59 protein-coding genes, 1 rRNA gene and 3 pseudogenes (1 of these 63 cut by a window edge) are annotated in these 54,838 nt (G+C 71.4%); 47 read left to right on the top strand and 16 right to left on the bottom strand.

Annotated features, from left to right (window positions below):
• The 7 genes from ACZ53K_RS35335 to ACZ53K_RS35305 all read left to right on the top strand — a co-directional run.
• On the top strand, positions 1-66 hold the final stretch of the coding sequence (locus ACZ53K_RS35335) for a MoaD/ThiS family protein (RefSeq protein ID WP_030021040.1). Its footprint begins 180 nt before the window's first position; the window shows 66 of its 246 coding nt (coding positions 181-246); its start codon lies off the left edge, out of view; its stop codon occupies positions 64-66.
• Between the two features lie 8 nt (positions 67-74).
• Entirely contained in the window at positions 75-1,619 is a 1,545-nt protein-coding gene (locus ACZ53K_RS35330; RefSeq protein WP_468844991.1) for a hypothetical protein, read from the top strand.
• 364 nt (positions 1,620-1,983) lie between these two features.
• Complete coding sequence (locus tag ACZ53K_RS35325; protein ID WP_468844988.1) at positions 1,984-2,694, top strand: LmeA family phospholipid-binding protein; 711 nt, start codon at positions 1,984-1,986, stop codon at positions 2,692-2,694.
• A 256-nt stretch (positions 2,695-2,950) separates the two neighbouring features.
• Positions 2,951-3,058, top strand: coding sequence for a putative leader peptide (locus tag ACZ53K_RS35320; protein ID WP_360125604.1), 108 nt, complete (start codon positions 2,951-2,953; stop codon positions 3,056-3,058).
• Between the two features lie 133 nt (positions 3,059-3,191).
• The gene (locus tag ACZ53K_RS35315) at positions 3,192-4,037 is read left to right on the top strand and encodes a sulfurtransferase (RefSeq protein WP_468844985.1); all 846 of its coding nucleotides are present in this window, start codon (positions 3,192-3,194) and stop codon (positions 4,035-4,037) included.
• Positions 4,038-4,094: 57 nt separating this feature from the next.
• Entirely contained in the window at positions 4,095-4,385 is a 291-nt protein-coding gene (locus ACZ53K_RS35310) for a DUF1416 domain-containing protein (RefSeq protein ID WP_468844983.1), read from the top strand.
• Between the two features lie 122 nt (positions 4,386-4,507).
• Positions 4,508-4,813 (top strand): DUF3099 domain-containing protein, encoded by a 306-nt coding sequence (locus ACZ53K_RS35305; protein ID WP_468844981.1) that lies wholly within the window; start codon positions 4,508-4,510, stop codon positions 4,811-4,813.
• A gap of 22 nt (positions 4,814-4,835) precedes the next feature.
• Here the strand turns inward: ACZ53K_RS35305 and ACZ53K_RS35300 are convergent, their stop codons facing one another.
• Positions 4,836-5,201, bottom strand: a complete 366-nt coding sequence (locus ACZ53K_RS35300; protein ID WP_468844978.1) for a DsrE family protein — start codon at positions 5,199-5,201, stop codon at positions 4,836-4,838.
• 246 nt (positions 5,202-5,447) lie between these two features.
• Between ACZ53K_RS35300 and ACZ53K_RS35295 the strand changes: the two genes are divergently transcribed.
• From ACZ53K_RS35295 to ygfZ, 6 genes are all read left to right on the top strand, one after another.
• Positions 5,448-6,011, top strand: coding sequence for a heme-binding beta-barrel domain-containing protein (locus tag ACZ53K_RS35295; RefSeq protein WP_468844975.1), 564 nt, complete (start codon positions 5,448-5,450; stop codon positions 6,009-6,011).
• 356 nt (positions 6,012-6,367) lie between these two features.
• Positions 6,368-7,399, top strand: a complete 1,032-nt coding sequence (locus ACZ53K_RS35290) for a FecCD family ABC transporter permease (protein ID WP_468845081.1) — start codon at positions 6,368-6,370, stop codon at positions 7,397-7,399.
• Positions 7,399-8,193: an ABC transporter ATP-binding protein gene (locus tag ACZ53K_RS35285; protein ID WP_468844973.1), complete on the top strand. Its 795-nt coding sequence runs from the start codon at positions 7,399-7,401 to the stop codon at positions 8,191-8,193. The genes ACZ53K_RS35290 and ACZ53K_RS35285 overlap by 1 nt, the downstream gene beginning before the upstream one ends.
• Positions 8,194-8,201: 8 nt before the next feature.
• Positions 8,202-9,242: an ABC transporter substrate-binding protein gene (locus ACZ53K_RS35280; RefSeq protein ID WP_468844970.1), complete on the top strand. Its 1,041-nt coding sequence runs from the start codon at positions 8,202-8,204 to the stop codon at positions 9,240-9,242.
• A 21-nt stretch (positions 9,243-9,263) separates the two neighbouring features.
• On the top strand, positions 9,264-9,743 hold the full coding sequence (locus ACZ53K_RS35275; protein ID WP_468844967.1) for a Fur family transcriptional regulator: 480 nt from the start codon (positions 9,264-9,266) through the stop codon (positions 9,741-9,743).
• A 19-nt stretch (positions 9,744-9,762) separates the two neighbouring features.
• Positions 9,763-10,743: a CAF17-like 4Fe-4S cluster assembly/insertion protein YgfZ gene (gene ygfZ / locus ACZ53K_RS35270; RefSeq protein ID WP_468844964.1), complete on the top strand. Its 981-nt coding sequence runs from the start codon at positions 9,763-9,765 to the stop codon at positions 10,741-10,743.
• A gap of 29 nt (positions 10,744-10,772) precedes the next feature.
• On the opposite strand, the gene dtd is transcribed toward ygfZ, so the two are convergent.
• Positions 10,773-11,198, bottom strand: a complete 426-nt coding sequence (dtd, locus tag ACZ53K_RS35265; protein WP_468844961.1) for a D-aminoacyl-tRNA deacylase — start codon at positions 11,196-11,198, stop codon at positions 10,773-10,775.
• Between the two features lie 309 nt (positions 11,199-11,507).
• Between dtd and ACZ53K_RS35260 the strand changes: the two genes are divergently transcribed.
• From ACZ53K_RS35260 to ACZ53K_RS35240, 5 genes are all read left to right on the top strand, one after another.
• On the top strand, positions 11,508-12,050 hold the full coding sequence (locus tag ACZ53K_RS35260; RefSeq protein WP_468845078.1) for an RsiG family protein: 543 nt from the start codon (positions 11,508-11,510) through the stop codon (positions 12,048-12,050).
• A 55-nt stretch (positions 12,051-12,105) separates the two neighbouring features.
• Positions 12,106-13,086: an asparaginase gene (locus tag ACZ53K_RS35255; protein ID WP_468844958.1), complete on the top strand. Its 981-nt coding sequence runs from the start codon at positions 12,106-12,108 to the stop codon at positions 13,084-13,086.
• Positions 13,087-13,160: 74 nt separating this feature from the next.
• On the top strand, positions 13,161-14,402 hold the full coding sequence (locus ACZ53K_RS35250) for a GNAT family N-acetyltransferase (protein WP_468844956.1): 1,242 nt from the start codon (positions 13,161-13,163) through the stop codon (positions 14,400-14,402).
• Positions 14,403-14,537: 135 nt separating this feature from the next.
• The gene (locus ACZ53K_RS35245) at positions 14,538-14,969 is read left to right on the top strand and encodes an ankyrin repeat domain-containing protein (protein WP_468844953.1); all 432 of its coding nucleotides are present in this window, start codon (positions 14,538-14,540) and stop codon (positions 14,967-14,969) included.
• A gap of 178 nt (positions 14,970-15,147) precedes the next feature.
• Positions 15,148-15,714 (top strand): NADPH-dependent FMN reductase, encoded by a 567-nt coding sequence (locus ACZ53K_RS35240; protein WP_468844951.1) that lies wholly within the window; start codon positions 15,148-15,150, stop codon positions 15,712-15,714.
• Positions 15,715-15,872: 158 nt separating this feature from the next.
• Here the strand turns inward: ACZ53K_RS35240 and ACZ53K_RS35235 are convergent, their stop codons facing one another.
• Both ACZ53K_RS35235 and ACZ53K_RS35230 read right to left on the bottom strand, forming a co-directional pair.
• Positions 15,873-16,076, bottom strand: a complete 204-nt coding sequence (locus ACZ53K_RS35235; RefSeq protein ID WP_468844949.1) for a hypothetical protein — start codon at positions 16,074-16,076, stop codon at positions 15,873-15,875.
• A gap of 88 nt (positions 16,077-16,164) precedes the next feature.
• A complete protein-coding gene (locus ACZ53K_RS35230; protein WP_468844946.1) occupies positions 16,165-17,550 on the bottom strand; it encodes a carotenoid oxygenase family protein in 1,386 nt (461 codons plus the stop codon).
• A gap of 352 nt (positions 17,551-17,902) precedes the next feature.
• On the opposite strand from ACZ53K_RS35230, the gene ACZ53K_RS35225 reads away from it, so the two are divergent.
• The 6 genes and pseudogenes from ACZ53K_RS35225 to ACZ53K_RS35200 all read left to right on the top strand — a co-directional run bounded on the left by ACZ53K_RS35225 (position 17,903) and on the right by ACZ53K_RS35200 (position 24,063).
• Positions 17,903-18,787: a putative protein N(5)-glutamine methyltransferase gene (locus tag ACZ53K_RS35225; RefSeq protein WP_468844943.1), complete on the top strand. Its 885-nt coding sequence runs from the start codon at positions 17,903-17,905 to the stop codon at positions 18,785-18,787.
• A gap of 199 nt (positions 18,788-18,986) precedes the next feature.
• Positions 18,987-19,883 (top strand): RNA polymerase sigma-70 factor, encoded by an 897-nt coding sequence (locus ACZ53K_RS35220; protein WP_468844940.1) that lies wholly within the window; start codon positions 18,987-18,989, stop codon positions 19,881-19,883.
• Entirely contained in the window at positions 19,871-20,359 is a 489-nt protein-coding gene (locus ACZ53K_RS35215; protein WP_468844937.1) for an SRPBCC family protein, read from the top strand. Before ACZ53K_RS35220 ends, ACZ53K_RS35215 begins: the two co-directional genes overlap by 13 nt.
• Before the next feature lie 63 nt (positions 20,360-20,422).
• A pseudogene (locus tag ACZ53K_RS35210) lies at positions 20,423-20,494 on the top strand (mycothiol transferase); the annotation flags it as partial.
• Positions 20,495-20,988: 494 nt separating this feature from the next.
• On the top strand, positions 20,989-22,464 hold the full coding sequence (locus tag ACZ53K_RS35205; RefSeq protein ID WP_468844935.1) for an MFS transporter: 1,476 nt from the start codon (positions 20,989-20,991) through the stop codon (positions 22,462-22,464).
• A 375-nt stretch (positions 22,465-22,839) separates the two neighbouring features.
• Positions 22,840-24,063: a cytochrome P450 gene (locus ACZ53K_RS35200; RefSeq protein ID WP_468844932.1), complete on the top strand. Its 1,224-nt coding sequence runs from the start codon at positions 22,840-22,842 to the stop codon at positions 24,061-24,063.
• A gap of 317 nt (positions 24,064-24,380) precedes the next feature.
• Here ACZ53K_RS35200 and ACZ53K_RS35195 read toward each other — a convergent pair whose 3' ends face one another.
• The gene (locus ACZ53K_RS35195; protein WP_468844929.1) at positions 24,381-25,130 is read right to left on the bottom strand and encodes an SDR family NAD(P)-dependent oxidoreductase; all 750 of its coding nucleotides are present in this window, start codon (positions 25,128-25,130) and stop codon (positions 24,381-24,383) included.
• A gap of 147 nt (positions 25,131-25,277) precedes the next feature.
• Here ACZ53K_RS35195 and ACZ53K_RS35190 point away from each other — a divergent pair, with 147 nt between their 5' ends.
• From ACZ53K_RS35190 to ACZ53K_RS35175, 4 genes are all read left to right on the top strand, one after another.
• A complete protein-coding gene (locus ACZ53K_RS35190; protein WP_468844926.1) occupies positions 25,278-25,910 on the top strand; it encodes a TetR/AcrR family transcriptional regulator in 633 nt (210 codons plus the stop codon).
• Positions 25,911-26,098: 188 nt separating this feature from the next.
• Positions 26,099-26,524 (top strand): helix-turn-helix domain-containing protein, encoded by a 426-nt coding sequence (locus tag ACZ53K_RS35185; protein WP_468844923.1) that lies wholly within the window; start codon positions 26,099-26,101, stop codon positions 26,522-26,524.
• A gap of 34 nt (positions 26,525-26,558) precedes the next feature.
• Positions 26,559-27,158: a hypothetical protein gene (locus tag ACZ53K_RS35180; RefSeq protein ID WP_468844920.1), complete on the top strand. Its 600-nt coding sequence runs from the start codon at positions 26,559-26,561 to the stop codon at positions 27,156-27,158.
• A gap of 136 nt (positions 27,159-27,294) precedes the next feature.
• Positions 27,295-27,636 (top strand): DUF2516 family protein, encoded by a 342-nt coding sequence (locus ACZ53K_RS35175; RefSeq protein ID WP_361159069.1) that lies wholly within the window; start codon positions 27,295-27,297, stop codon positions 27,634-27,636.
• 69 nt (positions 27,637-27,705) lie between these two features.
• On the opposite strand, the gene ACZ53K_RS35170 is transcribed toward ACZ53K_RS35175, so the two are convergent.
• Both ACZ53K_RS35170 and ACZ53K_RS35165 read right to left on the bottom strand, forming a co-directional pair.
• Positions 27,706-29,121 carry a PP2C family protein-serine/threonine phosphatase gene (locus ACZ53K_RS35170; protein WP_468844917.1) on the bottom strand — a complete coding sequence of 472 codons (1,416 nt, stop codon included), beginning with the start codon at positions 29,119-29,121 and terminating at the stop codon, positions 27,706-27,708.
• Between the two features lie 292 nt (positions 29,122-29,413).
• Entirely contained in the window at positions 29,414-30,469 is a 1,056-nt protein-coding gene (locus tag ACZ53K_RS35165; RefSeq protein WP_468844914.1) for a C40 family peptidase, read from the bottom strand.
• A gap of 500 nt (positions 30,470-30,969) precedes the next feature.
• On the opposite strand from ACZ53K_RS35165, the gene pstS reads away from it, so the two are divergent.
• From pstS to pstB, 4 genes are all read left to right on the top strand, one after another.
• Complete coding sequence (pstS, locus tag ACZ53K_RS35160) at positions 30,970-32,094, top strand: phosphate ABC transporter substrate-binding protein PstS (protein WP_468844911.1); 1,125 nt, start codon at positions 30,970-30,972, stop codon at positions 32,092-32,094.
• Between the two features lie 95 nt (positions 32,095-32,189).
• Positions 32,190-33,191 carry a phosphate ABC transporter permease subunit PstC gene (pstC, locus tag ACZ53K_RS35155; protein WP_468844908.1) on the top strand — a complete coding sequence of 334 codons (1,002 nt, stop codon included), beginning with the start codon at positions 32,190-32,192 and terminating at the stop codon, positions 33,189-33,191.
• Positions 33,188-34,267: a phosphate ABC transporter permease PstA gene (pstA, locus tag ACZ53K_RS35150; protein ID WP_468844905.1), complete on the top strand. Its 1,080-nt coding sequence runs from the start codon at positions 33,188-33,190 to the stop codon at positions 34,265-34,267. The genes pstC and pstA overlap by 4 nt, the downstream gene beginning before the upstream one ends.
• A gap of 33 nt (positions 34,268-34,300) precedes the next feature.
• Positions 34,301-35,077, top strand: a complete 777-nt coding sequence (gene pstB, locus ACZ53K_RS35145) for a phosphate ABC transporter ATP-binding protein PstB (RefSeq protein ID WP_468844902.1) — start codon at positions 34,301-34,303, stop codon at positions 35,075-35,077.
• A 139-nt stretch (positions 35,078-35,216) separates the two neighbouring features.
• Here the strand turns inward: pstB and ACZ53K_RS35140 are convergent, their stop codons facing one another.
• The gene (locus ACZ53K_RS35140; protein WP_468844900.1) at positions 35,217-36,215 is read right to left on the bottom strand and encodes an inorganic phosphate transporter; all 999 of its coding nucleotides are present in this window, start codon (positions 36,213-36,215) and stop codon (positions 35,217-35,219) included.
• A gap of 6 nt (positions 36,216-36,221) precedes the next feature.
• On the bottom strand, positions 36,222-36,842 hold the full coding sequence (locus ACZ53K_RS35135; RefSeq protein ID WP_003983068.1) for a DUF47 domain-containing protein: 621 nt from the start codon (positions 36,840-36,842) through the stop codon (positions 36,222-36,224).
• A gap of 194 nt (positions 36,843-37,036) precedes the next feature.
• Here ACZ53K_RS35135 and ACZ53K_RS35130 point away from each other — a divergent pair, with 194 nt between their 5' ends.
• Positions 37,037-37,438: a metal-sensitive transcriptional regulator gene (locus ACZ53K_RS35130; RefSeq protein WP_468844897.1), complete on the top strand. Its 402-nt coding sequence runs from the start codon at positions 37,037-37,039 to the stop codon at positions 37,436-37,438.
• A gap of 57 nt (positions 37,439-37,495) precedes the next feature.
• On the opposite strand, the gene ACZ53K_RS35125 is transcribed toward ACZ53K_RS35130, so the two are convergent.
• The gene (locus tag ACZ53K_RS35125; protein ID WP_385228508.1) at positions 37,496-37,693 is read right to left on the bottom strand and encodes a hypothetical protein; all 198 of its coding nucleotides are present in this window, start codon (positions 37,691-37,693) and stop codon (positions 37,496-37,498) included.
• 238 nt (positions 37,694-37,931) lie between these two features.
• Positions 37,932-38,906, bottom strand: coding sequence for an SCO4651 family lipoprotein (locus tag ACZ53K_RS35120; RefSeq protein ID WP_468844895.1), 975 nt, complete (start codon positions 38,904-38,906; stop codon positions 37,932-37,934).
• Between the two features lie 145 nt (positions 38,907-39,051).
• On the opposite strand from ACZ53K_RS35120, the gene ACZ53K_RS35115 reads away from it, so the two are divergent.
• From ACZ53K_RS35115 to ACZ53K_RS35100, 4 genes are all read left to right on the top strand, one after another.
• Positions 39,052-39,234, top strand: coding sequence for a hypothetical protein (locus tag ACZ53K_RS35115; RefSeq protein WP_468844893.1), 183 nt, complete (start codon positions 39,052-39,054; stop codon positions 39,232-39,234).
• Positions 39,235-39,420: 186 nt separating this feature from the next.
• On the top strand, positions 39,421-41,010 hold the full coding sequence (locus ACZ53K_RS35110) for an FAD-binding oxidoreductase (protein ID WP_468844890.1): 1,590 nt from the start codon (positions 39,421-39,423) through the stop codon (positions 41,008-41,010).
• Positions 41,011-41,139: 129 nt separating this feature from the next.
• Positions 41,140-41,493 (top strand): antibiotic biosynthesis monooxygenase family protein, encoded by a 354-nt coding sequence (locus tag ACZ53K_RS35105; protein ID WP_468844887.1) that lies wholly within the window; start codon positions 41,140-41,142, stop codon positions 41,491-41,493.
• Positions 41,490-42,299, top strand: a complete 810-nt coding sequence (locus ACZ53K_RS35100) for an SDR family NAD(P)-dependent oxidoreductase (RefSeq protein ID WP_468844884.1) — start codon at positions 41,490-41,492, stop codon at positions 42,297-42,299. The genes ACZ53K_RS35105 and ACZ53K_RS35100 overlap by 4 nt, the downstream gene beginning before the upstream one ends.
• Positions 42,300-42,406: 107 nt before the next feature.
• Here ACZ53K_RS35100 and ACZ53K_RS35095 read toward each other — a convergent pair whose 3' ends face one another.
• The 3 genes from ACZ53K_RS35095 to ACZ53K_RS35085 all read right to left on the bottom strand — a co-directional run bounded on the left by ACZ53K_RS35095 (position 42,407) and on the right by ACZ53K_RS35085 (position 44,665).
• Positions 42,407-43,105, bottom strand: a complete 699-nt coding sequence (locus ACZ53K_RS35095; protein WP_468844881.1) for a phosphatase PAP2 family protein — start codon at positions 43,103-43,105, stop codon at positions 42,407-42,409.
• Positions 43,106-43,314: 209 nt separating this feature from the next.
• On the bottom strand, positions 43,315-44,319 hold the full coding sequence (locus ACZ53K_RS35090) for a C40 family peptidase (protein WP_468844879.1): 1,005 nt from the start codon (positions 44,317-44,319) through the stop codon (positions 43,315-43,317).
• A 136-nt stretch (positions 44,320-44,455) separates the two neighbouring features.
• The gene (locus ACZ53K_RS35085) at positions 44,456-44,665 is read right to left on the bottom strand and encodes an ATP-binding protein (RefSeq protein WP_468844875.1); all 210 of its coding nucleotides are present in this window, start codon (positions 44,663-44,665) and stop codon (positions 44,456-44,458) included.
• A gap of 101 nt (positions 44,666-44,766) precedes the next feature.
• Here ACZ53K_RS35085 and ACZ53K_RS35080 point away from each other — a divergent pair.
• From ACZ53K_RS35080 to ACZ53K_RS35035, 10 genes and pseudogenes are all read left to right on the top strand, one after another.
• A pseudogene (locus tag ACZ53K_RS35080) lies at positions 44,767-45,117 on the top strand (DUF5753 domain-containing protein); the annotation flags it as partial.
• A 94-nt stretch (positions 45,118-45,211) separates the two neighbouring features.
• The gene (locus ACZ53K_RS35075; RefSeq protein ID WP_468845075.1) at positions 45,212-45,433 is read left to right on the top strand and encodes a hypothetical protein; all 222 of its coding nucleotides are present in this window, start codon (positions 45,212-45,214) and stop codon (positions 45,431-45,433) included.
• Between the two features lie 39 nt (positions 45,434-45,472).
• Positions 45,473-45,655, top strand: a pseudogene (locus ACZ53K_RS35070) (DUF397 domain-containing protein); the annotation flags it as partial.
• Between the two features lie 80 nt (positions 45,656-45,735).
• The gene (locus ACZ53K_RS35065; RefSeq protein WP_468844872.1) at positions 45,736-45,957 is read left to right on the top strand and encodes a DUF397 domain-containing protein; all 222 of its coding nucleotides are present in this window, start codon (positions 45,736-45,738) and stop codon (positions 45,955-45,957) included.
• A 237-nt stretch (positions 45,958-46,194) separates the two neighbouring features.
• Complete coding sequence (locus ACZ53K_RS35060; protein ID WP_030021086.1) at positions 46,195-46,503, top strand: hypothetical protein; 309 nt, start codon at positions 46,195-46,197, stop codon at positions 46,501-46,503.
• A 539-nt stretch (positions 46,504-47,042) separates the two neighbouring features.
• The gene (locus ACZ53K_RS35055; RefSeq protein ID WP_468844870.1) at positions 47,043-47,888 is read left to right on the top strand and encodes a DUF8175 domain-containg protein; all 846 of its coding nucleotides are present in this window, start codon (positions 47,043-47,045) and stop codon (positions 47,886-47,888) included.
• A complete protein-coding gene (locus ACZ53K_RS35050) occupies positions 47,878-49,278 on the top strand; it encodes a hypothetical protein (RefSeq protein WP_468844868.1) in 1,401 nt (466 codons plus the stop codon). The genes ACZ53K_RS35055 and ACZ53K_RS35050 overlap by 11 nt, the downstream gene beginning before the upstream one ends.
• Positions 49,275-50,837 (top strand): SCO6880 family protein, encoded by a 1,563-nt coding sequence (locus ACZ53K_RS35045; RefSeq protein ID WP_468844865.1) that lies wholly within the window; start codon positions 49,275-49,277, stop codon positions 50,835-50,837. Before ACZ53K_RS35050 ends, ACZ53K_RS35045 begins: the two co-directional genes overlap by 4 nt.
• A gap of 28 nt (positions 50,838-50,865) precedes the next feature.
• Positions 50,866-52,290 carry an ATP-binding protein gene (locus tag ACZ53K_RS35040; RefSeq protein ID WP_468845072.1) on the top strand — a complete coding sequence of 475 codons (1,425 nt, stop codon included), beginning with the start codon at positions 50,866-50,868 and terminating at the stop codon, positions 52,288-52,290.
• 7 nt (positions 52,291-52,297) lie between these two features.
• Positions 52,298-54,007 carry a type IV secretory system conjugative DNA transfer family protein gene (locus ACZ53K_RS35035; protein ID WP_468844863.1) on the top strand — a complete coding sequence of 570 codons (1,710 nt, stop codon included), beginning with the start codon at positions 52,298-52,300 and terminating at the stop codon, positions 54,005-54,007.
• 13 nt (positions 54,008-54,020) lie between these two features.
• Here ACZ53K_RS35035 and ACZ53K_RS35030 read toward each other — a convergent pair whose 3' ends face one another.
• The gene (locus ACZ53K_RS35030) at positions 54,021-54,599 is read right to left on the bottom strand and encodes a GNAT family N-acetyltransferase (RefSeq protein ID WP_468844860.1); all 579 of its coding nucleotides are present in this window, start codon (positions 54,597-54,599) and stop codon (positions 54,021-54,023) included.
• Positions 54,600-54,750: 151 nt separating this feature from the next.
• Positions 54,751-54,838: ribosomal RNA gene (gene rrf / locus ACZ53K_RS35025) — 5S ribosomal RNA — on the bottom strand; the annotation flags it as partial.

Below are 54,838 nucleotides of genomic sequence, written 5' to 3'. Positions count from 1 at the left end.
CACGCGGCCGTCCGGCTGGCCGAGGGCGGCACCGTCGAGGTCCTGCCGCCGTTCGCGGGAGGATGAGCGAGACCATGAGCGAGAACCAGTCGCACAATCCGTACGGTTCCTACGACCCGTACCAGCCACAGGACCAGCAGCAGCAACACCAGCAGCCCGCGGACGGCACACCGCCTCCGTACGAGGCGCACGGGTCCTATGAGACCGACGGTGCGCACGGGGCACCTCCGGCGCAGTCCTACGGCGGGTACGACGGCATGTACGGCCAGCAGCCCCAGCAGGGCTACGGACAGCAGCCGCAACAGCAGCAGCCGCAGTACGGGCACCAGGCATACGGAAGCCAGCCGTACGACCGGCAGCAGCACCCCCAGCAACACCCCCAGCAGACCTACGACACCTACGGGCAGCCGCAGCAGGCATCCTGGCCCGCGGCCGCCGGACAGCAGCAGCAGACCGGCCAGTACGGACAGCAGAGCCAAACCGGTCAGTCCGGCCAGTACCCCACCGGCCCCGGCGGCGGTCCCTCCTACGGCCAGAACCCGCCCGGAGGCGCCTCGTACGGGCACGACGCCCACGCGACGGGCGGTGGCGGCCACGAGGACCCGCAGACCCAGATCTGGACGGCGCCGACCTGGGACACCAGCGTCCAGCTGCCCGTCATGGGCGCGCCGGACCCGTCGAACGCGGCGGCTCCGGACCCGGCCGCCGCCGAGACCGCGTACCTGCCGAAGCAGAGCCCGGCACCGGCCGCACCCCGCGACCCGCAGCCCCAGCCGCGGGCCCAGCACCGGGCACACGGCCAGCATCGGTCCGCACCGGAACCCGAGCGGCCCGCCGCCGAATCCGCGCCCGACCTGTCACGGCTCGCCCCCAACCAGCGCGCCCGCGCCGAAGGCCGCTCGCCGATCATCGCGCCCGGACTCCAGCCCGCCGCGAGCACCGCCGCGCTGGCCCTGCTCCTCGCCCTCGCCGCCCCGCTGCCCCGGGCCGCCCTGATGGTGCCGGTGCTGCTCCTCCAGGCCGTCACCGCCGCGGGCTGGTTCCGCCTCAACGGCATGTGGCCGGCCCGGCAAGGCATCGCCCTCGCCTTCCTGGCGGGCGTCACCACCGATATCGCGCTGCTGGCCACGGACCGCGACCAGGCACCCGTGGTCGCCATCGGCACCCTCGGCGTCTGGTGCCTGTTCATCCTGATCCTCCAGCTCCGCAACCGCAGCAGCGCGGACGAACGGATGTACGCACTGACCGCCGGCCTCACCTCCACCGCCCTCGCGGTGCTGGCCGCCGGCCAGCTCGCCGCCACGGCCAACGCGGTGTCGGTGGGCTGCGTCGCGGTCGCCGTGACCACCCTCGCCCGCGCGCTGCCGCTGCCCCAGCCCGCGTCCCTCGTCGTCGCCCTGCTGGGCGGCGCAGGCGCAGGCATCGCAACCGGCCAGCTCACCGGCCTGGGCGCCTCCGGCGCCCTGCTGGGCCTGGCAGCAGGCGGCTGCGCCCTGATCGGCCTCCGCGTAGCCAGCTACGACTACCCGTCCCGCTTCGTCCACATGACAGCGGGCGTGGCTCTCCCGCTGACACTGGCAACCCCGGCGATCTATGTGTTGGGGCGCGCGCTGGCGTAGGGGACGGTTCGGCGGGCCCGCAATTACTTACGGGCCCGCCATTTCCTTATGGGCCTGCCCATTCCCAGTCCAGCCACCAAGCCCGGCCCGCCACAATCAAGCCCATACGGACACTGAGGGCCGGTCCCAGCCACTTCGAGCCCGTCCGGCGCTTGAGGACACAGTGACCGGCGCCAAAGCCGGTCCGCAGCCCGCGGGCGCCCCCAGCCCGCAGCCCCATCCGGGCGCGCTCGTGCCGCAGGCACCCCAGGCCACGGAAAAACACCGGCCCCAACAGGCCGGTTAGGCTCGGGCGCAACCGACCGGGGGTCCGACCCGGAAGATCCGGGCCGATTTCGGCCCCACGCCTGGGGGTAGTGGTTCGATGCGCGCACTGCGAGTGCTGTTGGTGATCGTCGTGATACTCGGCGGCTTGTTCGTGGCCGCCGACCGGGTGGCCGTGAACATCGCCGAGGACAAGGCCGCGGACAAGATCCGCAGCAGCCAGGGCCTGGATCGTGCGCCGGAGGTGTCGATCACCGGTTTCCCGTTCCTGACGCAGGTCGCGGGCCGCAGCCTGGACCAGGTCGACGCCAAGATCGACGGCCTGAACGCCACGGCGGAGGGGCACACGCTGCGTATCCAGGAGCTGGCGGCGCAGTTCCACGACGTCAAGCTGACCAGCGACTACACCTCGATCGAGAGCGCCGCGAGCGCCACCGGCGAGGCCCGTGTCTCGTATGCGGACCTGACCACCGCCTCGGGCAAGAACGTCAAGGTGAGCTACGGCGGCGAGAAGAACGGCAAGAGCCAGGTGAAGATCTCGCCTAACCTGCCGAACCTGCCGATGCTGAACTCGCTGGAGGTGACCGGCACGGTGAGCGTCGTGAACGGCGACACCGTGCGGCTGCGTGCCGACACGCTCCCGGCCCTGTGTTCCCAGCTGTCCGCCTGCCGTGACCAGATCCGTTCGCAGACCGATCACGAGTGGAAGCTGAACCGGCTGCCCGGTGGTCTGAAGCTGGACAAGGTGGTGTCGACGCGGGAGGGCATCTCGATCTCGGCCAGCGGTACGAACGTCAAGCTCCCCGGCTGACCGTCCACGGCGTCGTCCGGCCGGGTCGCCCCCCACGCCCGGCCGCCGATATCGGCACGTATCACCACGCATCACCCGGCCGTCCATGCAGTGAGACGCCGCGTCCCGTACGCCAGACCCCCACCGGCGCCCGGGCTGCGGCGGCACGGCCCGCACCTCTCCTCCACTCCACCCGCGTACCGCCATGCGGACCAACGCGTCTCAGCATCCGACACACCGGTGACACGTCCGGTCGCCCCTCCCTACGATCGGTCGCATGCAGAGCTCTCTGAGCGGTTCCCGTTCGCGGGGACAGGCGAATCTCACGAAGCGGCGGGCAGTCGACCTGTGCCGCGTCGCCGCCATGCTCTGTCGCACTGCCTGACGGGCGATCTCTCCCCCGTCCCCGCCCGGCCCGCTGAGGCCACCCCTGCCACTTCTTTGACGCAGCGCCGCGCCCCCGCCCGCAGCGCGCACCGGCGTACGCGTGTTCCGTAACTGCCCCGGAGGAGAACGACATGAGCCGTAGCGACGTCCTGGTGGACGCCGACTGGGTCGAGGCCCACATCGACGACCCGAAGGTGGTCATCGTCGAGGTCGACGAGGACACCTCGGCCTACGACAAGAACCACATCAAGAACGCCGTCCGCATCGACTGGCAGAAGGACCTCCAGGACCCGGTGCGCCGCGACTTCGTCGACCAGGCGGGCTTCGAGAAGCTGCTCTCCGCGAAGGGCATCGCCAACGACGACACCGTCGTCCTCTACGGCGGCAACAACAACTGGTTCGCCTCGTACGCGTACTGGTACTTCAAGCTGTACGGCCACGACAGCGTCAAGCTGCTCGACGGCGGCCGCAAGAAGTGGGAGCTGGACTCGCGCGACCTGGTCGACGGCTCGCAGGTGCCCAACCGCCCACAGACCGACTACAAGGCGAAGGCCCAGGACACCTCCATCCGCGCCTTCCGTGACGACGTCGTCGCCGCGATCGACAACCTGAACCTGGTCGACGTGCGCTCCCCCGACGAGTTCAGCGGCAAGCTGCTCGCCCCGGCGCACCTCCCGCAGGAGCAGTCGCAGCGCCCCGGCCACGTGCCGAGCGCCCGCAACATCCCGTGGTCGAAGAACGCCAACGACGACGGCACCTTCAAGTCGGACGACGAGCTCAAGGCGCTCTACGAGACCGAGAACGTGGACCTGGCGAAGGACACCATCGCCTACTGCCGCATCGGCGAGCGCTCGGCGCTCACCTGGTTCGTGCTGCACGAGCTGCTCGGCCAGGCCAACGTCAAGAACTACGACGGGTCCTGGACCGAGTACGGCTCGCTGGTCGGCGTGCCGATCGAGCTCGGCGCCGCGAAGTAAGCGCACCGCGCAGTACCGCCTCCCCCGTACCCCTCAACCCACCAAGGAAGTACCCATATGTGTGGAGCACAGGCCGGCGGCCCGGACGCTTCGACGATCAAGCCGGGCGAGACCACGATCCAGGGCAGCGTGACCCGCGACGGCCAGCCCGTCACCGGTTACGTGCGGCTGCTGGACAGCACCGGCGAGTTCACCGCCGAGGTCCCGACCTCGGCGACCGGGCAGTTCCGCTTCTACGCCGCCGAGGGCACCTGGACGCTGCGCGCCCTGGTCCCGGGCGCGACCGCGAAGGACCGTACCGTCGTCGCGGAGCACGGTGGTCTCGCGGAGGTCGCCATCGCCGTCTGACGACGGCGGACGAACGTACGCACGTACGGCCGACGGGCCGCACCCCAGGGGTTTGGACGCCTTGGCCGGGGGTGCGGCCCGCCGCGCTTCCCAGCCGTCCCGGCCGGATCTACGGTGGAACCATGTCCGCGCACCAGCGTCCGCCCGCGCAGCGCCGGCACCGCCGGTACTTCGTCCTGATGGGTGTGTGCATCGCCCTGTTCGTCCTGGCGTGGGGCGTCGTACGGCTGTGGTCCGTACCGGCGGCCGTGGCGATGTGCGTGGTCGCCATGGTCATTCCGCCGTTCGCAGCGATCATCGGCAACCGGCGGGAGCCGGGTGAACGCTGGTGGGACGAGTCCGGCGATCCGGAGTCGGACCGCTGGTGGCGCGAGATCGACGACCGCGGCCACGGCTCCGACTCCGGTTCCGGCTCGGGGCGCCGCTGAGCCGCGCCCCGGCCCGCCCGCCTCAGTAGACGAGCGCCTGCACCCCGTCCGGCATGACCTCGCTCACGAACACCTGCGCTCCGGCGATCCGGGCGCCCTCGATGAGGTCCTTCTCCTCGATGTCCCGGCGCGCCGCGCACTGCGTGCACACCGTGATGGTGCCGCCGCCCGCCGTGATCGATCCGATCAGGTCCGGCAGCGGCGCCGCGTGCGGCAGCTCGAACTCCGCCGCGCGCCCCGGCAGCGCGAACCACGCCGACTCCCCGGTCAGCCACAGCGAGACCTGCACCCCGCTGGCCACGGCCACCGCCGCCACCGTGAACGCCTGCGAGCACCGCTCGGGGGCGTCAGCGCCCGCCGTCACCTTGATCACCAGCTTCTTCGCCATACCCGCACTCTAGGCGCGCGGCGGACCTCACAGCGCTGCCTCCGGCCACGGCGACTAGACTCGCTTCCGGTCCGTAACACCTCACTCCGTCCGAGGAGCGCGCTCGTGCTTGAGGCAGTCTTCACCACCCTGCTCGTCCTGGTCGCCGTCGGCGTCGTCGCCTTCGCCGGGCTGACCTGGAAGAAGCTGTACCAGGGCCAGCGCTAGAGACCGAGATTCCTCCCCCGAAACAGATCGCCTGAGCTGATGATCGAGATCCCGTCCGACCTGAACCCGGCCCTCGTGCCCCTCGCCTTCCTGCTCGGCAACTGGGAGGGCGCGGGCGTCGCCGACTTCCCCGGTTCCGAGAAGTGCAACTTCGGCCAGGAGGTCACCTTCACGCACGACGGCCGTGACTTCCTCGAATACACCTCGCACAGCTGGGTGCTCGACGGCGACGGCAAGAAGACCGCTCCGCTGGAGACCGAGTCCGGCTACTGGCGCATCGACCAGGACCGCAAGGTCGAGATCGTGATGATCCGCGACGGCGGTGTCGCGGAGGTCTGGTACGGCGAGCTGGCCGACCAGAAGCCGCAGATCGACCTGGTCACCGACGCCGTCGCGCGGACCGCGGCGTCCGGTCCGTACACCGGTGGCAAGCGTCTGTACGGGTACGTGAACAGCGACCTGATGTGGGTCGGCGAGAAGGCCACCCCCGAGGTGCCGCTGCGCCCGTACATGTCGGCGCACCTGAAGAAGGTCGTCGACCCGCGCGAGTGGGCCAAGGACATCAAGGACCTGCCGGACGACGGCATCGCCTTCTTCAAGTAGACCGTCGGTCGGGCAGGCCTTCGCGGGCCTGCCGGCCGGCCCGCACAGTCGCAGAGCGCCCCGCGGGGGAAGTCCGGTGAGAGTCCGGCGCTGACCCGCAACGGTGTGCGGAACCACGCGTTCCGCCAGCCCGATCACCCGCGGGGGCGCCCGTTCCTGGACAACTCGCCGTGGACTGCGAGGGGACACCGCCGCCGGCCTCGCGCCACGCGCCGTCACCCCTGACCGTACGGACGCGGCCCGAGCCGAAGGCGTACGTCCTCTTGGCCGCCCCAGCCCGCACCGCCGCCTCCGCCGGTACCGCCGGCTCCGCCCCCGCGGAACGCTCCGGCGCCCGGCCCCGTACCGGCTCACCGGTGCCCACCGGGCCGCTGGTCGCCGGGCTCGCCCTCGTCCTGCTCGCCTCGCTGGTGTGCGGCGTCGGCCTCGGCGCATCCGGCGTCGGCTGGGGCGAAGTCCTGCGCTACCTCGGCTCCGGGCTGAGCGGCGGCACCATCACACCCGACGAGGTCTCCGCCTACACCATCGTGTGGGAGCTGCGCTTCCCGCGCGCGCTTCTGGCCGCCGTGGTCGGCGCCGGGCTCTCCGCCATCGGCGTCGCCGTCCAGGCCCTGGTACGCAACGCCCTCGCCGACCCCTTCGTGCTCGGCATCTCCTCCGGCGCGGCCGTCGGCGCCAACGCCGTCCTGCTCTTCGGGGCGCTGGGCGCGCTCGGCGTCTGGGCGCTGTCCGCCGCCGCGTTCTGCTCGGCGCTGCTGGCCATGGCGCTGGTGTACGCGGCGGCCCGCAGCGCGCACGGCCTGACCCCGCTGCGCCTGGTCCTGACCGGCTCCGCGATGTACTACGGCTTCTCCGCCCTCTCCACCCTGATGGTCTTCGCCGTCGACCGGGGCGAGGCGGCGCGCTCCGCCATGATGTGGCTGCTCGGCAGCCTCAGCGGGGCGGGCTGGGGCTCGCTGCCCGTCGCCGCGGTGGCGGTGGCCGGGGCGCTGCTCTACCTGATGCTCTCCGCGGGCCGCCTCAACGCGCTCGCGATGGGCGACGAGTCGGCCGCCGCGCTCGGCGTGGACCCCGGGCGGCTGCGCCGGGAACTGTTCGCGGTCACCGCGGCCGTCACCGGCGCGGTGGTCGCGGTCAGCGGGGCGATCGGCTTCGTCGGCCTGATGGTGCCGCATGTGACCCGGATGCTGGTGGGCGCCGGGCACCGCCGGGTGCTGGCGGTGGCGCCGCTGCTGGGCGCGGTGCTGATGGTGTGGGTGGACATCCTGTCCCGGGTGCTGCTGGCGCCCGTCGAGCTGCCGGTCGGGGTGATCACCGCGGTGATCGGTGTACCGGCCTTCGTGCTGCTGATGCGGCGCCGCGGCTACACGTTCGGAGGCGGTGCCTGATGCGGATCGACATCGACGCGGTGTCCGTGGACGTGGCCGGGACCCGGCTCGTGCACGACATCACCCTGCACGCCGGCAGCGGCCGGGTCGTCGGGCTGGTCGGGCCCAACGGCAGCGGCAAGTCCACCCTGCTGCGCTGCGCCTACCGCGCGCTGCGCCCGGCCGCCGGGACGGTCCGGCTGGACGGCGCCGACCTGCACGCCATGGGCGTACGCGAAGGGGCCCGCCGGCTGGCCGCGCTGCCCCAGGAGTCGGCGACCGAGTTCGGGTTCACGGCCGCCGAGGTCGTCGCGATGGGACGGCTGCCGCACCAGCGCGGGACGGGACGGCCGAGCGCGGCGGATCTCCGGGTGTGCGAGGAGGCACTGGCCCGGACCGGCGCGGACCACCTGGCCGAGCGCTCGTTCCTGAGCCTGTCCGGCGGCGAGAAGCAGCGGGTGCTGATCGCCCGCGCGCTGGCCCAGGAACCGCGGGTGCTGGTGCTGGACGAGCCGACGAACCATCTCGACATCGCGCAGCAGCTGGAACTGCTGGCCCTGGTGCGGGACAGCGGGCTGACGGTGCTGACCGCGCTGCACGACCTCAACCTGGCCGCCCGGCACTGCGACGAGCTGTACGTCATCTCCGGCGGGCGCATCGTCGCCTCCGGCGCGCCGCACGACGTGCTGGGCCCGGAGCTGCTGGCCGAGGTGTTCGGGGTGCGCGCGCACCGCGTACCGCATCCGGAGACCGGCGCCGTACAGCTCCTGTTCGACCGCCTGCCCGCCCGTACCGACGCACCGACCACCTCGTGAGGCCCCCCATGCGCACCCGCCGCCGTTCCGCCGCCCTGCTCACCGCCCTCACGCTCGCCGCGCTCTGCGGCTGCGGCGCGCGGGTCGCCGAGGACGGGAAGGACGGCGCCGCGAAGGCGGGCGGGTCCGGGCACTACCCGGTCACCGTCGAGAACTGCGGCACCAAGACGACGTACGACAAGGCGCCGCGGCGCGTGGTCACCAACGACGTCGGGATCGCCGACATCATGTTCGCGCTCGGCCTGGAGGACCACATGGCCGGGTACGTCATGCCGGCGTACCGGGGCAAGGCCGACGCCGTCGCCTGGAAGGACGCGTACGGCAAGGTGCCCTGGCTCTCCAAGAAGGCGATCACCAAGGAGATCGCCCTGGACGCCAAGGCCGACCTGGTCTTCGCGGGCTGGAACTACGGCTTCGGCGAGGACAGCGACGTCACCCCCGCCTCCCTGAAGAAGCTCGGCATCGGCAGCTATGTGCTGACCGAGTCGTGCCGCAACGGGACCGACGGCGGCCAGGGCAGCGCGCGCGGCGTGATGCCGCCGCTGGACGCGCTCTACACCGACCTGAAGACCCTCGGGAAGATCTTCGACGTCGAGGACCGGGCGGACGCGCTGATCGCGAAGTACCGCAAGCAGGTCGCCGACGCGCAGGCCAAGGCACCCAAGGACGGCGAACGGCCCACCGTCTTCCTCTACGACGGCGGCCAGGACAAGCCGATGACCTCCGGCCGCTTCGCCGGGCCGCACGACATCATCACCAAGGCCGGCGGCGACCACGTCATGAAGGACCTCAAGGACTCCTGGACCACGGTCGGGTGGGAGTCGGTGGTCGAGCGCGACCCCGAGGTGATCGTCATCAACGATTACGGCACGCCGACCGCCGAGCAGAAGAAGGCATTCCTGAAGTCGTACGCGCCGCTGAAGAACGTTTCGGCGGTCAAGAACGACCGTATCTACGTGATGGATTACGCCGATCTGGTGGAGAGCCCGCGCAACCCGGCGGCCGTGAGCGCACTGTCCGGATACCTGCGGGGCGTTCGCGGCCACTGAGCGCCCTCCTACACTGGGGGCGTGGTGACCTCCGACTGGCAGAGCGACCTCCGCAAGCGCGGGTACCGGCTGACCCCGCAGCGCCAGCTCGTGCTGGAGGCGGTGGACAAGCTCGAACACGCGACCCCCGACGACATCCTCACCGAGGTGCGCAGGACGGCGGGCGGGGTGAACATCTCCACCGTCTACCGGACGCTGGAGCTGCTGGAGGAGCTGAACCTGGTCAGCCATGCCCACCTCGGGCACGGCGCGCCCACGTACCACCTCGCCGACCGGCACCACCACATCCATCTGGTGTGCCGGGACTGTACGGAAGTGATCGAGGCCGATCTGACGGTGGCCGAACCGTTCACGACGACGTTGCGGGAAACGTTCGGCTTCGACACCGACCTGAAGCACTTCGCGATCTTCGGACGGTGTGCGGCGTGCACCGGGAAGTCCGCGGCGAAGACCCCGGACGGCGGGCCGCGCGCCGAGGGCGGGTCGGGGGCCACGTCGTAGCCGGTCGTAGGCTTGGGGTATGCCGCGCCAACGTGAAGCCAGTCCGCTGCTGTCGCTGCCCGGTGCCGTCCCGGCCGAGGCCCCCGACGAAGGGGTCGCCGCACACTACGGCGACCTGTTCCGCGAACAACGCACCCTCGCGGACGGCCGCGGCCTCGTCGACCTCTCGCACCGCGGCGTGGTCACCGTCAGCGGCCCCGAGCGGCTGAGCTGGCTGCACCTGCTGCTGACGCAGCACGTCACCGACCTCGCGCCCGGCCACGCCACCGAAGCGCTGATCCTCTCCGCCAACGGCCACATCGAGCACGCCCTCTACCTCGTCGACGACGGGGAGACGACCTGGCTGCACACCGAGCCGGGCAACGAGGAGGCGCTGATCGCCTACCTGGAGAGCATGAAGTTCTTCTACCGGGTCGAGGTCGCCGACCGTACGGACGCGTACGCGGTCGTCCACCTGCCGGCCGGGTCCATCGCCGAGGCCCCGAAGGACACGGTCGTCCGGGAGACCCCGCACGGCCGGGACCTGTTCCTGCCCCGCGGTGAGCTGGAGGCCTTCGCGGCGGCCAACGGCCCCGCCGTCGGCACCCTGGCCCTGGAGGCGCTGCGCGTCGAGGCGCACCGGCCGCGGCTGGGCATGGAGACCGACCACCGCACCATCCCGCACGAGCTGGGCTGGCTGGGCACCGCCGTACACCTCCAGAAGGGCTGCTACCGCGGCCAGGAGACCGTGGCCCGCGTCCACAACCTGGGGAAGCCGCCGCGCCGCCTGGTCTTCCTGCACCTGGACGGCAGCGAGGTGCACCTGCCGCCGCACGGCGCGCCCGTACGCCTGGCCGCCGACGGCGCCGAAGGCCGCCAGCTCGGCTTCGTCACCACCTCGGCCCGCCACCACGAGCTGGGCCCCATCGCGCTGGCCCTGGTCAAGCGCAACGTGCCGACCGACGCGCCGCTCCTCGTGGACAGCACGGCGGCGGCGCAGGAGGTCGTGGTCGAACCGTAGGCGCGCCGGTCACACGTCCGGCGTGCCGGTCACACGTCCAGCAGCACCGTGAACGGGCCGTCGTTCGTCAGCGAGACCTTCATGTCCGCGCCGAAGCGGCCCGTGGCGACCTCCGCGCCCAGGGCACGGAGCTGCGTGACGACCTCGTCGACGAGGGGTTCGGCCACCGGACCGGGGGCCGCCGCGTTCCAGGTGGGCCGGCGGCCTTTGCGGGCGTCACCGTAGAGAGTGAACTGACTGATCACCAGCAGGCCCGCACCCGTGTCCGAGCAGGACTTCTCGCCGTCCAGGACGCGCACCGACCACAGCTTGCGGGCGAGCTGCGCCGCTTTCGCCGGAGTGTCGTCGTGCGTGACCCCGACCAGCACGCACAGGCCTTCTCCGACGATCTCCCCGACCGTCTCGCCGTCCACCTCGACGCGTGCGCCGTCGACCCTCTGCACCACAGCTCGCATACCGCCCATGATGCACGGCACGCCCGGGCCTCCGACAGCCGTACCCTCCCGGGGCCGTTCGGGTGCCATGGCCATGGCTGGCCCTGCGGGGGGCCCGCCCACAGTGGCACGATGCGTGCACGCGGTGCGTCACGCGGACAACCTGCCCGTACGACCGCACCGGACGAGGGGACGGAACGACTCATGAGCACTGCCGGACCCGGGCACACCCCCGGTCCCGTACCGATCGCCCGTACGGCGCCCACGGCGGCCCGTACGACCCCGCAGGCCCCGGCGTCCGCCGGGCCCGCCCGCACGGAGGACGGTCCCATGTTCCAGGCAGGCACGGCACCGCACCGGCCGCCGCTGCAACGCGACCGTTTCCGCCCGGTGCCACGGCCCGACCTGCCCCGGCTGACCCTGCCCGACCTGCGCGTCGTACGGCGCGGGGCGCAGCAGGAGGAGGCCGACCTGAGCTATGTGCGGCGGCTGCTGCAGGGCCGGATCGACATCCTGCGCGCCGAGAGCACCCGCCGTACGGCCCCGCACTCGCCCCTGCTGGACCGCCTCCCGGAGATCCTGACGGACGAGCCGTCGCGGCACCGTTCCTCGGCCCGTCATGTGACGCTCGGGATGCCGCACAGCGAGGAGTACCGCCAGCTGGCGGAGCAGATGCTCGGCGAGGTGGAGCTGTCGGACCTGACCGCCCGTACGGACCAGGAGCTGCACGACGCGATGGGGCGCCTGGTCCGCTACGAGCAGCAGGTCTCCCGGCGGCGCCAGACCCTGCAGCGAACCGCGGACGATTGCAGTGCGGAGATCGCCCGCAGGTACCGTGAAGGCGAAGCACAAGTAGACGACCTGCTCTCCTGACCCAGCGGCCGCACGGCTCCGGGGGGATCGCGGGTCACTCCCCGGAAGGCCCCCGATGAGTTCCTCCACCGTTACCGACGGGTCCGCCCCGGCCGGTATATCCCCCGTCCTCGCCGAGGTCGTGCGTTCGGGCTTCGTCGAGGGCCGGCACCGCGGTTCGCTGGTGGTCCTGGCGGCGGACGGCAGTGTGGAGTCCGCGCTCGGCGATGTGACCTCCCCGGTCTTCCCGCGCTCCGCCAACAAGCCGATGCAGGCCGCCGCCATCCTGCGGGCGGGCCTGGACCTGTCGGGCGAGCGGCTGGCGCTGGCCGCCGCGAGCCACTCCGGCGAGGGCTTCCACCTCGACCTCGTCCAGAAGATGCTCAGCGAGCACGGCCTGTCCGCCGGGCTGGTGCGGACCCCGCCGGACCTGCCGCTGGACCCGGTGGAGGCGGAGACGTACCTGGCGTCCGGTCGGGTGCGCGAGTCGCTGACCATGAACTGCTCCGGCAAGCACACCGCGATGCTGGCCGCCTGCGCCGCCAACGGCTGGCCGCTGGACACCTATCTGCACCCGGACCACCCGCTCCAGCAGCTGACCCTGGAGGCGGTGCGTTCCGCGAGCGGCGAGCGGGTCGAGCACGTCGGTACGGACGGCTGCGGCGCGCCGCTGATGGCGATCTCCCTGACCGGCCTGGCCCGCTCGTTCCGGCACTTCGTGCTGGCCGACGCCGGTACGCCGGAGCGGCGGGTGGCGGACGCGATGCGCGCGCACCCGGAGTACGTGGCCGGCACCCGCCGCCCGGACACCTGGCTGATGCAGGCGCTGCCCGGCGTGCTGTCGAAGATGGGCGCGGAGGCCGTGCAGGCGGTGGCGCTGCCGGACGGGCGCGCGCTGGCGTTCAAGGTCGAGGACGGCGCGACCCGCACGCTGGGCCCGATACTCGGCCGGGCGCTGCGCCGGATGGGCGTCGAGTCGCCGGTGCTGGCGCGCATCGAGGAGGCACCGCTGCTGGGCGGCGCCGAGCGCGTCGGGGAGATCCGCGCGGCGTTCTGAGGCGGTGGGCGCCCGGGCGCCCGCCCCGCGAAATTCCCGCGACGGCGGGACAGGGCCGTGGCTACCGTACGCAGATGGGCATCGAGGTGCGTACGGTCGGCGACGCGGACATCCCCGACTGGGTGCGGGCCGTGAACGTGGGGTTCCTGCGGCCACCGGAGGCCTCCGAGGAGCAGGTCGCGTTCCGCCGCCGCGAGCACGACCCGGACCGCACCCGGGGCGCGTACGACAACGGCCGCTGCGTCGCCACGTTCCGCAGCTTCGCGCAGGAACTGACCGTCGTCGGCGGCGCGCGGGTGCCCGCGGACGCCGTCACGGCCGTGACGGTCTCCCCCACCCACCGGCGGCGCGGCCTGCTCAGCCGGATGATGGCCGACGACCTGCGGGACGCCAAGGAGCGCGGTGACGCCCTGGCCACGCTGATCGCCGCCGAGTACCCGATATACGGGCGGTACGGCTTCGGGCCCGCCACCTGGTTCACCGAGTGGCACATCAACGTGGCCCGCGCCGCGCTGGACCCCCGCCACGCGGGACCGGACGACGGCGGCCGGATCGACTTCGTCGACGCGGCGGAGGTGCGGAAGACCGGCCCCGGGCTGCACGAACGGTTCCGCGCCGGGCAGCCCGGCGCGATCGACCTGCCCGGCATCTGGTGGCAGACCCACACCGGCGCCGTTCCGGTCCCGCACGTCCCCGCCAAGGACCGCTTCCACGCCGTCTACCGCTCCGCCTCCGGTGAGGTCGAAGGCCTGGCCGCGTACCGTGCGGACGCCGTGTGGGAGCACAAGCTGCCGCAGAACACCGTCACCGTCGACCGCCTGACCACGACCACCCCGGCCGCCGACCGGGCCCTGTGGCGGTTCCTGTGCTCGATCGACTGGGTCATGCACATCAGGACGGGCGTACGCGGGCCCGACGACGCGCTGCCGTTCCACCTCGGCGACCCGCGCGCGGCACGGATCGTGCAGCACGCCGACTATCTGTGGATCCGGCCGCTGGACATCCCCCGGCTGCTGGAGGCCCGTACGTACCCGGCGAGCGGTTCCCTCGTCCTGGAGGTCCGGGACGAGGCGGGACTGGCCGGCGGAAGGTTCCTCCTGGAGGCCGGGCCCGAGGGCGCCACCTGTACGCGTACGGACCGCAGCGCGGAACTCACCCTGGACGCCCAGGCCTTCGCGGCGCTCTACCTCGGCGACGAGTCCGCGGTACGGCTGGCCGCGCTGGGCCGCGTCGACGAGGAGCGGCCGGGCGCCTTGGCGACCGCCGGCCTCCTGCTCCACACGGCGCGCCGGCCGTGGTGCCCGGACGTCTTCTGACGCGCCGCCGGGCGCGGCCCCGGCGCGCGCCGGGGTCGCCCGGCAGGTGTGCTGAATAAGGTGGCGGGGACAAGTAAAGGCCCAGGCGGGAGTTGCAGGACACCGCCCCACCACCGAAGCAGGAGGCCGGCGACCATGAGTGACGCGAACCCGGAGCCGCAGGGTCCCGACACGACCGAGCACGCGCACGACCCCGAGGTGCTGCAGCTCGCGGCCAAGGTCTTCGATCTGGCCCGGCACGGCGACACCAGCACCCTCGCCGCCTATGTGGACGCCGGTGTGCCCGCCAACCTCACCAACGACAAGGGCGACACCCTGGTGATGCTCGCCGCGTACCACGGCCACGCCGACGCGGTGGCGGCCCTGCTGGAGCGCGGCGCCGACCCGGACCGCGCCAACGACCGGGGGCAGACCCCGCTCGCCGGCGCCGTCTTCAAGAGCGAGGACGCCATCGTCCGCCTCCTGGTGGCCCACGGCGCCGACCCGGCCGCGGGGACGCCGTCCGCGGTGGACACGGCCCGGATGTTCCAGAAGACGGACCTGCTCACGCTCTTCGGGGCGCAGTGACGCGGGGCGCCCGGTGAGGGGCTGACGGGGCGGCCTCCGGGGGACGCGGGGGCCACCGGGCGCGACGGTGCGGTGTGATCCCAGGGCCAGGCCTTGACTTGAACTTTGGTTGAGGTTTTAGCGTCTGGTCTCGAAGCCGATCGCCGGCTCCACCGCACCGCCTTCAGGAGGCCCCGCCATGTCCGAGCGCCCGTTCACCCTCGCCGTCATCGTCGGCAGCACCCGCGAGGGCCGCTTCGCGCCCGTCGTCGCGAACTGGTTCGCCGGGCACGCCGGCCGGCGGGAGGACATCGTCGTCGACGTGCTCGACCTCGACGAGATCCAGCCGTACGAACTGCGCTACGGCAGCGAGGAGATGGCGACCTACGCCAAGCGCATCGGCGCGGCGGACGCGTTCGTCGTCATCACCCCCGAGTACAACCACTCCTTCCCCGCCCCGCTCAAGCACGCCGTGGACCTGCTGCGCGAGGAGTGGCAGGCCAAGCCGGTCGGGTTCGTGTCGTACGGCGGAATCTCCGGCGGACTGCGCGCCGTCGAGCAACTGCGCCTGGTCTTCGCCGAGTTGCACGCCACGACCGTGCGCGAGACGGTCAGCTTCCCGATGGCGGGAAGCCTCTTCGATGACGAGGGCCGGCTGCGCGAGCCCCTGGACGCCGACCGGGCCGCCACCGTACTGCTGGACCAGCTGGCCTGGTGGGCCCAGGCGCTGCGCGAGGCGCGGGAGGCCCGTCCGTACGGCGGCTGAGGGCGGGGACACCCGACCCCGGCCCGCCGCGCGGCACGCTCCCGTACAGGGGTCGGGCGCGCGCCCTCGCGTGCAGGCCGGCCGGTTCCCCGCCGGCCGCAGGCGACGTACGAGGCCCGCCACCCGCGCGTGAGCCGGTCACGCGCGGGGGCGGCTCGCTACCCCCGCTCCTCGGCGTACCGCTCCCGCGCGGCCGCCAGCGACCGGTCGAAGCCGCGCTGGGTGGCGTCGCACCAGTGCATCAGGTCGGCCAGCACCCGCTGGAGCGTCTCGCCCGGGCTCGCGCGCCAGCCCTGTTCGGAGAGGGTGTACGTCTCCAGCGCCGCCCCCGCGCGTGCCACCTGTTCGTCGTTCCCGGTCATGCCGCATCCCCTTCCGCCGCCGTCCGGCACAGCGTACCAATGCGAGCGCATCGGAAAAAGCCGCGGCCACCGCAGCCCACCCCTCCGCTCACTCCCGGTCCGGTATCCAGGCACCGTGGAACCCGACCGGCACCCGCACCGGCAGATGCACCCGCGCGACCGGCTCGCCCGTGAAGTCCTGCGCGTGGAGGATGACGAGATCCGTGGCGTCACGGTCCGGATCGAACACATACGCCAGCAGCCAGCCGTCATCCTCGGCCGCGTCCGGACCGGCGGGCACGAACACGGCCTCCCCCACACCGCCCTGCGGCGAGAACCGGCGCACCTCGCTCGTGCCACGCTCCAGGTCGTACTTGACCAGCCCGGCCCCCACCCGCTCTATCCCCGGAAACCGCGCCACCCGCACATCCGCAGACCCGGACTCCAGCACCGCGTACCCGTACCGGTGCGGCAGCGTGAGCCGCCGCGGATCGACCCGCGGCAGCTCCACCGGCCGGTCGTCCACCCGCGCACGCCGCACCCGGCCCGCCCGGAGGTCCACCGTCCAGCGCTCCAGCGCGGGCGGCGACCCGTCCGGGCCCGTACGGCCCTTCGCGAACAGCCGGTCGTAGCGCACGAGATGCACGACGATCAGACCGCTGCCGTCCTCCGTCTCATACGCGTTCATCGGATGGAAGACGAAGCACGGATCGACCTCCAGCCACCGCACGTCCGACGCCTTCCCCTCCCGCGGCAGCACCCCCAGCCGGGCCGGGCGCCCCGGCTCCCACACGTACGGGAAGGACGGCCCGACCCCCACACCGCCCGGGTTGAAGACCACCGGCAGGTCGTACAGCAGCACATGCCGCTCGGTCAGCGAGAAGTCGTGCATCATCGGCCGCCCGTCCACCGGCACGTCCACGCGCCGCCGGATCCGGCCGTCCGTCCCCGCCACCAGGTACTGCACATACGGCCAGGCCCAGCAGTACGCCACACAGTGCAGCTCGTCGGTGTCCGGATCGATGGTGGTGTGCCCGGCGAGCCCGCCCGGCAGGGTCCCGGCGAAGTCGAACGGGCCCACCGTGTCCAGCTCGGCGTCCAGCTCGTACGGCAGCGCGCCGCCCTCGACCAGCGCCAGCAGACGCCCGGCGAAGCGCGTGACATGCGTGTTCGGGGCGAAATCCATGTCCAGGTGACGCGGCCCGTGCAGGATCTTCTCGCCCAGCCGCAACGCCATCGCGTCCGACCGCACCCAGCGGTTGCGGTACCACTCGGCCCCGCCGCCGCGCAGCCGCACGCCGTGCAGCATCCCGTCGCCACTGAACCAGTGGTACGCCACCGGGTCGTCCACGCCCAGCGGGTTGGGCCCGTTGCGTACGTAGCGGCCCTCCAGCTCCTCCGGGATCCGGCCGGTCACGTCCATGTCGTACGCGGTGGTCTCCTCCCGCACCGGAGCGAACAGCCCCCGCATATAAGGATTTCCGGCACCCGCCATCGCCGTCCGCCTCTCCGGCCCCGCCCCGCGGCGGCCCCCCGGCCACCACCTCCCGCGGGAGCACCCCGCCTCCACCCTCCAGCCCCGGCACCGCCACGTCGAGACCGGCGACGGCTCAACGGGCGCGAAGAGCGCCACCGCGCGCCCCCCGGCGGCGCACCGCCACACGCCGCCGTGCCTGCCCGCCGCTCGTGGGTTCGGGTAGGGTGACCAGCCCACACAGTGGACGACCAAGGAGGTGAGACCCATTACCGCTGTCCAGGCTGGGTGCTCTCACCTCACGGCTGAACGGTCCCTCCGAGGCAGGTGACCGCGAGAGCGCCCTTCGGCACCCCGAAAGGCCCGAACGCGCATGTCACTCCCCCTGCCTTCCCCCGCCCCCACCGCATCCCCCGCCCACGCCGACCTGGTCGCCAGGCTCCGCGCGGCCGGCTGCGTCTTCGCCGAGGACGAGGCGGAACTCCTCGTCTCCACGGCCCGCGCCCCCGCCCACCTCACCGCCATGACGGACCGCCGCGTCGCCGGCCACCCACTCGAACACGTCCTGGGCTGGGCCCGGTTCGCCGGCCTGCGGATCGCCGTCGACCCCGGCGTCTTCGTCCCCCGCCGCCGCACCGAATTCCTCGTCGCACAGGCCGCCGGACTCCTCCGCGCCCGCGCCGCGGCCGGGCCGCGGCCCGTCGTCGTCGACCTGTGCTGCGGTACGGGAGCGGTCGGCGCGGCACTGGCCGCGGGCGTACGCGGCCACGCGCCGGACACCCCGCCCGCGGCGCGCCCCACCTCCCCACCCCCCATCGAACTGCACGCCACCGACATCGAACCCGCCGCCGTACGCTGCGCCCGCCGCAACATCCCGCCCGCCACGGGCCGGGTCCACGAAGGCGACCTCTACACCCCGCTGCCACCCACCCTGCGCGGACGCGTCGACCTCCTCGTCGTCAACGCCCCCTACGTACCGACCGCAGCGATCGGCCTGCTGCCCCCGGAAGCCCGCGACCACGAACCCCGCGTGGCCCTCGACGGCGGTACGGACGGCCTCGACGTCCAGCGCCGGGTGGCGGCCGAGGCACGCCAGTGGCTCGCCCCCGGCGGCCACCTCCTGATCGAAACCAGTGAACGCCAGGCACCCCACACCCTCGAAGCCTTCCGCCGCGGCGGCCTGGCGGCCCGGCTGACGACCGACGACGACCTCAGCGCGACCGTCGCCGTGGGCACCAGACCGGCCGGGACGCCCTGAGATCCGAAGGCCGGCGCGGGCCCTTGCCGCCGCCGCTCCCACACGTCGAACGCGTCCCCGACCGGCCCGCGCCGCTGTGACCCGGACCACACCCGCGGGCTGTCACGCTTCTGCGACGTGGCGTGTCTCCATGACACCCGAGGAGAGGAGCCGGACACCATGCCGGGACGCCGGTCCACGTACACGACAGGGACGAACCGTGACTGAGGACGCCTTCACCGAGCACCGTCCGCTGCTGTTCACCATCGCCTACGAGATGCTGGGCAGCGCCACCGACGCCGAGGACGTCCTGCAGGAGAGCTACCTGCGGTGGAGCACGGTCGACCCGGCCACGGTCGAGCACCCGCGCGCCTACCTGGTCCGTACGGTGACCCGGCAGGCCCTCAACCACCTGCGCGCGGCCAAGGCGCGGCGCGAGGACTACGTCGGCATGTGGCTGCCCGAGCCGATCCGTACGGCGCCCGGGGTGAGCGAGGACGTGATTCTGGCCGAATCCGTCTCGATGGCCATGATGCTCGTCCTGGAGACGCTGAACCCGACCGAGCGCGCGGTGTTCGTCCTGCACGAGGTCTTCGGGTACACCCACGGCGAGATCGCCGCCTCGATCGGCCGGACCGAGGTCTCCGTACGGCAGATCGCCCACCGCGCCCGCCGGCACGTGCACGCGCGGCGCCGCCGCTTCGAACCCGTCTCGGACGCCACCGGGGAGATCGTCCGGCGCTTCCTGTCCGCCGCCGCGACCGGCGAGGTCCAGGCGCTGATGGACCTGCTGGCGCCCGACGTCGTGGTGCTCTCCGACGGCGGCGGCAAGGCGGTCGCCGCCCGCCGCCCGGTCACCGGACGCACCGAGGTCGCCCGGTTCGTCGTGGGGGTGTACCGCGGCAGCGCCGCCACGACCCGCGCCGAGCCCGCCACGTACAACGGCATGCCCGCGGCCCGGTTCGTGACCGACGGCGGCCTCGACTGGCTGGTCGCGTTCGACATCCACGACGGCAGGATCACCGGCCTCTACGGCATCCGAAACCCCGACAAACTGCACCACGCCGACGCGGTGCGCACACTCGACAGAGGAGGACCCCAGCCATGGAAACCATGACCGTGGAACGCGTCATCGACGCCCCGATCGGCGCCGTGTTCGCCTGGCTCACCACGACCACCAACTACACCCGCTCCCCCCTGGTGGTGCGCTGCCGCCTGACCCGGCACGGCGACACCGCGCCCTACGGCACCGGCGCGGTCCGCAGCCACCTCTGGCTGATCGGCTGGTTCCGGGAACGCATCACCCGCTACGACCCGCCGTACGCCACCGAGTACGTCGTCGAACGCAGCCTGCCGCCGTCCCGGCACGAACTCGGCCGGATGACCTTCACCGAGGCCGACGGCGGCACCCACGTCCGCTGGACCACCCGCGCCGAGATCCCCGTACCCCTCCTCGGCGGGTTCCTCACCCGGCACGTCGCCCGGCCGATCATCACCCGCACGTTCGGGAACATCCTGGACGCCGCGAACACCGCCCTGGCCGGAACCCGCCCGCCGACCGCCGGCCCGGGCCCTCGCCCCCTCCAACCGTGAACCACACGCCCCACGCCCCACGCCCCACGCAAGACCCTGGCGAGCCCGGCCCCTCGCGACAGAATCGAGGAGTACGCCCGCCACCGCGGCCACGCCGACCTGCTGCGCGAGCGCATCGACGGGAGGGTGGGGCAGTATCGGGGCGGGCCGGGGACGGATGAGGGCGCCGCAGGCGCGGTAGGGGGCGTTGACCCGTCTCAATGACCATGGGCCGACCCAGGGCGGTGAACTGCGATGGTCCAGGTCGAGCGAGACAGCGTCGGGTGGGGGTGGCCGCCTGGGGGGCGCACTATCTGGTGTGCGGAGAGGTCTGGGAATGTCGTACCGTGGATGAGTTGCCACGCCGGAGACATCGGCGGCAGCAACCAACTCCCTGTTCCACTCTGTGTCGATCTTGAGGTGACGTCCTATTAACCAGGCCATGTAGTCGTCCGCGTTCCCCACGTGCTGTGTTGTCGCACGTGTCCGGGGGCGGACGCCGCGCTGGCCTGAGTTGCGTCACCCTTCCCCGCAGTTATCTGTCTTGCCCCGGGTGCAGCTCTGCCGTCTGCCCCGGGTTTCGTGTTTTCCGGCCCCGGTGCGGCTGTCGGCAGGGCTCCCCGATTCCTTGGAATCAGGAGTTTCCCGTCGTGTCTTCCTCCGCGCTCGGCAACGAGCCGCAGCACGCCACCCCACCCCCAAACCACCCCACACCTGGCCTGTCGAAGATGGGCCTGGCTGCCTGGATCGCGCTCTTGGTGCTGCTGGGCGCCGAGCTGATGGACATGATCGACCAGTCGGTCGTCCTGACCGCGCTGCCCGCGATCCAGGAGTCGTCCGGCGCCGGACCGGCCGCATTGCAGTGGCTGACCACCGGCTATTCACTGCCCGTCGCCGTCGGGCTGGTCACCGGCGGGCGCCTCGGCGACCTCTACGGCCGGCGCAGGATCCTCCTGATCGGCACCGTGGTGTTCACCACGGCCTCAATGCTGTGCGGCCTCGCTGCCGGACCCGGCGTGCTGATCGGCGCCCGCGCCCTCCAGGGCGTGGCAGTGGCCGTCATGATCCCGCAGATCCTGGCCACCCTCCACGTCACCTTCGAGGGGCAGAACCGCAGCAAGGTGTTCGGCCTGTACGGGGCCGTCATGTCGCTTGCCAACGTCCTGGGCCCGGTGATGGGCGGCCTGCTCACCGAGGCCGACCTGTTCGGTCTGTCCTGGCGGCCGATCTTCCTGGTCAACGTGCCCGTCGGCATCGCCGTGCTCCTCCTGGGACGCCGGTTCATCCCCGAGTCGACCGTTCAGAAGGCCGACCGGCTCGACCTGACCGGCATGCTGCTGTCCGCACTGGCCATCGTCCTGATCGTCTTCCCTCTCACCGAGGGTCACCTCCACCACTGGCCGCTGTGGTGCTTCGCCATGCTCGCCACCGGTCTCCTTGCGCTGGGCGCCTTCCTGCGCCATCAGCAGCGCAAGCAGGACAACGCGCCCCTCGTGCCCCTGTCCCTCTTCCGGGGCAGGCAGTTCTCCGGCGGCATGGCCGCGCAACTGCTGCACGGCCTGCTGTGCGGGCTGTTCTTCATGACCTGGACCCTCTTCCTCCAGCGCGGACTGGGCATGAGCCCCGTCCACGCGGCCCTGGCCTTCGTACTGCTCTCCATCGGAGAGCTGGCCGGTGCGACGCTCGCGACGAAGAGCGGCGGGCGTTTCGCCCGCCGCCTTCCCCAGGCCGGAGCCCTCACCGCGGCCGCTTCGATGGCCGCCTACGGGCTCCAGGCCGCCGGAAGTCAGGCGGACCTGACCCTGTGGGCGATGACCGCTCCGGTGGTACTGACCGGGTTCGGCCTCGGCATGGTCGGCGGCCCGCTCGCCGACCTGTCGCTGGCCCGGGTCCCGCACGAGGACGCCGGGGCCGCCTCGGGCCTGTTCAACACCGCGATGCACCTGGGCATCGCCCTCGGCACCGCGCTGACCGCCCTGGTGTTCTTCGCCACCACCGGCGGCTCACCGGACGCCGGGCTCAACCGCGACGCGTTCATCACCGTGCTGTGGTGGGTCGGTAGCCTGCTCGCCCTGATGTGGGCTCTGATGTTCTGCCTGCCCACCCGCCCGATACGACGGCAGTAGGGAGCCCGGTGCGGCGGTGGGACCAGCGTCGGCACAGCACGGCTTCCCCGGATGATACGAACCGACGGCTGAGTTTCGCCCTCATCCGACCTCATCCGGCCTGAACGGGATGCTAGGGAAAATCGGGTATCGCCCGTCATACGGTTGTCCTCGCTCCCCGAAAGAGTCGAGGTGGCCCGCTGGAGGCGCCGATCCCGCACCTGCTCGCCGGCGAGGCCGTCGCGGGTCTGCCCACCGGCTCGGGGGCCACCCGTTCCCGGCCGGGCCGGCGCACCGCGTGCGCAGGCTGCCCGGCGATCACGTCACCATCCTGTCCCGGCACGCCGACCTGATCTCAGCGAACCTGCACGACTGGCTGACGGAGGTGCAGCCCATATGACGACCGTTCCCGATCTTCCCGACGCCACAGAGGCGCTGGAGCACTTTCCCTTCGACGACGGCCGCGGCATCGAGGTCAACGAGCGGTTCCGGGAGCTGCGGCAGCGCGAGGGGCTGCTCCGGGTGCGGCTCGCCTACGGTGAACCCACCTGGCTGGTCACCCGCTACGCGGACGCCCGGCTGGTGCTGGGCGATGCGCGGTTCAGCCGCGCGATGTCGGTCGGCCGGGACTTCCCGCGCCAGGAAGAGGCGACGGACCTGGCCGGGCTGATCACCCTGGACGCCCCCGAACACACCCGGCTGCGCACGCTGTTGGTCAAGGCCCTCAGCAAGCCCCGTATCGAAGCGCAGCGCCCGACGGTGCGCGCGGCGGCGGACGATCTGCTGTCGTCGGCGATGAACGCCGGGCCGGGCATGGACATCGTGGTGGACTACGCGCAGCCGATGAGCGTGCTGTCCATCTGCGACCTGCTCGGCGTGCCGGTCTCGGACCGGGGGGCGTTCGAGTCGACCAGCGCGGCGCTGATGCCCGGCAGCGCCGTCGGCGCCGAGGACATGATGCGACGGTTCGGCGCCCTGCGCACCTGCACCGAGCGGCTCATCGCCGAGCGCCGGGCCAGCCCCCGCGACGACCTGATGTCGGCGATGGTCCAGGCCCGGGACGAGGGGGACCGGCTCACCGACGACGAGCTGATCGAGCTGGTCGTCAGCATGCTGCTGGCCAGGTTCGAGGCGATCATCACCCAGATTCCGAACTGCGTCTACGTTCTCACACGGGGCGACCGCGCACTCTGGAACCGACTGCGCGCGAATCCGGCCGAGCTGCCGGCGGCGGTCGAGGAGCTGCTGCGCAACAACGCCTCCGCCGGCGCCGGCCTGTTCGTCCGCTACGCGCGGGAGGACGTCAACGTCGGCGGCACGCTGGTGCGCGCGGGCGAAGCCCTGACCATCGCCGTCGAGTCGGCCAACCACGACCCGGCCCGATTCGAGGACCCCGACGCGATCGACTTCACCCGGCCACCCGGTGGACACCTCACCTTCGGTTATGGCGCGCACTACTGCGTCGGCGCCCAGCTCGGGCGCATCGACCTCCAGGAGGGACTGCGGGCGCTGCTCACCAGGACCCCGGAGCTGACCGTCCGCGACCTCACGTGGAGAGAACGGCCGCACATCCGGGGGCCGGAGGCGATGCGCGTGACATGGCAGGGCGGCCCGGAATGACCGCCACCGGCACCGGTGGCCCCGGCTTCGGCGCTGACCAGGTGGAAAGACCGTAGGAAGCCGGACGCGGCGGCGGGTCGGAAGGAACGGGACAGGTCGGCAGATGGCCAAGGTTGACTGTGGCGGACGGACAGGTGGTTCAGGTGGGCCGGGAATGGCCGGCTGAAGCGCCCCCGCCCCCGTGTGACTGAGCGCTCCAGTTGGCCACCCTGAGCTTCATGGTTGGCCTCGGGGTATGGGGTGCTTTGGCATGGTGAGGCCGCGTTTCGCGAAGTCGCATCGGCCGCCTGGCAGGCACTTGGTCCGGGGCGCCCTGCTCAGGGTCGCAGGTACCACGCGGGGGCCTGCGGAGCCGGCGACTCGGGGTGGAACTGCTCGACGCGGTCGCGCTTGGTGTGCATGTCCCAGCAGAGCTCCGCGAGATCGTCCGGGTCGGCGACCGGGAAATGCGGGCCGTCGGCCGACTCGAAGGCGGCCTGGGCCGCAGCGGACACCTCACTGCGGGCGATCAGGGACGCGATGGTCAGAGCACCGGCGTAGATCCCCTTGTCCGCCAGCTCGGCGTTGAGGGAGTACAGGTAATTACGCGTGGCGGCCATCACCGGGCCCAGGCCGCTGAGGTGGGGCATGGGCTGCGCCGCCGAGTAGCCCTGAGCCAGCAGGAAGGTGCCCTCGCCACGCTCGGTCCACTCCGGCAGCACGGCCCGGACCACCTCGACCGGGGTGAGCAGCAGCAGCGGGGTCAGTCCCCCCAGGGTGGCCGCGTCCAGCTCGGCGGCGGGGGTGAAGCCCTGGTCGCCGCTGATCGGCCCGTACTCGACCACGTCGATCCGGCCGAAGCGGTCATGGATCGCCTCGACGAGGGCGGGCACCCCGGCCGGCTGGGAAAGATCGGCGGGAAACGCGACCGCTTCGATGCCTTCACCGGCGAGCACCTCGACGAAGGCGTCCAGCCGGTCCTTGCGGCGGGCCACCAGGGCGACCCGGAAGCCTTCGCGCCCGAAGCGGCGGGCGACGGACACCCCCAGACCGGTACCGGCACCGAAGACGGCGATCACTTTGGACATAGGACCACCCCTTGCCACGGCAGCTTTCTTGACCCTTGGGTCAACTTGTTCGCCGACGGTAGCACGCGACTTGAACCGGGGGTCAAGTTAGTCTGAGGGGAATGCGGCCAGGGTGGCCGCAGCGCCGGAACCAGGAGGAACGACCTGATGCGGGCCGACGCGCAACGGAACGCGGAGAAACTGCGGGCAGCCGCCGCCGAGCTCTTCCAGGAGCGCGGCCTCAAGGTGCCCCTCAAGGAGATCGCCCGCCGGGCCGGAGTCAGCCACGGCACGCTCTACAACCTCTTCGGCACCCGCGAGGCGCTCATCGACGAAGTCGTGGCAGGGCTGGCCGCAGACCGCCTCGGCGAAGCCGCCGAACACGCCCTGTCCTTCGAGGAGGCCGGGGAGGGGTTCGCGTACTACATCGAGAGGGTCTGTGAACTGCAGGCCACCGATCCCGCGGTCGCCGACGTCGTCAGCGGACGCTTTCCCGCCGCCGAGTGCCTGATGGCCATCTGCGGCCAGACGAAGGACGCCGCCACACGGATCATCGAGCGAGCCCAGCTCGCCGGCGCTGTCCGCCCGGACTTCACCGGCGAAGACCTCCTGCTCTTCTTCGGCACCAACGCTCTCCTCGCTCGCGCGGTCGCGGACACCGCGCCCGATGCCTGGCGCCGCCAAGTTGCCTTCCTGCTGACCGGACTGAGCACGGAACCAGCGCAAGAACCGCTTTCCGTCGCTCCGCTGGCCCCGCCGCAGATGTACGAAGTGATGGGCAGGCTCGCCGGCACGCCGTAGCAGGTCCGGACGCCGCCCTGGAAGTACGCGACACCGCGACCGGGAGCACCGCAGCGGCTCGGCGCTGAGCACCGCAGCGGCCGACTGAAACGCCCAGTGGCCAACTGAAGTGCTCAGTCACACCCCGCCCACGCCACTTTTGCTAGCGCCCGCTTGCAATAGTTAGCACGATGGCGCACCATCGGGGCATGGCATCACTCAACGTCGGCAACCTCGGCGAGTTCCTGCGGGAGCAGCGGCGTACTGCGCAGCTGAGTCTGCGGCAGCTCGCGGATGCCGCCGGGGTGTCCAATCCGTATCTCAGTCAGATCGAGCGCGGGCTGCGCAAGCCGAGTGCGGACATCCTGCAGCAGCTGGCCAAGGCGCTGCGGATCTCCGCCGAGACGCTGTATGTGCAGGCCGGGATCCTCGACGAGCGGAAGGTGGACGGGGTCGAGGTGCACACCGCGATCCTCACCGACCCCGCGCTGACCGAGAAGCAGAAGCAGGTACTGCTGCAGATCTACGAGTCCTTCCGCAAGGAGAACGGACACGGGAGCGGAAGCGACGGCACGCCCGCCGACGGGCCCGCTCCGGATGCCCGAGAGGCCGACGGCGACCCGCACGCCATCTGAGCGACCGACCACCGATACCTGGAGGAACCACGCCATGGCCATCACCGACGACGTTCGCAAGGCGCTCACCGACCCGACTCCGCTGTACGCCCTCGCCGGCGGTGTCGACCTCGCCGCCGAGAAGGCCAAGGAAATCCCGGCCCTGGTGGAGAAGCTCCGCCAGGAGGCCCCCAAGCGCTTCGAGGCCGTCCGCAACACCGACCCGAAGACCGTGCAGGACCGGGTCACCAAGGAGGCGAAGGAGGCGCAGGACTGGATCACCCGGCAGCTGGGTCTGCTCGACGCCGACTTCAAGAAGCTGAGCCAGCAGACGCAGGACCTCGTGCTGCAGGGTGTCGGCCGCGCCGCCGAGACCGCGGTCAAGGCCCGTGAGGGGTACGAGGAGTTGGCCGAGCGCGGTCGCGGCGCGGTGCAGAGCTGGCGCAGCGAGACCGCCGAGGCCACCGAGGACCTCGCGGTCGCGATCGAGCCGGAGCCCCGCCAGGAGCCGAAGCAGGAGCCCGTGGCGGAGACCACGGCCGAGAACACGGCCGGTGCCGACAGCGAGGCGAAGACCGCCACGGCAAAGAAGGCGCCGGCCGCCAGGAAGACCCCGGCGAAGAAGACCACCTCGCCGGCCGAGAACGGCAAGTAGGCGACCCACCGGCAGCACGCCGGTCAGAACGGCAAGCAGGCGATCCGCCGGCAGCGGGCCGGGCACGCACCGCGTGTCCGGCCCGTTCTCCGGGTACGGTGGGCCGACGGCGGACCGAGTCGAACGGGTGGTGGCAGTGCTGATCTACGGTTTCCAGAACGTGCTGAGCTGGGTGCAGCTGGTGCTGGCCGTGTACGCCGCCGCGATGCTCGTCGACGCGGCCGTACGGCGGGAGGACGCCTATCGGGCGGCCGACAAGCAGACCAAGGGCATGTGGCTGATCTTCCTGGTGATCGCCACCGCGCTGCTGTTCCTGCTGCCGCTGATGTCGTTCCTGCCGATCATCGGGCTGATCGCCGTGATCGTCTATACGGTCGATGTGCGTCCCGCGATCAAGGGGATCACCGGCGGCCGCGGGCCGCGCCGTGGCGGGTCCAGTTCGGACGGGCCGTACGGGCCGTTCAACGGCGGGCGGTAGCGCGGGGCGGGGTGGCGCGGGGCGGGGCCGGGTGGCTCTACCGATTCCGTGCGTGGTGGCGGCCGGGCGTCAGTTCCGTATGCGTCCCCGGTCCAGCAGGAGGACGGCCACGTCGTCCGTCAGTTCTCCGCCGTTGAGGTCCCGGACCTCCGTGACCGCCGCGTCGAGCAGTTCCTCGCCGCGCAGCCCGGCCGCCATCTGACGTCCCACCAGTTCGGTCATGCCCTCCTGGCCGAGGCGCTGGTTGCCGTTGCCGACGCGGCCCTCGATCAGGCCGTCCGTGTACATCATCAGGCTCCAGGAGCCGCCCAGCGCGACCTGGCGGCGCGGCCAGCGGGCGCCCGGCAGCAGGCCCAGCGCCGGGCCGCCCTCCTCGTACGGGAGCAGTCGCGGCGCCCCGCCGGACCGGGCAAGCAGCGGCGCGGGGTGACCGGCCAGGCAGACCCCGGCGTGCCGTCCGTCCGGCGCGATGTCCACCAGGCACAGGGTCGCGAAGATCTCGTCGTCGGCGCGCTCGTTCTCCAGCACTTTCTGGAGGGTGGACAGCAGGGCGTCGCCGCACAGTCCGGCGAAGGTCAACGCGCGCCAGGCGATGCGCAGTTCGACGCCGAGCGCGGCCTCGTCGGGCCCGTGGCCGCAGACGTCGCCGATCATCGCGTGCACGGTGCCGTCGGCGGTCCGTACGGTGTCGTAGAAGTCGCCGCCGAGCAGCGCGCGGCTGCGTCCGGGGCGGTAGCGGGCCGCGAAGCGCAGGTCGGAGCCGTCCAGGAGCGGTGTGGGCAGCAGCCCGCGCTCCAGCCGGCGGTTCTCCTGGGCAAGCATCCGCGACTCGGTGAGCTGGCGCTGCGCGAGGTCGGCGCGCTTGCGCTCGACGGCGTAGCGCACCGCCCGGCTGAGGACCGCGCCGTCGAGTTCGTCGCGGAAGAGGTAGTCCTGCGCGCCGACGCGTACGGCTTCGGCGGCCCGCTCGGCGTCGGCCTCGGAGGTCAGCGCGAGGACGGCGTGGGAGGGGGCCATCCGCAGCACCGCGCGCAGGGCGCCCAGCTCGTCGTGGTCGCCGTCCTCCTCCGGCGGGTGCCCGTCCCGTTCCGTGCGCTCCTGCGGGCCCGGGGGGGCCAGGTCGAGCAGGATGCAGTGCACGTCGTCGGTGAGCAGCCGTTCCGCCTCGGTGAGGTTGCGGGCCGTGCGGACGCGGACCCTGCGGCCCTGCCAGTCCCGCATCTCGGGTACGGAGCTGGTGGGGTCCTCGCCTATGAGCAGCAGGGTCAGCCCGGCGTCGCCGGAGCGGGCGGTGGAGGGGCGGGGTGAGGGGTCGGTGTGGTGGGTGGAGTGGGTGGTGTGGGTGGCTTCTGGGGCAGAGGGGTCCGGGGTGCCCGCTGCGTCCGACGGCCCGGCCGCGCGGGACGCGTCGTCGCACGCGTCGCCCGCCGGCGCTGCCTGCTCCGGCAGCACGGCCGTCCGCTGACGCGGAATGGGTACGGACATGCTCTGCTTCCTTCCCTCCCCCCGAGGGTGCACGGGCCCGCCGAACGGCGCGCCACCGTGCCCGGTTCCGCCGCCGCCCGGCGGTCGGTCCGGGCGGTGCGCCACCGGGCACCGAGAGGCGACCATAGCGGTAGCGCGGATCCTTACGGAATGGCCGACGGCACCCGGCACTTGTCATATGCCGTACCCCACAGGCCGGATGACCTGGGAAGGGAGGGGCGCGGAATGACGAACATCACCTCGACGGCGTCAGGTTGGCCCCTGGCGCTCCGTGACGAAAAGCACGTCCACCTCACGCAGCGTCGTCGGGCCGCACCACCCCGAGGATCGGCATCGACCCGGCCCCGGTGATCGTGATCTGCCGGCCCGGCCGCGGCGCGTGCACGATCGCGCCGTCGCCGATGTACATGCCGACATGGCTCGCGTCGGGGTAATAGATGATCAGGTCGCCGGGACGCATGTCCTTCAGGGCGACGCGCGGCAGCTGACGCCACTGCTCCTGCGACGTCCGCGGGATCGACCGTCCGCCGGCCTGCCAGGCACGCATGGTCAGTCCCGAGCAGTCGAAGGTGTCCGGGCCCTCGGCGCCCCACACGTAGTCCTTGCCGATCTGCGAAGTGGCGTACGACACCGCCTTCTTGCCGGCCGCCGAGGCGTGCGCGCCGATGTCCTTGAGCACACCGGAATCCAGCCATTTCTGCTGCTCCTGGAGCGCCCGCGCGTCCTCCAGCTTCTTCAGCCGCTCCTTCTCCTCGGCGGCCAGCCGCGATTCCAGCTGCTGCGCGGCCTCGATCTTCTTGCGGACGTCGAGCTGCGCGGTCTGCGCCTTCCTGCGGTTCTCCTCCAGCCGCTCCCAGCGGTCGGTCGCGTCCTGCGAGTACCCCTCCAACACCGACTTCGTACGGGCGAGTTCGGCACCCAGGTCCTTCGCGGCCTGCTGGCCCTTGCGGACCAGCGCGGCGTTGTCGAGGAAGCGCCCGGGGTCCTTGTTGAGCATCAGCCGGGCCTCGGGGGGGATGCCGCCGCCCCGGTACATCGCGCTGGCCAGCGCGCCCGCCTGGCGCTTCAGCTCGTCCATCCGCCGCTGGGTCCGGTCGATGGTCTGCGCCAGCCTGACGATCTCCTTCTGCTGGAGGTCGACCTGCCCCTTCGCGGCGTTGTACGCCTCGGTGGCCTGCTCCGCCGTGCGGTAGAGGCCCTCCAGCTCCTTGCGCACCTCTTCGATGCGCTGTTCGGACACGACCGGCCCGGGATCGGCGTACGCGGCCGGAGCCGTCCCGCCGAGGATTCCGGTCACGCCCAGGACCACCGCCGTGGCGGCCAGTACACCGCCGCGCGGCCGCCTCACGCTCCGTACGCCACGTCCGCCCGATACACCGCGTCCACCCGATACGCCGCGTTTGCCGTTTCCATGGCGTTCACCCCGTCCTGCCCCCTGCCGCCCCACCAGCCACCTCCGGTCGGTCCGCACCGATTCGTGCACCTCTCCTCGCGCGGATGCTGCCATACCGGCGGGTAATCCGACAGAGCAAAGCCGAGGATTCCGGACCGTTCGTACGCCGCCCCCAGCCGACGGCCGAGGTTCACCCCCCGTTCACTCTCCTCCATCGGCGGCTTCACCTGATCTGCCTAATTTCGGCCGTACCGAACGGCGCGCCACTCCTTCGGAGCGAACGCCGCACGGCATTGCTGAACCATCGGGCGAACCGCCCCGGCGACCCTTGCCCGGCCCCTGCGGCCGCCGCACAGTGACCCCACCGTCACAGCCCGGTCGCCGCGCCGGCGACCACCCATATCTCCACCCCGCACGCCGAAGAAGCGGCGCGCCCCAGGAAGGAACACACGACAGTGAAGCAGCAGCAGCGCAAGAACCGGGTTCGCGCCCTCGCCGTTGGCGCTCTCGCCGTCACCGGTGCCCTGGCCCTGTCGGCGTGCGGCTCCGACGACACCAGCGGTGGCGGCGGGACGGCCTCCGCGAAGGCCGGCAACATCAAGTGCGAGGGCAAGGGCAAGCTGCTCGCCTCCGGCTCGTCCGCGCAGAAGAACGCCATGGACGCCTGGGTGCAGGCCTACTCGGGCGCCTGCAAGGACACCAGCATCAACTACCAGCCCACCGGCTCCGGCGCGGGCATCACCACCTTCCTCCAGGGACAGACCGCCTTCGCGGGCTCCGACTCGGCGCTCAAGCCCGAGGAGGTGGAGAAGTCCAAGCAGGTCTGCAAGGGCGGCCAGGCGATCAACCTGCCGATGGTCGGCGGCCCGATCGCGGTCGGCTACAACGTGCCCGGTGTGGACAGCCTCGTGCTGGACGCGCCGACCCTCGCCAAGATCTTCGACTCGGAGATCACCAAGTGGAACGACCAGGCGATCAAGAAGCTCAACCCCGACGCCGACCTGCCGGACCTCAAGATCCAGGCGTTCCACCGCTCCGACGACTCCGGCACCACCGACAACTTCACCAAGTACCTCAAGGGCGCCGCGCCCGACGCCTGGAAGCACGAGCCGGGCAAGACCTGGCAGGGCAAGGGCGGTCAGGCCGCGTCCGGCTCGGCCGGTGTGTCCTCGCAGGTCAAGCAGGTCAGCGGCGCGATCTCCTACTTCGAGCTGTCCTACGCCACGGCCAGCAAGATCAACACGGTCAAGCTGAACACCGGCGCCAAGGCCCCGGTCGAGGCCACCGTCGACAACGCCTCCAAGGCCATCGCCGAGGCCAAGCAGGTCGGCAAGGGCAGCGACCTGGCCCTGAAGCTGAACTACACCACCAAGGCCGAGGGCGCCTACCCGATCACCCTGGTCACGTACGAGATCGCCTGCGACAAGGGCAACAAGGCGGAGACCCTGCCCGCCGCCAAGTCCTTCCTGACGTACATCGCAGGCAAGGACGGCCAGAACGCCCTCAAGGAGCTGGGCTACGCGCCGCTGCCGGCCGAGATCGCCGACAAGGTCCGCTCGGCCGTCTCCTCGCTCTCCTGACCCACCGGGCGGCGGCCCGCGCACCGCAGGCCGCCGCCCGTCCGGTGCACCGCCGCGCCAGGAGCCCCCGCCGGGCTCCGCAGACCGGAGAAACCATGAACTCAGCACCCTCGATACCCAGCGCCCCGCCCCCGCCACCGCCCGCGCGCACCGCCTCCGCGGTGTCCGGCAAGGCGGTCCGCCCCGGTGACCGGATCTTCCTCGGTCTGTCCCGCGGCTCGGGCATCGCGCTCCTGGTGATCATGGCCGCCATCGCGGCCTTCCTCACCGTCCGTTCCGTGATCGCCATATCCGGGGACCACGCGAACTTCCTGACCTACTTCGACTGGACCGCCTCCGGCACCGAGCCGAAGTTCGGCATCGCCGTCCTCGCCTTCGGCACCGTCGTCAGCTCGGTGATCGCGATGGTCATCGCGGTCCCGGTCGCGGTCGGCATCGCGCTGTTCATCTCGCACTACGCGCCGCGCCGGCTGGCCTCCCCGCTCGGGTACGTCATCGACCTGCTCGCCGCCGTCCCCAGCATCGTCTACGGCCTGTGGGGCGCCCTCTTCCTCGTACCGCACCTGACCGGCCTGTACGGCTGGCTGGACGATTACCTCGGCTGGACCGGCATCTTCGCGTACGGCGACACCGCGGCCCGCTCGCTGTTCACCGTCGGCATCCTGCTGGCGATCATGATCCTGCCGATCGTGACCAGCGTCAGCCGCGAGGTCTTCCTCCAGGCACCGAAGATGCACGAGGAGGCCGCGCTCGCGCTCGGCGCGACCCGCTGGGAAGTCATCCGGATGTCCGTACTGCCCTTCGGCCGCTCCGGCGTCATCAGCGCCTCGATGCTGGGCCTGGGCCGCGCGCTCGGCGAGACGATGGCCGTGGCCACCGTCCTGTCCCCCAACTTCCTGATCGGCACCAGCCTGCTGGACCCGGGCGGCGGCACCTTCGCCCAGAACATCGCCAGCAAGTTCAGCGAGGCCGACGCGTTCGGGCAGGACGCCCTGATCGCCTCCGGCCTCGTCCTCTTCGTCATCACGCTGCTCGTCAACGGCGCGGCCCGCCTGATCATCGCCCGCCGCAAGGAGTACTCGGGGGCCAACGCATGAGTAACACGGTCACCGCGCGACGGCCCGTCGCCGACAGCGCGCCGCTTCCGGTCTCGCTCAAACAGCCCCGGCTGCCCCGCTGGGCCCCGGCCGGCCTCGCCGTGGCCGCGGCCGCCGTGGGCTGCGGCATCGGCCTGGCAGCCGGCCTGGAGAGCCGTATCCAGTGGGGCCTGATCGCCGCCCTGCTGTTCGTCCTCGGTACGTTCGTGATCTCCGCTGCCGTCGAAGGCACCCGGCAGGCCAAGGACCGCCTGGCCACCAGCCTGGTCTGGATCTGCTTCCTGCTGGCCGTGATCCCGCTGGCCTCCCTCATCTGGGAGACCGTCGCACGCGGCGCGAAGGTCGTCGACGGATACTTCCTCAGCCACTCGATGGGCACCCTGCCCGACGCGATGGCCGGCGGCGGCATCTACCACGCCCTCATCGGCACCCTGCAGCAGGTGGCCCTGGCCACCCTGATCGCCGCGCCGATCGGCCTGCTCACCGCGATCTACCTGGTCGAGTACGGGCGCGGCACGCTCGCCAAGGCCGTCACCTTCTTCGTCGACGTGATGACCGGCATCCCCTCGATCGTGGCCGGCCTGTTCGTCCTGTCGGTGTGGATCCTGATCCTCGGCTTCGGCCCGTCCGGCTTCGCCGGCGCGATGGCCCTGGCCATCCTGATGATGCCGGTGGTCGTGCGCTCCACCGAGGAGATGCTCAAGCTCGTCCCCAACGAGCTGCGCGAGGCGTCCCTGGCCCTGGGTGTGCCCAAGTGGCGCACCATCCTCAAGGTGGTGCTGCCCACCTCGATCGGCGGTATCGCCACCGGCGTGATGCTGGCCGTCGCCCGGATCACCGGTGAGACCGCGCCCGTACTGCTGCTGGTCTGGGGCGCGAAGACGATCAACAACAACCCCTTCGAAGGCGCCCAGCAGTCGCTGCCGCTGTATGTGTTCCAGCAGTGGCAGCAGGGCTCCGACGCCTCGTACGACCGTGCGTGGGGCGCGGCGCTCGTCCTGATCGCCTTCGTCATGATCCTCAATCTGGTGGCCCGCGGCATCGCCCGCTGGAAGGCCCCCAAGACCGGCCGCTGACTCCCCAGCGACATGAAAGAAGCAGTGATTTCCATGGCCAAGCGAATCGACGTCAGCGGCCTCTCCGCGTACTACGGCAGCCACCGGGCCATCGACGACATCTCCATGACAGTCGAGCCCCGCTCGGTGACCGCCTTCATCGGCCCCTCGGGCTGCGGCAAGTCGACGTTCCTGCGCACCCTGAACCGGATGCACGAGGTCACCCCCGGCGGCCGCGTCGAGGGCAAGGTGATGCTGGACGACGAGAACCTGTACGGCAGCGGCGTGGACCCGGTGGCGGTCCGCCGCACCGTCGGCATGGTCTTCCAGCGCCCGAACCCGTTCCCCACCATGTCGATCTTCGACAATGTCGCGGCGGGCCTGCGCCTGAACGGTTCGTACAAGAAGTCCGAGCTGTCCGCGATCGTGGAGAAGTCCCTCAAGGGCGCCAACCTCTGGAACGAGGTCAAGGACCGGCTGAACAAGCCCGGCTCCGGCCTGTCCGGCGGCCAGCAGCAACGGCTGTGCATCGCCCGCGCCATCGCGGTCGAGCCGCAGGTCCTGCTGATGGACGAGCCGTGCTCGGCGCTCGACCCGATCTCCACGCTCGCCATCGAGGACCTGATCGGCGAGCTGAAGGAACGGTTCACGATCGTCATCGTGACGCACAACATGCAGCAGGCGGCCCGCGTCTCGGACCGTACGGCCTTCTTCAACCTGGCCGCGGTCGGCCAGCCCGGCAAGCTCGTCGAGATCGACGACACCGAGCGGATCTTCTCCAACCCGTCGGTCCAGGCCACGGAGGACTACATCTCCGGCCGCTTCGGCTGACCGGCCCCGCGCGTCCCGCGCCGGCCGGCCCAGCGCGTCCTGCGGTGCTGCATGGCGGTGCCACCGCAAGGACGAGGGCCCGCCCTCCGGTGCCGGAGGGCGGGCCCACAAGAACGAGCGGCTCAGCGGCCGCACACCGTCACGCGAACACCAGGTGGACGCACCAGTAGCACAGGGCGGCCACCGCCGCGCCGGCGGGCATGGTGATGAACCAGCCCATGACGATGTTCTTGGCGACGCCCCAGCGCACCGCCCTGGAGCCCTTCGTCGAGCCCACACCCATGATCGCCGAGGTGATCACGTGGGTGGTGGAGATCGGCGCGTGGAACATGAACGAGGCGGTGTACATGACGGACGCCGCCGTCGTCTCGGCCGCGAAGCCCTGCGGCGGGTCCAGCTCGATGATCCGCCGGCCGAGCGTGCGCATGATGCGCCAGCCGCCCGCGTACGTGCCCAGCGACAGGGTCAGCGCACAGGCGATCTTCACCCAGACCGGGATGGCGTCGCCCGCGCCCTGGACGTCCGCGATGACCAGCGCCATCACCACGATGCCCATGGTCTTCTGGGCGTCCTGGAGGCCGTGCCCGAGCGCCATGCCGGCCGCCGAGACGGTCTGCGCGATGCGGAAGCCCCGCTTCGCCTTGTGCGGGTTGGACTTCCGGAACAGCCACATGATCGCGACCATCACGAGATAGCCGAGGACCAGGCCGATCACGGGCGAGAGGAACATCGGGACGACGACCTTCTCTATGACGCCCGACCAGTAGACGGTCGTACCGCCCGCCAGCGCCGCGCCGACCATGCCGCCGAACAGCGCGTGCGAGGACGACGACGGCAGCCCGAAGTACCAGGTGACCAGGTTCCAGACCACCGCGCCGACCAGCGCGGCGAAGAGGATGCCCATCCCCTTGGAGCCCTCGGGCGTGGAGATCAGTCCCTTACTGACCGTCTTGGCGACCCCGCTGCCCAGGAAGGCACCGGCGAGGTTCATCACCGCGGCCATCGCGAGCGCCGCCCGCGGGGTCAGAGCCCGCGTGGAGACCGAGGTCGCGATGGCGTTCGCGGAGTCGTGGAAGCCGTTCGTATACGTAAATCCGAGCGCGACCCCGATGGTCACGATGAGCGCGAAGGTGTCCACCGGAGGTCAGGACTCCTTGACCGCGATCGTCTCGACCGTATTGGCGACATGCTCGAAGGCGTCGGCCGCCTCTTCCAGGATGTCCACGATCTGCTTGAGCTTGAGCACCTCGATGGCGTCGTACTTGCCGTTGAACAGGTGCGCGAGCAGCTTGCGGTGGATCTGGTCGGCCTGGTTCTCCAGGCGGTTGACCTCGATCCAGTACTCGGTGAGGTTGGACATCGTCCGCAGGTTCGGCATCGCCTCGGCGGTCAGCTCCGCCGCCCGCGCCAGCACCTCGATCTGCTGCTCGACACCCTTGGGCAGCTCCTCGATGCTGTAGAGGACGACCAGGTCGACGGCCTCCTCCATGAAGTCCATGATGTCGTCGAGCTTCGAGGCGAGGTTGTAGATGTCCTCGCGGTCGAACGGCGTGATGAAGGAGGAGTTCAGCTGGTGGAAGATCGCGTGGGTCGCGTCGTCCCCCGCGTGCTCCGCAGCCCGCATCCTCTCGGCGATCTCTGTCCGCGCGGAGGCGTCCGCCCCGAGCAGTTCCATCAGGAGCTTGGAGCCTGTGACGATGTTGTCCGCGGACGCGGCGAACATGTCGTAGAAGCTCGTCTCCCTGGGGGTCAGACGAAAGCGCACGTGAAATCCTCGGGGTGCATCGGATTCGGTCGAGATGATGCTAGGCGCATCATCCAGCCACAGCTAACCGGCATTCCTTCAGTGTCGCCCATCGGGCACCATGCTCTGCACGGGGTACCGCCCGCGCCTGCGAATTTCTGTACCATATACCCACTAGGGGTATATGGAATGCCTACGCACCACGGGAGATGGCCATGACGACCACGGACGCCGACACCAACGGCACCACCGCAGCCGCCGCGGCCCGCCCCACCGACGGGCCGAAAACCGCCCTCGGCACCGACCCCGCCGCCGTCACCGACCACGACCTGGGCATCCACGGTTACGCGCAGCAGAAGGACGCCCACATCAAGAGGCTGCGCCGGATCGAGGGCCAGATCCGCGGCCTCCAGCGCATGCTGGAAGAAGATGTGTACTGCATCGACATACTCACCCAGGTGTCCGCGAGCACGAAGGGCCTGCAGTCCTTCGGCCTCCAGCTCTTGGAGGAGCACCTGCGGCACTGCGTCGCCGACGCCGCCGTCAAGGGACCCGAGGCCATCGACGAGAAGGTCAAGGAAGCCACCAAGGCCATCGAACGGATGCTGCGCACCTGACCGCGCCTGCCGGACGGACGGCCGCCAGGCGCCGTCACGCCCGGCGCCGCCGCCCTGTCACCTGCGGTTTCCGGGCCCGGGACCCGGTTGCGCCCGGTCCGCGTCCACGTCCAGCACCTCGTCGATACGGTCCGAGCTGAGCCGATCCTCGCTCGCGGCGGCCGCCGCGATCATCAACTCACCAGTCAGGTCGATCTCGACGAGGGCTACGTGGTCCTGAACCGTCGAGTTGCGGTGTCCGGCCACGTACAACACCTCCTCCTTCGAGCGCCTCCCCACTCTTCTGGTGGTTACCGCCCAGAGTAGGTACGGGCGCACGCTCCGCGCATGGCACGGATGGACCATTTCCGCCAGTTCGCACACGCCGTGGTCACGTGCCCCGGACACCGCTGCCGTTCCGCGCCGCTTCCGCCGGCCGTGCCGTCCGGCCACCCGTGACGACTGCATTCAGCCACCCGAGGCGACCGTGGTCAACCGCCCGTGGCGACCGCGTTCAGCCGCCCGTGGCGGCGACTTTGCCCGTGTAGATGTCGTCCCGGTCGGGCAGCCGGACCGGAACCGGCGCCCCGAAGCCGTACAGCGAGGTGGTCGAGGTCACCGACGTACCGCCCGTCGTGCCGTTGGCGAAGCGGAAGCGCTGGCGCACCTTGCGCAGCCGCCCGGCGTCGTCCAGATACGCGTCGAAGGCCACCACATCGGTGGTGAAGCCTTTCTCCGCGGCGGTCAGCGCGGGCCGGACCGCCGCGGACGCCGCGCGCGCCGCCGACCCGATGTCCGTCGTACCGCTGAAGTGCCGCACCGGCACACCGTCCAGCCGCTCCCGCCCCTCGTACGTCACCTCCCGCACCCCGCGCAGCAGTTCGGCGGCGGCCATCGGATCGGTCGCCCCGCCGGTCACCAGATTGCCGTCGGCCAGCGAGGCGGTGTCCACCTGCACCCACTTGTCGGCCGGCACGCCCGCCCCGCGGTTCTTCATGTAGAGCGCGGACGGCGTCAGGATCTCCGTGATCGTGTGGTCCGCGCCGCTCCCGTCGCCGGTGTCCGGAAGCCGTACGTTCAGCCACCCGGTCCGCGTGCGGTAGTCATGGCCGCCGGCCCCCCGGATGGCGACGCGGGTGCCGCCGCTGGCGGTCTCCATCTCCGTACGCACCCGGGACGTGCCCGCCCGGACCAGGGCGTCGACGCTCGCGCGCAGGGCCGAGGCGTAGTCCGTACGGCCGGACGGGGACCCGGCGGCCGACGGGCCCCCGTCCCGCGGCCCGGTGGACGGCCGGTCGCCCGGTGGGCGGGCACGGTCGGTGAAGGGCGGCCCGGCCGCGCTCCCGCCCACCGGGCCGTCCGCGGAGCGGCTCTGGTCGTCGGCCGCCGCTCCGTTCGGGGAGCAGCCCGTGGTGAGCAGCCCGACCGCCAGGCCCACCCCGCACACGGCGGCCGCGACGGCGCCGCCTCGCCTGTCCTGCACCACCATCGCGTACGAGCCCCCTCGGCCGCTCTGCTCGTGAAGTAGCGGACCGGGATGTTCCGGTTGTCCGGACCACCACGACCCGTTCCGTTCAACGACTGTTCAGCCCGCTTCGTCACGCCCGTACACCCCGAGCGCGTAGCGTGGCGCCGTGCACGACCGAGCATCACAGGAGCCGACAGCGCGGCCCGCCGGGCCGCCCGACCACCGGACCACCACCACCGAACGAGGTTCCTTCTGCCTGGCCCGCTGCGACTGCGGCTGGCACGGCCCGGCCCGCCGGGCCCGCTCCCAGGCACGGACGGACGCGGAACAGCACCACCGGACGGGGTGAGCGGGAACCCCGACGACCGGCCCGGGCGGGCGCGCCGCACCCGCCCGGCAGGCCCCACGCCAAACCCGCCCTAAAGCCCCATAAACACTCCCCTGGAACCTCCCCGGACCCTCGCCCCATCTGGTTAGAGGGAAGGCATCCACGGCGCGCGGGCCCCTCAGGGGGCCCAAAAAGGGGCAGTTCACAATGAAGCGGCGCACGATACTGGCGGCCGGCGGCGGACTCGCGGCGGCAACCGCCGGCTTTACCACCGCCTGCGGCACCACCACCGGCCACGCGGACGCCCCGGGCGGCACCGCGTCCGGCGGCGTCGGTCTCAACACCAGCTCCCGGGCCGGCAAGCCCGCGGCCCCCACGGCATCGTGGAACGCCCTGCGCAAAAGCCTCGACGGCAAGCTCATCCGCGCCGGCGAAGCCTCGTACGACGCCGCCCGGCGCCTGTACAACACCCGTTATGACAACCTGAAGCCCGCGGCCGTCGCCTACGTCAGCCACCCGGCCGACATAGCCGAGTGCCTGTCCTTCGCCCGCCGCTACAACGCCCCCGTCGCGATACGCAACGGGGGCCACTCATATGCCGGTTGGTCCAGCGGCAACGGCAAGCTCATCATCGACGTGTCCGCCCTGAACTCGGTCTCCGCGCCCTCCGGCGGCATCACCCGGATCGGCGCCGGCGCCAAGCTCGTCGAGGTCTACGAGGGCCTGGGCAAGCACAACGTTACGATCCCCGGCGGCTCCTGCCCGTCCGTCGGCATATCCGGCCTCACCCTCGGCGGCGGCCACGGCGTCGCGTCCCGCGCGTACGGCCTGACCTGCGACAGCCTCGTCGGCGCCACCGTCGTCACCGCCGACGGCAAGACCGTCGAGTGCGACGCCAAGCGCAACAGCGACCTCTTCTGGGCGCTGCGCGGCGCCGGCAACGGCAACTTCGGCGTGGTCACCGAGCTGCGCTTCAAGACCCACGCCGCCCCCCGCTCGGTCATGGCCTACCTGACCTGGCCCTGGGCGAAGGCCACCGCCCTGCTGCAGTCCTGGCAGGAGTGGGGCCCCACCCAGCCGGACGAAATATGGTCGTCCCTGCACCTGGACGCCCGCCCCGGCGGCACCCCGTCCGTCTCCGTCGCGGCCTTCACCCTCGGCTCGTACGGCGACCTCCAGAACGCCGTCGACAAGCTCGCCGACCGGACGGGCGGCCCCGGGCCCGCCAAGTCGGTACGACTGACGCCCAGCTCGTACCTCGACGCGATGGAGTCGTACGCCGGCTGCTCCTCGAAGACCACCGAGCAGTGCCACCTGCCGGGCACCCTCCCCGGCCGCGACGCGGCCGGCAAGCTCGCCCGCGAGACGTACGCGGCCCGCTCCGACTTCTACGACCGCTCGCTCGACGCGGCCGGCATCCGCGCCCTGCTCGGCCAGATCGAGGCCGCGAGCCGCAAGGGCGTCACCGGCAACGCGTCACTGACCGCGCTGGGCGGCGCGATCAACCGGGCCCGCCCCACCGACACCGCCTTCGTACACCGCCGCTCGCGCTTCCTCGCGCAGTACCTGGCGTCGTGGAAGGCGGGCGGCACCGGCTCCGCGCAGAGCGCCTGGCTCTCGGACATCCACGGCGCGATGCAGCGCTACGCCTCGGGCGCCGCCTACCAGAACTACACGGACCCGGCCCTGACCGACTGGAAGAAGTCCTACTACGGCCCGGCCACCGACCGGCTCACGAAGCTCAAGCAGCAGTACGACCCGAACGGACTGTTCAGGACGTTTCCGCAGGCGCTGTGACGGAGCGGGCGGCCGGGGTACACCCCCTGCCCATGTCAGAGGTTTGACATGGGCAGGGGGTGTACCTATGTTCGTTCCATGATGTCAATACCCTGACATCACTTCCGGAACGCCCGTGAGGAACCACCCATGACCACCGCTCCCACCACGACCATCTCCCCCGACGCCGACCTGGTCACCCTGGTCAACGTCTTCACCGTCACCCCGGAACGGCAGACCGAGCTGGTCGACGCCCTCGACCGGGCCACCCGCGACGTCTTCGCGGCCGTGCCCGGCTTCGTCTCCGCGAACCTGCACGTCAGCCTGGACGGCCACCGCGTCGTCAACTACGCGCAGTGGGCCGGTGAGCAGCAGTACGAGGAAGCGCTGCGGCGCCCCGACGTCCGCGAGCACCTCGTCGAGGCGGCGGCGATTGCGGAGGCGTACGACCCGACCCTCGCGCGGGTCCGCTCGATCCACCACCCCCACGGGCGGCAGGCATGAGCCCGCGACGGCCGCTGTCCGGCCGCACCGCCCTGGTCACCGGCGGCAGCCGGGGCATCGGCGCGGCCACCGCGCGGGCGCTCGCCGCCATGGGCGCCTCCGTGATCATCACCTACCGCAGCGCCCGCGCCGCGGCCGACGATCTGGCACGCCACCTCCAGGCGGACCACGAGGTCGCGGTGCACGCGCTCCCGTTCGACCTGACCGCCCCCGAAGCCTCCCCCGAGAGCGCCGACGGACTGATCGCGTCCGTCGCCCGGATCACCACCGGTGTCGACATCCTCGTCACCAACGCCGCCGCCCCCTATCCGCACGCGCCCCTCCTGGAACTGCCGGCGCGGCAGCTCGCCACCAAGGCCGGCCAGGACATCGCCGCCACGCACCGGCTGGTCACGGCCGTGGCCCCGGGCATGCTCGAACGGGGCTACGGCCGGATGATCCTGCTCGGCTCCCTCCACGCCGAGGGCCCGTCCGCCCCGGGAATGACCGCGAACGGCGTCACCAAGGCCGCGCTGGCCGCGTACGCCCGTTACGCCGCCGACGAACTCACCGGACCGGGCGTCACCGTCAACGTCATCCACCCCGGCTACGTCGCCACCGAGGCCAGCAGCCACCTCCCGCCCGCGGTCCCGCCCCTGCTGGCCGCACTGACCCCCAGCGGCCGGACCGGGACACCCGACGACATCGCCGGCGTGGTCGGGATGCTGGCCCGCGACGAGGCGGCGTTCCTCAACGGCGCCTGCATCCCCGTCTCTGGCGGGCTGAACCAGCCGGTCGCGATCCGCCGCCTGCCCGCCGCCCGCTGACCGCGGGCCTCGCACACAGCGGGCGGTGGGCAGAGGGCCGGACATGCCACGGGGGAGGACCCGGCCCGTGGCCCGGTCCTCCCCCGTGAGCGGTGTGCCGTGCCCGGCTACGCCGCCAGGTCCTCGTCCCGCTCCTCCCGCGACACCGGCGGTACGGCCGTCACCGGCTCCGACACCGCCCGGGGCACCGGCCCGCCGGCCCGTACGAGCCACCAGGCGGGCGAGCGCCCCACCGCCGTCGCCACCGGGATCAGCATCGCCTGCGCCACCGGCGCCAGCAGCAGCGCCACCGCCGTACCGAGCGCGAAGCCGCCGACGACATCCGTGGGGTAGTGCACACCCATATAAACCCGGCAGAACCCTTCCAGCAGGGCCAGGCCGATTCCGATCAGCCCGTACTTGCGGTGCGCGATGAACAGTCCCACACCGACCGCCATGGTCAGCGTCGCGTGATCACTCACGAACGAGAAGTCGGTCTTGCCCGGCTCCAGCACCTCCAGGCCCGCGTGCACCCGGAACGGCCGCGGCCGCTCCACCACCGCCCGGATCGGGATGTTGGCCAGCAGCGCCACCCCGGCCGCCAGCGGCGCCCAGACCAGGCCCGCCAGCGCGGCCGGCGCGTCCGGCCGCTTGCGCGCACCCCACCAGGCGATCAGGCACAGCACGGCGAGTGCGGCGATGAGGCCGTACTCCCCCACGTACTTCATGGCGCGGTTGAGCCACTCCGGTGCGTCCTTCGCGAGGCCGTTGATGCCGTCGAGCACGTCCACATCGGGGTTCGACCCGTCCATTGCGAGTCCAGCCATCTGCCGCGGCCCCTTACCTTTCGCGCGCGCGAGCGCCGTGTGAGTGCTGCCAACCCCCGTGGTCGTCGGGCGTGGCCGGATTCCCACGGCCTCGCCATGTCTCCATGCCCAGGAAACGCGATGAAGAGCCGAGCCGTTCCAGCTTCCACCGGATGATCACCAGGACGTTACCGAAGAGAGACTGATGTCCGCAGTTCAGGGCCCCATGTTCACGCAGCGTTCGGTCGGGGCAGCGCTTTCGCGCCATCTTCGGTGACGCGGGTCGCACCGATGTAGTCCGGAGTGTCGATCTTGTCGAACCGGATCACCGCGCCCGTGTACGGCGCGTTGATCATGTAGCCGCCGCCCACGTAGATCCCCACATGGTGGATCGAACGCGGATCATTCAGGTTGTGCGCGAAGAACACCAGGTCCCCCGGCAGCAGCTCCTCCCGCTTCGGATGCGGCCCGGCGTTCCACTGGTCGTTGGCCACCCGCGGCAGCTCGATGTCCACCGAGTGGTACGCGGCCTTCGTCAGCCCCGAGCAGTCGAACCGCCCGCCCTGCTCCGGCGTGCCGTTCCCGCCCCACAGATACGGCTTGCCCAGCTGCTCCTGCGCGTAATAGATCGCGGAGGCGGCCTGCCGGGACGGCGCGACCCGCCCCACCGGCGCCTCGAAGCTCTTGGCGAGGGTCGTGATGATCTTCACGTAGTTCTGCGTCTCACGGATCGCCGGCACCCCGCCGGCCTTGATCACCCGGTACGCGCCCGCGTTGTACGCCGCCAGCATGTTGTGCGCCGGGTCCCCCGGCACGTCCTTCACGTACTTCGCCAGCTCACAGTCGTACGACGCCGCCGACGGGATCGCGTCCGCCGGATCCCACACGTCCCGCCGGCCGTCCCCGTTCCCGTCGATGCCGTGCGAAGCCCACGTACCGGGGATGAACTGGGCGATCCCCTGCGCCGCCGCCGGACTCTGCGCCCGCGGATTCCAGCCGCTCTCCTGATACAGCTGCGCGGCCAGCAGCGCCGGGTTGATGGCGGAGCACAGATTGCCCCACTTCTGCACCAGCGGCTGGTACGAGGCCGGCACCGCGCCCTTCGCCAGCCCCACCGCCCGGCCCGCACCACCCGCCAGGCCCGCGGCGGCCGTGTACGTGCCCACCACGAGCAGCGCGAGGAAGCAGAGCACCAGCCCGACCCCGACCCCACCGGCCACCCAGAATTTGCGCACCCCTCAACCCTCCCCCAAACGGGCGGGTTTCACCGCCGTTTTCGGCATGTACCTCACCACACGACGGCCGTACGGGCCCGCACCCGCGCCCCCCGAGGACCGCCCCGGGCGTGCGGCCCCACCCCGCCCCTCCCCTTCACTCCCCCAACTCGAACCGGACCGACTTCCCGTCCCCCGGCCCGTGCCGGCACACACCCCACTCGTCCGCGCACACCCCGACCAGATACAGCCCGCGCCCACCCGTACCGTCGTGCTCGTGCGACTGCCGCACCGGCAGCCCCGACGCCCCGACGTGCACCAGCACCCGCAGCGTCCCCGGCCCCGGCCACCCTCCGTACACCGTCACCGGCTCCGAACAGCCACTGCGACGGCAGGCATTCACCGCGTTCGTCACCACCTCGGACGTCAGCAGCAGCGCGGTGTCCGCCAGATCCCCCCGGGGGGCTGATGGCGATGGCGCAGGGACGGGGGAAGGGGTGGTGGGACGAGTACCGCGCCTACCTGGGCAGACCGGCCCTCGACCTCGCCGAACTGCAGGCCGGCGCCACCTGCGTCCGTATGCACGAGCCGTCGGCCGTACCCGGCATACTCCAGACCGCGGACTACGCGCGGGCCATGTGCCTCCTGGCAGCGGGCCCGGACAACGACGAACCCATCGACCGTTACGTGGAATTCCGCCTCGCCCGGCAGCGCGTCATCGAACGGAACCCCGGCACCCCGTACCACGCGGTCATTCACGAAGGTGCCCTGCACACGCTGATCGGCAGTGCCGAGATCATGCGCGGACAGCTCCGCCGGCTGATCGAGATCGCCCGCCTGCCGCACGTGACCGTGCAGGTCTTCCCCTTCACCGGCCGCAGGAGGTTTCTCCGCCTACAGCCGCCCGTTCGCCCTGTTCGGCGGCCCGACTCCGGAACTCGACACGGTCCGGATGGAGCAGCCCCTGGGATCGGTCCTCCTGCGCGACCGCCAGCCCATCGAGAGGTACTCCACCCTCTTCACGAAGCTGTCCGAACTGGCTCTGCCGCCGGTTGACCCCGGTGCGAAGCCCGAGTCTCATGAGGGCCGGGACTCCCTGACCTTGATCCACCACCTCATGTACGCCATGCAGTGAGGAACCGTCATGCCGCAGGTCATCTGACAGAAGTCGTCGTACAGCACGCACGGCAACGACGACTGCGTAGAGGTGGCCGCGAAGCCGGGCGGGCCGGTGCTCTACCGGGAGAGCGACCAGCCCGCGGACATCGCTTGCACCACGCCGCACAGCTGGTCCGCGTTCCTCCGGCACGTCAAGGCGGTAAGCGGCCCTCCGGAGCGGCGCGTAACCATCTCCTGACCGGCCCCGACGGGCCGTAAAGTCCTCCGCGTACGACAGCACGAGGTCATCGCCCGCAGCCGGGCCCGACGGAGGTCTCCATGCCGCCCACCCCCACTCCCCCCGCGAACCTCAACTGGCAGAAGGCCACGGACGACGAGAGCGCGCCCGAGTACATCGAGGTCGCCTTCGGGGACGACGACAACGTCTACCTGCGGACGAACACCGAGCCCGACAACATCGTCACCACGACGCGCGTGAAGTGGGACGCGTTCGTTCTCGGTGTGAAGGCCGGGGAGTTCGACCACTTCGTGGGGCTTTGACGTCGCTCACACCCCACCGTTCGAACATTGCCCGGCGTGATCAGCCGTGATACACACGGTGACACCGGCGGGTCACCAGGTGCCGCGCGCCCCCGCGCGCACGCAATCCCCACGAGATCCGTCAAAGAAAGCCGCCAAGTCGACATCTGATGGCGGTTTTGTCAGCGAAGATAGATGCTGGCCCGTACCGTGTGGCACGGGGTACACAACGACCCATTAGGGGCGGTGAGTTCATTCATGCACTTGGCGGCCGAAAAGGGCGACATCACCACCATCATTGGCGGAATCGCCCCGGACTGGGGACCGTTCGGGACCCTGGGCAACGAAGCCCGCGTGATGATCGAAGTGGTCATGGCAGTAGCGATTCTGCTCTGCCTCGGCATCGCGATCTGGGGCGCGGCCAAACAGCGCATCGGCGCCACCGCGCTGCGCGACACCTTCAGCGCCGAACAGGGCAAGGGCCTCATCGTCGCGGGCCTGACCGGCGTCTTCATCATCGGGTCACTGGGCACGCTGTTCACGATCGTGTACGGGATGGCGGTGTAGCCGGGGCGGCCGGCGGGGCTCCCGGGTCGCGGCCCACCCCGCCGCACCACCGCCTCCCCCACACCTCCCACCACACCCCGCCCACCTCACTCACGCCAGCACGCCCCCGCACGCCCCCGGCGCAGCGCACCACGGGCCGCCTCCCCCCGTACGCCCCGCCGCCCACCCTCACCCCTCCCCTTCCCCACCTCCCCCACCACCGGCCACACCCCTCCGCCGAGAGCACCCGCTGATGCCCGCTCATCCCGCCCCGCACCGTTCCGCTTTGCGCCACTCCGGCGAGCAACGGTCCGATTGGGCCGCGCACCGGACGGGGACACAAGGGCTTGGCGGGGACCGAGCGGCAGCCGCGACCCACGAGGTGGTCGCACATGCCGCAGAGTCCCCCATTCGCCTCTTCCGCCCGACATCTGAGGTCCTGTCACGGTGAGATGTACTCGTACCACTGCGCCCGATCCGCTGCCCGCGCGGCTACGGTCATATACGGGCGGCAAAACGACAGCAGTGACGGCAATGCCGGTTGAGGGGGCACAGGCGCGATGAGTCTCAGCGATGGCGGTGGCTACGGCGGTGGCGAGCCGGGCGGCCCGGATACAGGCGGCCAGACCCGCACCAGACTCCCGGACGGCGGCGGCGACAGCTACGGAACCGGCCGCCGCACCCGTACGGGCTCCTCCAGCCGGAACCTCGTCACGATCGTCGGAGTGGTGGTCCTCCTGATCGCGGCCATCGCCTTCGCGAACCGTGGCGGAGACGGACAGGGATCCGGCGACGACGGCCCGAAAGAGGCCGACGCCCGCTCCACCGCACCCACCGGCACCAAGCCGGTCGACGGCAAGAACGGCGGCATCGCGACGGGCTTCGCGAAGACGGAGCAGGGGGCGGAGTCGGCGGCGGCGAATTACGCGACTGCCCTGGGGTCCGACGGCATGTTCAAGGCCGACAGCCGGCACGGCATAGTGGACAGGGTCTACACGCCGCAGGCCGCTGCCAGGCTCAAGGGCTCGCAGGACAAGGCCTACTCGGCGGACTTCCTGCGCAAGCTCGGCCTCGACGCAGCCGGTAACGCCCCGAAGGGCATGGACTTCATCTCCCGCACGATCCCCGTCGGCACGAAGGTCGAGCAGTTCGGCGACGACAAGGCCAAGGTCGCGGTCTGGTACACGGGACTGATCGGCATGGCCGGGCCCGGATCGACCGACCCGGTCCGTACGGACTGGCAGACCTGGACGTTCGACCTGTCCTGGTCGAACGGCGACTGGAAGATCACCGAAGACTCCCAGAAGCCCGGCCCCGCGCCCGTCGCCGGAGACATTCCAACTGCCGGTGCGGACGAGATCAGCAAGGCGGTCAAGGATTACGGAGGGTTCACGTATGCCAGGTAGTCCGCGCCGCCCACGACACCGCGTCCTGTCGGTCGTGTCCACCTGGGCGGGCATCCAGACCGCGCTCTTCATGCTGGCCGCCCGCGCCATGGCGGCCCCGACACCACCGCCCGCTTCCCCGTCGGCAACACCCTCCCCGTCGGCGACGCCGTCGCCGAGCGCGAGCAACGACCCTTGCGACCTGCTGATCGGCTCCGCGAAGGACTACTGCCAGAAGGACGCCGACGGCACCACCACCCCCAAATCCCCCGGCGGCCTGACCGACAACAACCCCTTGGACCCCCTCACCTCCCTCGCCAAGGGCTGTGCCGACGCCGCCGCCTGGATTGTCAACAAGCTGTCCGATGCCGTGAAGGCGACCTCGCAGGTCGACTTCACGAACGCCGCCTTCCTCAAGCAGTACGCCGTCGTCTTCGCCGCCTCGACCGTGCTGACGCTCGTGCTGTGGCTGCTCGCCGTCGCCAAGCGGGCCGTGCGCGGTGTGCGGCTGACGGAGGCGATCAGTGAGGCGATCGGGTTCCTGTGGCTGACCGTGCTGGCGTCCGCGTTCACGCCGCTGGTGCTGTACACCGTCGTCTCCGCGACCGACGGCATCACCGAGATCATCGCGAAGGGGACGGGCGCGCAGACGGACACGTTCTTCGGGGCGTTCGCGGGGGCGCTGAAGAAGGACACGGACATCGGCGGCGGTCCGATCATGCTGATCGTGGTGTCGCTGGTCTCGGTGCTGGCCGCCGGTGTGCTGTGGCTTGAGCTGGTGATCCGGGCGGCGCTGCTGTACGTGGGCGCGCTGCTCGGTACGGTCGTCTACGCGGGCCTGGTCGACAAGAACATGTGGGGGCACGTCCGCCGCTGGGCGGGCATCATGATCGCCGTGATCATGGTGAAACCGGTCATCGTGATCGTCCTGGGCATCGCCGGCGCGCTCACCACCGGCGACGGCCCGAACGCCATCTCGGCCGTCGTCTCCGGCCTCGCGATCATCCTGCTCGCCATCTTCGCCAGCGCCGTGATCTACCGTTTCGTCCCCGGTTTCGGCGACGAGATGGTCTCGGCCCGTACGAACAAGAAGCAGGCGACCGAGGGCTCGCAGGCCGCCGCCGTGATCTCCTCGCCCGCCGCGCTGGTGTCCCAGGGCATCAAGACGCACAGTTCCCGCAGGTCCGGCGGTGGCGGCGGGCAGGAGCAGAGCGGCGGGCAGGCCCGGCCCGCCGACGCGGTCTCCGGCGGCGTCGCCGCGCACAGCAGCCGTACCGGCACTTCCGGGGGCGGCGGCCGTGTCCCGGCCCCCGCCGCCCCTGGCTCCCGTACACAACCGTCCTCCGGTTCGAGCACAGGCTCTTCCGGCAACGCCCGCTCCGGCAAGAATTCTGGAGGTGACGGGCGTTGACGACCCAGTCGCACCCGCTCACACCCCGCCGTACGTATCTGATCGGCCGCGCGCGCCCGAACGCGATCGTCGGCAAGAACCGCGAGACCGGCGAGATCGCGCTGATCATCGCGGGCGCGTTCGTCGGCATGGTGTGCGGCCTGCTGGTGCCGGTGCTGTCCCTGCGGATCGCCACGCTGACCGGTTTCCCGCTGCTGGCGATCGCCGCGGTGTACTTCCCGTACCGCGGCCGTACGTTCTACAAGTGGTTCGAGATCAACCGCAGCTACCGGCGTACGGTCCGCCAGGGCACGACGTACCGCTCCGGCGCGGCCGAGGCCGGTATCCGGCTGGACGGCCGGGAGGTGGAGGTCGGCCCGCCGCCCGGTATCGGCCGCATCAACTGGCTGTCCGCGCCGTTCGGCCCGGACGAGATCGCCGTCCTGCTGCACGCCGACCGCCGTACGGTCACCGCCGCCATCGAGATCGAGGGCCCGGGCGTCGGCCTGCGCGACAGCGAGGACCAGGAGGCGCTCGTCGAGCGGTTCGGCACGCTCCTCAAGCACGTCGCCAACGGGGACGGCTTCGTCACCCGCCTGCAGATGCTGGCCCGTACCCTCCCCGCCGACCCGGACGCGCACGCCAAGGACGTCGCCCAGCGCGGAAACCCGGACTCCCCCGACTGGCTCCAGGACTCGTACGAACAGCTCCAGTCCATGGTCTCCACCTCCTCCGAGCAGCACCGCGCCTACCTCGTCGCCTGTATGCACTACACCCGCGAACTGGCCGCCGAGGCCCACACGATGGCGCGCGCGGCCCAGATCCACCGCGGTGGCCTGATCCGCAAGAAGCTCGACCGGGACGCCGGGCTCGCCGTCGTCATGGCACGTGAACTGACCGACATCTGCGCGCGGCTGGCCGAGGCCGACATCCGGGTCCGCCAGCCCCTCGGGCAGAGCCGGCTGTCGTCCCTGGTGCACTCCATGTACGACCCGGACCACCCGATCGACCACATCCAGGCGATGAGCCAGCGCAACGCCTGGCCCGCCGAGCTGGACGCGATGGAGCCGACGTACCTCCAGGCCAAGACCCGCGAGTCGACGACCCGCGCGCCGTGGTGCCACGCCACGGCCTGGGTCAAGGAGTGGCCGCTGACCCCGGTCGGCGTCAACTTCCTGGCGCCGTTGCTTGTGCACACGCCCGACGTCATCCGTACGGTGGCGGTCTGCATGGACCTGGAGCCCACCGAGATCGCGATCGAGCGGATGCTGACGGAGAAGACCAACGACGACGCGGAGGCCAGCCGGGCCGCCAAGATGAACCGGGTGGTCGACCCGCGCGACGTGGCCCACCATGGCCGCGTCGACCAGCGCGGCGAGGACCTCGCCTCGGGCGCGGCGGGCGTCAACCTCGTCGGCTACATCACCGTCTCCTCCCGCTCCCCGGAGGCGCTGGCCCGCGACAAGCGCACCATCCGCGCCTCGGCGGGCAAGAGTTACCTCAAACTGGAGTGGTGCGACCGGGAACACCACCGCGCCTTCGTCAACACGCTGCCGTTCGCGACCGGGATCCGCCGCTAAGCCGCTGGGAGGCGCGTACGTCATGGCCATGCTCGATCCGCTCGCAGCGCTCACCGAGGCGTTCACCAGCTTCCTGTTCGGGAAGGTGGAGACGACGCGGCTTCCGGTACGCACCTCCACCGGCCAGGCCCAGGCCGTCTATCTGCCGACCGCCGCACCGGGCCTGGGCGACTCCGGCGTGATCATCGGCCGCGAGGTCTACAGCGGCAAGGGCTACATCTACGACCCCTTCCAGCTGTACGGCCAGCAGCTGCCCGCCCCGCACTGGCTGGTCCTCGGCGAGTCCGGCAACGGCAAGTCGGCGCTGGAGAAGACCTACGTCCTGCGGCAGCTCCGCTTCCGCGACCGGCAGGTCGTCGTCCTGGACGCGCAGGGCGAGGACGGCGTCGGCGAGTGGAACCTGATCGCCGAGCAGCTCGGCATCACCCCCATCCGCCTGGACCCCACCGCCGCCCTCAACGGCGGCATCCGCCTCAACCCCCTCGACCCGTCGATCACCACCACCGGCCAGCTGGCGCTGCTCCGTACGATCATCGAGGTCGCCATGGGCCGCGGCCTGGACGAGCGCTCCGGATTCGCGCTCAAGGTGGCCCACGCGTACGTCAACGAGACGATCACCAACCGCCAGCCGGTCCTCACCGACATCGTCGAGCAGCTGCGCCACCCGGAGGAGGAGTCGGCGGAGGCCATGAACGTCGACATAGAGGACGTACGGGCCTGGGGCCTGGACGTGGCGCTGGTGCTCGACCGGCTGGTCGACGGCGACCTGCGCGGCATGTTCGACGGCCCGACCACCGCCGGCATCGACCTCGACGCGCCGCTGATCGTCTTCGACCTCTCGCACATCGACCGCAACTCGATCGCGATGCCGATCCTGATGGCGATCGTCGGCGTGTGGCTGGAACACACGTGGATCCGCCCCGACCGGAAGAAACGGATCTTCCTCGTCGAGGAAGCCTGGCACATCATCAACTCGCCGTTCGTCGCCCAGCTCTTCCAGCGGCTGCTGAAGTTCGGCCGCCGCCTCGGCCTGTCCTTCGTCGCCGTCGTCCACCACCTCAGCGACGTGGTCGACGGCGCGGCCGCCAAGGAAGCCGCGGCGATCCTCAAAATGGCCTCCACCCGCACGATCTACGCCCAGAAGACCGACGAGGCCCGGGCCACCGGCGCCGTCCTGGGCCTGCCACGCTGGGCGGTCGAGATCATCCCGACGCTCACCCCCGGCATCGCGGTATGGGACGTCAACGGCAACGTCCAGGTCGTCAAACACCTGATCACCGAGGCGGAACGGCCGCTGGTCTACACCGACCGGGCGATGACCGAAAGCTCCGCGATGATGACGGACGAAGCCCTCGCGATCGGGCGCGCGGCCGACGCCGAGGCCGCGCAGCGGGCCGAAACCCTGGCCATGCAACGGCAGTTCCGGGGCGAGTCGAGCGAGACGGTGGCGTGACACGGGAATGACGCGGGGATACGGACACGGGCCGGGACAAGGACAAGAACAAGGACCGGGATACGGGAACGGACAGGGGCACGGCCCTACAGGGCATCCGGGCGGCCAGGGCGGCGGCCGGGGCCGAGGCGTCCCCGACTCCCTCCTGATCGGCGTACTCGCCTTCCTCCTGGGCCTCACCGTCCTGGCCTGGACGGCGACCGGCCTCGCCGGCCTCTTCACCCACGGCGCCTGGCCGGACGGCGTGACCTTCACCCGTACGCCGCTGGCCCTGCGCAGCCTCATAGCCGCCCCGCACGACCTGCCGGCCGCCTGGCCCGACACCCCCGCCGCACAGCTCTCCGGGTACGGGCTGTTCTGGGGCATCCTCATCAGCGAACTGCTGGTGCTGGTCGTCCTGACGATCTTTGCCATGGGGACGATCGCCCGCTACCGGGTCGTACGGGCCAACCGGCGGGGCGGGGCGGGCAAGGGCGCGGGGCGGGACGGGAGCGCCGCTCAGGGCGAAGCGCCGCCCGTGAGCGGCCCGCAGGCGGCTACCGCACCTCCGGCACCCCCAGCGGCGCCTACGGCCTCCTCGGCGTCCGCTACGCCCGCGTTGGCACCGCCCACGGTCGCGCCGGAAGCCCCCGTGGCCGCCCCCACAGCTCTGCCCGAAGCCCCTGTGGTCGCTCCCATGCCTGCAACGGCCGATACGTTGCCCACGCACGCTCCATCGGCCCCAGCGCCCACGCCCAGCGCCCCCGAGAGCGTCCCCGACTTGGCCCCTCCCCCCACCCCCGCCCCAACCCCCGTCGTGCACTACGGCACCGACCGCCGTCACGCCGGCGCACTCGCCGCGGCCGCCATCACCGCGGCTGAGGGCCCGCTCGTCGTCGCCACTACCGATCCCGCCCTCTGGTCCGACACCAAGGACGGCCGCGCCAAGCTGGGGCCGCTGCTGACCTACGACCCGCAGCACCTCCTGGACACCCCGGCGCGGATGCGCTGGTCACCGACGTCCGGCTGCGAGGACATCGGCACCGTCACCGCCCGCGCGGCCGCGCTCCTCACCCCCGTACGCCCCTCCAGCACCCTCGACTCCGCGGTGGCCGACGCCGCGACGACCCTGCTGCGCTGCTGGCTGCACGCCGCCGCCGTGGACGGCCGGCCCTTCCGCCAACTGCACCGCTGGGCGCACGCCAAGGGCGCCGCGCACGAGCCCGTACGCATCCTGCGGACGAACCCGAAGGCATCGGCGGGCCAGGCGGGCGAGCTGGAGTCCGTACTGACCGCCCACGCGGAACGCCGCGAGATGGCCCAGGAGTTGGTCTCCCGCACCCTGGCGAGCCTCTCCTCGATCCACATCCGGGACGCCTGCAATCCGGCGCGATCCGATGCCCTCCTTCTCGAATCTTTCATCGACGAAGGGGGAACGCTCTACGTGGTAGGGGAATCCATCGAGGATCCGCGAACCACTCCGGGTGCGATGCCGCTGCTCACCGCACTCCTCTCCGACGTGGTCGAGCGCGGCCGCCGCATGGCCGAACGGTCATCCGCCGGTCGGCTCGACCCACCACTCACCCTCGTCCTGGACGACATCGCGGCGCTGGCGCCATTCCCCGCCCTGCCCGGCCTCCTCGAAACCGGCCGCGCACAAGGGCTGTTGACGCTGGCCACGCTGCGCTCGCAGGAACAGGCCCGTGCCCGCTGGCCGCACGCCCCGCTACCGTCCTGATCCCCGGCGTCCGCTACGCGCGCTCCAGCGTCATCTCGCGCTCGATGGCCGTCCCGTCCTTGGGGTCGGCCATCGTCCGCCCGGTCTCGGCGAAGCCCAGCGACCGGTAGAGCGCCGCCGCGCGCTCGTTCTCCTCGTGCACCCAGAGCCGTACGCGTGCCACCGCCGGCTCGGACCGGCTCCACGCCCACTCCACGGCCGCCGCGAACAGGTCGCGCGCCAGCCCCGTACCGCGATGCTCCGGACGGACGTACACACCGACGATGTGCGCCCACGGCGCCTCACCGTCCCGCTCGTCCGCGCCCTCCTTCTCGACGAGCACGACCACCATGCCGCCCCAACTGCCGTCGGGCGCTTCGCCGACGAAGGTCAGCGGATCCTGGTCCTCGTCACTCCGGCCCGCCCGCCGCTGCCACACCTCGTCCGGGTACGCGGCGACCTTCTCGAAGGACTCGTTGAAAGCGATCCGCGCGAGCGGATCGGCGAGCGCCGCCAGCCGGAGTTCCCTCAGCCGCTTCCACTCGTCCGCCTTCACCCGTCTGACCAGATACCCCATCGGCACAGCATCCCAGCCGCCCGCCTCCCTGGCCACACCTTGTCCTCCCTTCCCACCCTTCACGCGCCGGCTGCGCCAGGCCGACCACTCTTCCGAGTGAACCCACCCCGGCCGGGCCGAAAACGTCGGGAACGCAAAAAAGCTCCGGTCCCTGAACCAGAGGTTCAGGGACCGGAGCGAAAAAATTGTTCGGCGGCGTCCTACTCTCCCACAGGGTCCCCCCTGCAGTACCATCGGCGCTGAAAGGCTTAGCTTCCGGGTTCGAAATGTAACCG

This window comes from Streptomyces sp. NPDC033221, assembly GCF_055577005.1.
Note: the sequence above shows the minus strand (reverse complement) of the source record. Positions and strands in the feature narration are given on the sequence as shown.

What these genes read in the sequence shown, in the direction of transcription:
- ACZ53K_RS35330 (WP_468844991.1), top strand. Translation starts at nt 75, where the DNA reads ATGAGCGAGAACCAGTCGCACAATCCGTACGGTTCCTACGACCCGTAC.
- ACZ53K_RS35325 (WP_468844988.1), top strand. Translation starts at nt 1,984, where the DNA reads ATGCGCGCACTGCGAGTGCTGTTGGTGATCGTCGTGATACTCGGCGGC.
- ACZ53K_RS35320 (WP_360125604.1), top strand. Translation starts at nt 2,951, where the DNA reads ATGCAGAGCTCTCTGAGCGGTTCCCGTTCGCGGGGACAGGCGAATCTC.
- ACZ53K_RS35315 (WP_468844985.1), top strand. Translation starts at nt 3,192, where the DNA reads ATGAGCCGTAGCGACGTCCTGGTGGACGCCGACTGGGTCGAGGCCCAC.
- ACZ53K_RS35310 (WP_468844983.1), top strand. Translation starts at nt 4,095, where the DNA reads ATGTGTGGAGCACAGGCCGGCGGCCCGGACGCTTCGACGATCAAGCCG.
- ACZ53K_RS35305 (WP_468844981.1), top strand. Translation starts at nt 4,508, where the DNA reads ATGTCCGCGCACCAGCGTCCGCCCGCGCAGCGCCGGCACCGCCGGTAC.
- ACZ53K_RS35300 (WP_468844978.1), bottom strand. Translation starts at nt 5,201, where the DNA reads ATGGCGAAGAAGCTGGTGATCAAGGTGACGGCGGGCGCTGACGCCCCC.
- ACZ53K_RS35295 (WP_468844975.1), top strand. Translation starts at nt 5,448, where the DNA reads ATGATCGAGATCCCGTCCGACCTGAACCCGGCCCTCGTGCCCCTCGCC.
- ACZ53K_RS35285 (WP_468844973.1), top strand. Translation starts at nt 7,399, where the DNA reads ATGCGGATCGACATCGACGCGGTGTCCGTGGACGTGGCCGGGACCCGG.
- ACZ53K_RS35280 (WP_468844970.1), top strand. Translation starts at nt 8,202, where the DNA reads ATGCGCACCCGCCGCCGTTCCGCCGCCCTGCTCACCGCCCTCACGCTC.
- ygfZ (WP_468844964.1), top strand. Translation starts at nt 9,763, where the DNA reads ATGCCGCGCCAACGTGAAGCCAGTCCGCTGCTGTCGCTGCCCGGTGCC.
- dtd (WP_468844961.1), bottom strand. Translation starts at nt 11,198, where the DNA reads ATGCGAGCTGTGGTGCAGAGGGTCGACGGCGCACGCGTCGAGGTGGAC.
- ACZ53K_RS35260 (WP_468845078.1), top strand. Translation starts at nt 11,508, where the DNA reads ATGTTCCAGGCAGGCACGGCACCGCACCGGCCGCCGCTGCAACGCGAC.
- ACZ53K_RS35255 (WP_468844958.1), top strand. Translation starts at nt 12,106, where the DNA reads ATGAGTTCCTCCACCGTTACCGACGGGTCCGCCCCGGCCGGTATATCC.
- ACZ53K_RS35250 (WP_468844956.1), top strand. Translation starts at nt 13,161, where the DNA reads ATGGGCATCGAGGTGCGTACGGTCGGCGACGCGGACATCCCCGACTGG.
- ACZ53K_RS35245 (WP_468844953.1), top strand. Translation starts at nt 14,538, where the DNA reads ATGAGTGACGCGAACCCGGAGCCGCAGGGTCCCGACACGACCGAGCAC.
- ACZ53K_RS35240 (WP_468844951.1), top strand. Translation starts at nt 15,148, where the DNA reads ATGTCCGAGCGCCCGTTCACCCTCGCCGTCATCGTCGGCAGCACCCGC.
- ACZ53K_RS35235 (WP_468844949.1), bottom strand. Translation starts at nt 16,076, where the DNA reads ATGACCGGGAACGACGAACAGGTGGCACGCGCGGGGGCGGCGCTGGAG.
- ACZ53K_RS35230 (WP_468844946.1), bottom strand. Translation starts at nt 17,550, where the DNA reads ATGGCGGGTGCCGGAAATCCTTATATGCGGGGGCTGTTCGCTCCGGTG.
- ACZ53K_RS35225 (WP_468844943.1), top strand. Translation starts at nt 17,903, where the DNA reads ATGTCACTCCCCCTGCCTTCCCCCGCCCCCACCGCATCCCCCGCCCAC.
- ACZ53K_RS35215 (WP_468844937.1), top strand. Translation starts at nt 19,871, where the DNA reads ATGGAAACCATGACCGTGGAACGCGTCATCGACGCCCCGATCGGCGCC.
- ACZ53K_RS35200 (WP_468844932.1), top strand. Translation starts at nt 22,840, where the DNA reads ATGACGACCGTTCCCGATCTTCCCGACGCCACAGAGGCGCTGGAGCAC.
- ACZ53K_RS35195 (WP_468844929.1), bottom strand. Translation starts at nt 25,130, where the DNA reads ATGTCCAAAGTGATCGCCGTCTTCGGTGCCGGTACCGGTCTGGGGGTG.
- ACZ53K_RS35190 (WP_468844926.1), top strand. Translation starts at nt 25,278, where the DNA reads ATGCGGGCCGACGCGCAACGGAACGCGGAGAAACTGCGGGCAGCCGCC.
- ACZ53K_RS35185 (WP_468844923.1), top strand. Translation starts at nt 26,099, where the DNA reads ATGGCATCACTCAACGTCGGCAACCTCGGCGAGTTCCTGCGGGAGCAG.
- ACZ53K_RS35180 (WP_468844920.1), top strand. Translation starts at nt 26,559, where the DNA reads ATGGCCATCACCGACGACGTTCGCAAGGCGCTCACCGACCCGACTCCG.
- ACZ53K_RS35170 (WP_468844917.1), bottom strand. Translation starts at nt 29,121, where the DNA reads ATGTCCGTACCCATTCCGCGTCAGCGGACGGCCGTGCTGCCGGAGCAG.
- pstC (WP_468844908.1), top strand. Translation starts at nt 32,190, where the DNA reads ATGAACTCAGCACCCTCGATACCCAGCGCCCCGCCCCCGCCACCGCCC.
- pstA (WP_468844905.1), top strand. Translation starts at nt 33,188, where the DNA reads ATGAGTAACACGGTCACCGCGCGACGGCCCGTCGCCGACAGCGCGCCG.
- pstB (WP_468844902.1), top strand. Translation starts at nt 34,301, where the DNA reads ATGGCCAAGCGAATCGACGTCAGCGGCCTCTCCGCGTACTACGGCAGC.
- ACZ53K_RS35130 (WP_468844897.1), top strand. Translation starts at nt 37,037, where the DNA reads ATGACGACCACGGACGCCGACACCAACGGCACCACCGCAGCCGCCGCG.
- ACZ53K_RS35120 (WP_468844895.1), bottom strand. Translation starts at nt 38,906, where the DNA reads ATGGTGGTGCAGGACAGGCGAGGCGGCGCCGTCGCGGCCGCCGTGTGC.
- ACZ53K_RS35110 (WP_468844890.1), top strand. Translation starts at nt 39,421, where the DNA reads ATGAAGCGGCGCACGATACTGGCGGCCGGCGGCGGACTCGCGGCGGCA.
- ACZ53K_RS35105 (WP_468844887.1), top strand. Translation starts at nt 41,140, where the DNA reads ATGACCACCGCTCCCACCACGACCATCTCCCCCGACGCCGACCTGGTC.
- ACZ53K_RS35100 (WP_468844884.1), top strand. Translation starts at nt 41,490, where the DNA reads ATGAGCCCGCGACGGCCGCTGTCCGGCCGCACCGCCCTGGTCACCGGC.
- ACZ53K_RS35095 (WP_468844881.1), bottom strand. Translation starts at nt 43,105, where the DNA reads ATGGCTGGACTCGCAATGGACGGGTCGAACCCCGATGTGGACGTGCTC.
- ACZ53K_RS35065 (WP_468844872.1), top strand. Translation starts at nt 45,736, where the DNA reads ATGCCGCCCACCCCCACTCCCCCCGCGAACCTCAACTGGCAGAAGGCC.
- ACZ53K_RS35060 (WP_030021086.1), top strand. Translation starts at nt 46,195, where the DNA reads ATGCACTTGGCGGCCGAAAAGGGCGACATCACCACCATCATTGGCGGA.
- ACZ53K_RS35055 (WP_468844870.1), top strand. Translation starts at nt 47,043, where the DNA reads ATGAGTCTCAGCGATGGCGGTGGCTACGGCGGTGGCGAGCCGGGCGGC.
- ACZ53K_RS35050 (WP_468844868.1), top strand. Translation starts at nt 47,878, where the DNA reads ATGCCAGGTAGTCCGCGCCGCCCACGACACCGCGTCCTGTCGGTCGTG.
- ACZ53K_RS35040 (WP_468845072.1), top strand. Translation starts at nt 50,866, where the DNA reads ATGCTCGATCCGCTCGCAGCGCTCACCGAGGCGTTCACCAGCTTCCTG.
- ACZ53K_RS35035 (WP_468844863.1), top strand. Translation starts at nt 52,298, where the DNA reads ATGACGCGGGGATACGGACACGGGCCGGGACAAGGACAAGAACAAGGA.